Below are 57,232 nucleotides of genomic sequence, written 5' to 3' on the forward strand. Positions count from 1 at the left end.
GTGGGCGCCCGCCGCCCAGGCCGCCGCCGCCGCCCAGGCCTGGGCTGCGGCGGGAGCCTGGGCGCCACCGCCCGCCAACCCGGCCCCCGCGTGGAGCCCCTCGGCGTCCCCGGCCGAAGCCGATGAGCCGTCCGCGCCGATCTCACGGCCGCAGCAGACCGACCCCGCCTTCCCGCAGCTCTCCGAAGACGAGTTCGTCGACGGTGGGTTCGGCGACGAGTTCGACGACGGCGATTTTGACGACGAGCCGGCCGAGCCCGATCTGCCCGAGATCCACGCCGCCGCTCAATCGGGCCGCCACCGCAAACGACGACCCAAAGCTCCCGCCGCCGAGCCCGAGCGGGCCGACGACGCGCCCGAGCGGGCCGACGACGCGCCCGAGCGGGCCGACGACGCGCCCGCGCGGGCCGCCGACGCGCCCGCACGCCCGAGGGCCACCCCGCCTCGAGACGACGACGACTTCGACGACGACGACTTCGACGACGACGACTTCGACGACGACTTCGACGACGACGACGACGACGACGACTTCGACGACGACGACAGCCTGTCCGACCTGTCCGCGAGCGACCTCAGCACGAGCATGGGCTCGCTCCCGGTCAGCCCGCCCCGCAAGCTGCCGTGGGTCCCGATCGCCGCCGTCGCCGGAGGCCTGGTCCTGGTCCTGGCCTTCGCGTTCCGCGACCAGCTGCTCGGGCCCAGCGACGCCGAGCAGGCCGACGCCGCGGACACCGAGGGCGAGGTCGCCGAGCCCGAGCCCGAGCCCACGCCCGAGCCCGAGACGCAGCCCGAGCCCGAGCCCGAGCCCGAGCCCGCGCCCGAGCCCCCGGCCATCGACCCGGCCGAGCTCGAAGCGAAGATCACCGAGGCGACCAGCCTGGTGAACCGCCAAAAGTACGATGACGCGCGCGTGATCATCGACGAGGTCCTGGCCAAGATCCCCGCCGAAGGCCGCGCCCTCGCGCTCCTGGCCCAGACCCAGCTCGAGAAGGGCAAACTCGAGGACGCCTTGACCACCGCCAACACCTGCGTGGGCGCCGATCCCAACCAGTCCTTTTGTTGGATCACCGTCGCGACCGTGGAGCAGGCCAACGAGAACTTCCCGCGGGCGCTCGAGGCCTACCGCAAGTACCTCGAGGTCGAGCCCGACGGGCAGCACGCCAAGAGCGCGAAGAAGCAAGCCGCGCGCCTCGAGAGCAAGGTCGAAGGCTGAGCTCCGCCGCTGCGAGCTCAACAGCGAGGACGCTGCCTAGGTGCCACCGCTGCGCCATCGCCGGCTCGACCTGATCCTGATCGCGTGGTTCGCGGTGTTCGCGTTCACCTCGCTGGTCATGGAGATGTACATCGTGTTCGACGTGGATCTGCGCAGCGCGACGGATCCCTTCGGCCGCGCGTGGCTGCTGTACACCCGCTGGGATCCGCTCTTTCTCGACACGCCGATGTGGCTGCGGATCATGTGCGGCATCGACGGCTTCGTGTTCGGGCCCTTCTACCTGGTCCTGATCTGGGCGCTGTGGCGCGAGCGCGGGTGGATCCGGGTTCCGGCGCTGCTCTACGTGTCCGCGATCGTCTACTCGACGCTGGTCTACTTCGGCTACGAGTTCGCGGTCGAGGGCGAACGGGCCGACCTCGCGATGGTCGTGCTGATCAACGTGCCGTACACGATCGTGCCGCTGATCCTCGCCTGGCGCATGCGCGCGGCCGATCCCTTCGCGCAGGGCTGCGCGCAGCGCTGACCCGCCGTCGACCGCGTCAGCCTGCGCCGAGCTCTTCGAGCTGCTCTTCGAGCTCCATCGTCGTCAGCTCCCAGCGCTCGCTCAGCTCCTCGAGCTTCGCGGCCGCGGCCTGGTAGTCGTCGAGCAGCGCGCTGCGCCGGGCCTCGTCGCCGTAGACGGCCGGATCCGCGAGCTCGACCGAGCGCTGCTTCTGGCCGTCCTCGAGCTCACCGATCCGAGCCTCGAGCTCGGCGACCTTGCGCTGCAGGGGCTTGAGCCGCTTCGAGCGCCGGGCCCGATCCTGCGCCTCTTGCCGCTTGCGCTCGCGCTCGCGCCCCCGATCTCGCTTGCTCGACCCGCCGGCCTCGCTCGGCTTGGCCTCGGCCGCCTTCGCGGCGCGCCCGGCAGACTGCGGCTGCCGGCTCGGCCCGGCCTTGCCGTCGGCCACGGCGCCGAGCTCCTGGCCGCGCTCGCTCGCGCTCGCGAGGTACTCGTCGAGGGTCCCGGGGTAGATGTCCACAGTCCCGTCGTGGACGTTCCAGATCTTGGTCGCGAGCGTGCGCACGAAGCTGCGGTTGTGGCTGACGAACATCAAGGTGCCGTCGTAGGTCCGCAGCGACTCGGCCAGGCTCTCGCTCGACTCGAGGTCGAGGTGGTTGGTCGGCTCGTCCATCAACAGCAGGTTGCCGGGCTTGATCAACAGCTTGGCCAGGGCGACCCGAGCCCGCTCGCCGCCCGAGAGCACCGCGACCTTCTTGTCGACGTCGTCGCCGGAGTACAAGAACGCGCCGAGGATCGTGCGCACCCGGGTCTGACCGGCGTGGGGATCTTGCTGGGCGACCTCCTCGAACACCGTGAGCTCGCGGTTGAGCGACTCGGCGTGGTGCTGGGCGTAGTAGCCGGGCGTGACCTTGTGGCCGAGCTCGAGCTCGCCGCCGTCGGGGGCGATCTCGCCGGCGATCATCCGCAGCAGCGTGGTCTTGCCGGCCCCGTTGACCCCGATGATGCCGATCTTCTCGCCGCGGCCGACGCTGAGGTCGAGGCCCGGAAAGACCACGTGCTCACCGCCGCCCTCACCACCTTTTGGGTACACCTTCTTGAGCCCGCGGATCTTCACGGCCTCGGCCCCGGACCGCCCGCAGGGCGGGAACTTGAAGCGCATGACCTTGCGCTTCTCGAACAGGGCCACGTGCTCGAGCTTCGCGAGCTGCTTGACCCGGCTCTGGACCGCGCGGGCCTTGTTGGCCTGGGCGCGGAAGCGATCGATGAACTGCTCGGCCTTCTCGCGCTCGCGCTCGACGTTGCGGGCCTTGTTCTCGAGGATGATCTCCTCTTCCTCGCGCTGGCGCCGATAGGCCACGTAGTTGCCCCGGTACTGGCGGACGCCCTCGGGCTCGAAGCTGACCACGCGATCGATCTGCTCGTCGAGGAACTCGCGATCGTGGCAGATCAGCAAGAAGCTCCGGCGGTAGCGCTGCAAGAAGTCGCCGAACCACGCGACCGAGGGCATGTCGAGGTGGTTGGTCGGCTCGTCGAGCAGCATCAGATCGGGGCGCTGAAACAGCAGCGAGCCGAGGACCGCCCGCATCTTCCAGCCGCCGCTGAACTCGCCGAGGTCGCGGCGGTGATCGTCGGCCGCGAAGCCGAGCCCGGCGAGGATCTGGAGGGCCTCGTGCTCCGAGTAGTGCATCTCGAAGTGGGCCTGGCGCTCGTGGAGATCGGCGATCCGCGTGGCCAGATCCATGAGCTCGGGGTCGTCGAGCGGGCGCGCGCCGGCCTCGACCTCGGCCTGGACCCGGGCCAGATCCCGCTCGGTCTGCGTGATGTGCTCACCGAGCTGCTCGCGCCCGGGCACGCTCGCGAGCACGAAGTCGATCAGCGAGCGACCGCCGCCGAGGACGATGTCCTGGGGCAACCACCCGATCTCGAGCCCGCGCGCGGTGGTGATGCGCCCGGCGTCGGGCTTGGCCTCGCCCGACAGCAGCTTGAGCAGCGTCGACTTGCCCGAGCCGTTGGGGCCGATCAGGCCGATGCGCTCGCCCTCGCCCACGCGCAGGTCGAGCTCGTTGACGATGCTCTTGTTGCCGAAGCCGAGCGATACCTTCTCGAAGACGACGAGGCTCACGGGCGCGGTGAATAGCACACCGACCATTGCGCTGGCCGCAACGCGGCATATGCTCGGTGCGATGACCCCGCTCAGCGAAGTCCACGACGCCGGGCTCGCGCGGCTCGATCCGCGCACCCTCGACAAGCTCCGCCGTGGCTTTCCGCTCCGCATGGACCGTCAGGGCAATTTCAGCTTCGAGGGCGACCCGATCACCCACCCGAGGATCATCGCGCTGTTCCGCGCCAGCCTCGACGCGACCGAGGACGGCGAGGTCACGCTCGGGATCGACGGCAAGTGGGTCTACCTCGAGCTCGCCGATCTACCGCTGCGCGCGCTGAGGGTCGACAGGCCCGGCGAGGGCGAGCAGCTGCCGCAGCTGATCCTCGACGACGGCCGCCGCCTGCCGCTGCGGCCCGAGACCCTGTGGGAAGAGCCCAGCGCGGGGCTGCGCTGCACGGTCCCGGCCCGGACCAGCGCTCGCCCGCTCGCGGTCCGCCTGACCAACACCGCGGCGCTCGACCTCTCGGCGTGGTTCGTGGGGGACGAGGGCGACGAGCGTCCCCAGCTTCAGATCGGCGAGCAGCGCTGGCCGATCCCCGAGCACGCCCCGGGCTGAGCTCGGTCAGCCCGCGTCGAGCTCGACCCGGCGCGCGTGGCGGTGGCCGAGGACGTCCTCCCAGGCGACGACCAACGCGGCGCAGCGGGGGAGCTCGGCGACCAGCGACAGCCCCTCGCGGGCCCCCGCGCGGGCCCCGACCCCGGCGCTCACGAAGCACGGTCGCGTCGGGGTCGCGGCGTCGGCGACCGACCACCCGAGCAAGCGCTCCATGAACCCGCGCCCGCGCAGCGCCTCGGGCAGGCGCTCGGGCGCGCGCAGGCGCAGATCGACGAGCTCGACCCGCAGGCGATCGCCGTCGAGCTCGTCGACCTCGAGGATCAGCTCGGGCCGCTCCCACGCTGCGACGCCGCCGTCGATCCACGCGGTCTCGCGCACGCTGGGCTCGAACAGACCGCGCCCAACCTGGATCGGGATCAGCTCCGGGCCGTCACCGGGCGCCGCGGGCTCGAGCTGCGCGCCGTCCTCGTCCGCCCAGTCGAAGGCGAGCAGCTCGACCGCGCGCAATTTCTGGCCGCGGGCTGCGTCGAGCGAGGCCTCGATCGTCGCGCGGGTGACCGGCTGGCCCGGCATCCCCAGGGCCAGCCCGACGTCCCCGCGCCGGCCCGCGAGCGGCCCGCTGCCCGCGCCCTGCTCGGCCCCGAGCTGCGCGAGCATCCACCGCCGCAGCACCTCGAGCGCGGGCTCACCGTGCTCGCTAGCGATCGCCGCGAGCTTCAGCTCGCGCTCGCGCCCGTCAGCCTCGAGCAGCTCGAACGCGGCCCCGGCCTCGACCAGGCGGTTGCGGGCGATCTGCACCGCGGCGTCGGCGTGGTCACAGACGACGAAGGCCCGGCCGAGCTCGTTGGCCACGACCGCCGTCGTGCCCGAGCCCGCGAAGAGATCGGCGACGACGTCCCCGGGCGCGCTCGAGGCCGCGATGATCCGGCGCAGCAAGGACTCGTTCTTCTGGGTCGCCCAGCCGGTCTTCTCGCGCGAGAAGCTCTTGATCTGGATCGAGTCGAGCGAGGCCCGCCCGCTGAGCTCGAGCTCGCTCTGGCCCGCGTTCCACACGTCCTCCATCGCGACCCCCGGGGCCTTCGCGGCCCGGCCCTCACGCCGCTCGTAGCCCTTCGGGTGCGGCACCCAGCTCTTGTTGAAGGTGAAGCGCTGGGGGTCCTTTGTGTAGAAGAAGATCAGGTCGTGGTTGCGGATCCAGTTGCGCGCGCGGGTCTTGAAGCCCGAGACCCAGCCGATGCGCCAGACGATCTCGCGCTGAAAGCAGCCCGGGCCAAAGACCTCGTCGAGGACCAGCTTGACCGCGTGGCCGACGGTCGGATCGACGTGAACGTAGAGGCTCCCGGTCGGCGCGAGCAGCTGGTGGATCAGCCGCAGGCGCGGGTCGAGCATGCGCAGGAAGCCGGCGAGCCCGCCGTCCCAGGCGTCGTCGAAGGCCGGCAGCCGCAGCTCGGCCTCGCTGCCCTCGCGCTTGTCACCGACCCGCCGCAGCAGCGCGAAGCGGTTGCCGGTGGCGAAGGGCGGATCGATGTAGACGAGGTCGACGCTGCCCGGCCGGGCCCGGACCAGGGCCTCGAGCGCGAGCAGGTTGTCGGCCCGGATCAGCTGGTTGGGCGGGATCTGCTGCTGGTCCGCGTCGCCGAGGCGCTCGCGCTCGACCAGCTCGACGCCGTGATCCACGAGCGGCGCCCGCTGACCGTCGACGTACTTGCCGGGCCAGCGCAGCTCGACGCCCCCGGCGTCTTGACCGTGGTCGGCGCTCACTCCCCCGCACGCTCGCGCACGGCGTCGGGGGTCAGCTCGTCGGGGCCGAGCTCGGAATTGGACAGGCTGCGCACGTAGCCGACCAGGACCTTGAGCTCGGCGTCCGAGAACTGATTGCCGAAGGCCGGCATCGTCTTTTGTTCGGGGCCGACCATCACCGGGCGGCCCTGCATGATCGCCTCGCGGATCCCCCGGTCGCCGAGGCTCTCGATGTAGCTGCGGTTGGTCAGGTCGCGGGCGGTCGGCGCGGCCTTCGTCGGGCGCCCGTCGTCGCCGTGACAGCGGGCGCACTGGCGCTCGTAGGTCTGGCGACCGGACATCGGCTGCTCGGGACCCGCGGCGTCAGCGCAGCCGCCGAGCAAGCCCAACATGAGCACGACTCGCCTCGCTCGTACGAGGCTGCGGGGATCGTGGCTGGGTCGCGCTTCGCTCATGGGCCGGGCCATGATTACGCAGCATCGGCCCAGGTCAAGTTGGGCTGTGGACCCCGCGACCGCGCGCGGGCCCGACCAGGCTGCCCGTCACCGGGCCCGAGGGCGAAATCTCTGGCGCGGTCTCCGGCTCGACTGGCTCGGGCCCCGCCTCCGGCTCCGCGTCGGGCGCGAGGGGCATCGGCTCGATCGGCGCGGGCTCCGGTTGGACCGGAGGCGGCGGCTGCGGCCGCAGCTGCGGGACCGCGAGCTCTTTTTGGTCGAGGATGATGAAGCCTTCCTCGTCGACGAGCACCCCCGACGGCGGACGGTACTCGCCGTTGGCGTCGCTGATGCCCAGACGCAGGGCGAGGCTGTCGTTGTAGATGTCGACGGCGCCCTCGTAGCCCGCTCGGGCCTGGCCCCACACGACCCCGGAGGCGATCCCGAACGCGAGCATGCCGAGGCCGCCACCGAGCAGCGCCGCGCTGGTTCCCGTTGGTTTCTCGAGGTCGAGGCCCTCGCGGGCCGACGAGGCGATGCCGCCGAGCAGCACGACCGAGCTCGCGAGCAAGAAGCCCGTGAGCACCCGCGCCGCGCGGATTTTCTTCTCGGGCAGGGCCGCGGCCGAGTTGCGATCTGACCTCAGGATCAGATCCAGGGACTGCCAGTTGCGCGGGCGCGCCCCCAGCTGACTGCCCTTGGTGTAGCGAACGCCGCGAGCGTCCTCCTTTCGGACGATCGCGTTGTCGATGTAGGCCTGATCCCGCTCCTCGCGATCCTCGAGCTGCTCGAGGGCCTCGATGTCCGTCGGGTGCAGCTGCGGCGTGAGCCCGGTGCAACCCGGGGCGCTCATCGCCAGGGCGAGCATGACGACGAGCGGCCGCGCCGTGCGGGGTAGCTGGGTCACCGGTGCGCGACGGTACCACGGTTGTCAGCGAAGCAACCGGTAGCGACGGCGGGCGCCCGAGTCGTCCTCGACCACGCTCAGCAGCTCCGGGCGCGGGACCCCCAACGCGGCACGCGGCGCCGCTTCGGGGCGAGGCTGAGGTCGTTCGGAGCGAGGCTGAGGGGCCGCGGCCCGAACGACCTCAGGGGGTTCGCTCCGAGCCTGAGGTCGCCCCGGGCGAGCCTGAGGGGCTTCGCCGCGGGCCTGAAAGGAGGCGCTCCGAACGACCTCAGGGGGTTCGCTCCGAGCCTGAGGTCGCCCCGGGCGAGCCTGAGGGGCTTCGCCGCGGGCCTCAGGCAGGCCGCCGCGAGCCGCAGGGGCCTCCCCGCGGGCCGGAGGCAGGCCGCCGCGAGCCGCAGGGGCTTCGCCCCGAGCCTCAGTCAGGCCGCAGTGAGCCGCAGGGGCTTCGCCGCGAGCCGGAGGCAGGCCGCCGCGAGCCGCAGGGGCCTCCCCGCGAGCCTGAAGTCGTCCCGAGCAAAGCTGAGCGGGGTCGCTGCGAGCCTGCGAGGCTTCGCCGCGAAGCTGCGGGGCCTCCCCGCGAGCCTGGGAGGCTTCCTCGCGAAGCTGAGCGGGCTCGCCGCGAGCCTCGGAGGCTTCGCCCCGAAGCTGAGCGGGCTCGCCGCGAGCCTGGGAGGCTCCGCCGCGAGCCTGCGGGGCCTCCCCGCGAGCCTCGGAGGCTTCCCCGCGAAGCTGCGGGGCCTCCCCGCGAGCCTCGGAGGCTTCGCCGCGAAGCTGAACGGGCCCGCCGCGAGCCTGAGAGGCTCCGCTGCGAGCCTGCGGGGCCTCCCCGCGAGCCTCGGAGGCTTCCCCGCGAGCCTGCGGGGCCTCCCCGCGAGCCTCGGAGGCTCCGCCGCGAGCCTGCGGGGCCTCGCCGCGAGCCTCGGAGGCTTCCCCGCGAGCCTGGGGGGAGCGCGGCGGCGCCGGGTCACGGATCGGGAGTGACTCGGGTGAGGCGGCGGAGAGCGTTGCAGCCGAGGAACGCTGGCGAGACAGGCGCCGCTCGAGTCGCGCGATCCGCCGCGGGCAAGGCAGCCGCGAGGCTCGGGCCACGCGCAGCGCCTCGCCGAAGTTCCCCGCGTGATGCTCGAGGTGCTTGGCCCACGCCTCGCTGGCCGCGGGACAGCCCGGGTCCCCGCGCCAGGCGGCCTGCCACAGGGTCGCGGCGCGCTCGCGGGCGCCCGCGCGACGCTCGAGCTGCGCGAGCTCGAGCGCGGCCTCCCGCCAGCGAGGATCCCGACCGGGATCGGGCCCAGCTGTGAGCCCACCTGTGAGCCCACCTGTGAGCCCAGCTTCGAGCCCACCTGTGAGCCCGGCCTCGAGCCCGGCTTCGACCCAGCGGGCGAGCAGCATCCGCGCCTGATCTTCGGCCCCGAACTTGATCAGGTGGCGGACCGAGCGCCGCGCCCGGTCGAGGTCGCCGGGCTCGCGGATATCGTGGGCGAGCCGAGCCGCGAGCGCCGGGAGGGTGACCAGGTCGACCAGGTTGTGCTCGCACACCGCCCGCAGCCGACGCTGCGCCCGGAGATCTGCGGGCGCCCGCAGCCACGCCCAGAACACCGCGGGGATCTCGGCCGAGTCGATGTCACCGCGACGACACAGCGCGAGCAGATCACGCTCGAGGGTCGAGAGCCTGCAGTCCTGGCTGCGCCCGCGCTGCATCCTGCGCGCGGGGTGGAGCAGATCGACGTGGTCGACGTCGAGGATCCGGTCACACAGCCCGTAGCGCCGGGCCCGAAGTCGAAGGAGGGGCAGATCGAAGCTCGCCCCGTTGAAGCTGACGAGCGGATCGGCGCCGAGCGTGCGCAGCTTGGCGAGCAGGTCTGCGAGCAGCTCGGCCTCGCCTCCGAGCCGCGAGAGCGTCCACTGGCCCACGCGCAAGCTCGCGCCCTCGTGCCACGCGACGCCGACGACGAAGGGCACCGAGGCGCTGCCGAGGCCGGTGGTCTCGGTGTCGATGAACACGGCTCGCGACCCCTGGGCGGCGCCAAGACAGACGAGGTCGCGCGCCAGCTCCGAGGCGCCAGGCAGCTCGAGCCGATCGAGGCAGCCGCCGAGCGAGGGCGGACGTTGACTGCGCCGCTCGCCAAAGCCACGCGGGCGGTTGGCTGCGGGCTGGAGGGACACGCTGAGCTCGCGCCAGTCGAAGGGCGCGTCGGCCCCGGCCGAGCTCGCTGGGGTCGCCGGCCCAGCTGAGTCACTCGGGACACCCGGGACACTCGGGACAGGCCCCGGGGACGAGCGCTGCTGCCCGGGCTCGAGCCGCTCGAGCGCGCGGGCATGGGCGAGACGCTGAAGTACGTTCATGCCACGCAGCCATCGATCAGGGCCTCGATGGTGGCGATGAGGTCGGCCCGCGCGTGGCGTCGGGCGACGGCCTGGGGATCGAGCTCGGTCCCGCTGGCCTCGGCCACGACCCCCGACGGATCCAACAGCTGCGCGCCCCCAACCGAGCCCAGCGGGTCGAGCGCGAGCTCGGTGCCGATGCAGGTTGGACAGCCGTGGGCGCAGCCACAGCCGCGCACGACCGCGAGCACCTGCTCGAAGAAGGGGCGGCCCAGCGAGTGCGCGCGGGTGGCCAGGCCCGCGCCGCCGGGCAGGTCGTCGTAGAGGTAGACCGTCGGGCGGCCCCCTGCGATCAGCGAGGCCTCGGCCGACGGCTTGCCAGAGCCGACGGGCGCCCACGCGGCCACGCCCTCGGGCCCGGGCGGACCTGAGGCGACGGCGTGGCGCAGATCTCCGACTTCGCACATCAACACCATCGCCGCGACGTGGTGGATCGCGTGGGCTGCGGCGAGCGCGGCGTTGCTGCGGCGGTAGGGATCGCCGAGCCAGGCCAGGAGGCAGTCGGGGAAGCCCCAGTAGGCCGCGACCGTGTGGAGCTCGAGGTTGGGCAGCTTGATCGGGCCGAAGCCGACGTTCTCGTGGGTCCGAAAGCGGAGCTTCTTGAAGCCCGGCACGGCCCGGACGACGTGGGCGTAGCCGGTGCCCGAGGGTACAGCCCGGGGATCTCGGCTGGGCTCGAGGCCGGGCTCGGGGCTGGGCTGCGGGCTCGGCTCCGAGGTCGACACGCCCTCGCGCCCCTCGAGCATCCGGACCCGCAGCTTGCAGACGGCCTCGGTGTAGTAGCTGACCGCGGCCTCGCGCACGTAGGCCTTGCGCTCGTCCCAGTCGAGTCGCCGGACCTCGTAGGTCTTGCCCTCGAGCGGGTAGATCGCGCCTGGGTGCAGGTACAGCGGGCCGTCTTCGAAGTCGACCTCGGCGAGGATCCGACCGTGCTCGGCGCGACCGGGGAGGTCTTCGACGACGGTGAAGTTCTCTTCGATCGAGCCGCGCAGATCGACGCTGTCCGCCGGGTAGGCCGAGCCGATCGCGTAGTAGCGCGCACCTCCGGGTCCCGTGAGGCTGGCGTCGTCTTCGCGCAGCAGCGCGCCGCGCTCGGCCAGGTAGTCGAGCGCCCCGCACAGCTCGGTGTGGTCGAGCTCCCCCCAGCTCGACCACCACGCCTGCTCGTCGCGCGCGTCGGCGCCGGCGGGAGCGCTCGAGCTGCTCGCACAGGCGAAGGGCAGCTCGTAGGCGGCGCAGCGCAGGTGAGGGACGAGGATCTCGGGGTTGAGCGCGTCGACCCGCGCGTGCTCGGGGGGCTCCGAGAACAAGAACTCGGGCGCCGCCGCGACGAACTGATCCAGGGGACGCGAGGACAGGATCATGACCGTGAGCGCCGACTCGAGCCGACGCCCCGCACGCCCTGCGCGCTGCCACGTGGCCGCGCGGGTGCCGGGATAGCCAGCGAGCACGACCGCGTCGAGCCCCCCGATGTCCATGCCGAGCTCGAGCGCGTTGGTTGACGCGACGACCTTGGCCTCTCCGCGGCGCAGCGCGGCCTCGATCTCGCGCCGATGCTCGGGCAGGTAGCCGCCTCGGTAGCCCCGAATGCTGCGACGTGCGCGGTCGACCGCGCCTGGATCGACGGGCCCGGCGAGCTCTGGCGGGCGCTGGAACTGATCGCGCGAGCTGGACTGCTGCATGCGCGCCCATGGCCCAACCGCGCGCCCCCCGAGCGGTGAAGGACGCGGGACCGGACCCTTCACGGGGCTCGAGCTGGCCGCAGAGCCGGTCGCGAGCGGCGAGCGCCCGCGCTCAGCGACCCCGGCCTCGTCCTCGCGCAGGTAGCGGGTGAGCAGCTCGACCGCCTTGCGCGTGCGACAAAAGGCCAGCGTGGTCACGTCGGCGGCGCGCAGCCGAGCGAGGACCGCCCGCGTGCACTTGAGGTAGTCACGGCGTACCCCGGTGAGCGGATCGACGACCTTGGGGTTGACGACCACGAAGGTCCGCGGGCCGACCGGCGCCGAGCTGTGCTCGATGACCTCGAAGTCCCGCCGAGCCGACAGCGACTCCGCGAGCTCGCGCGGGTTGGCGATCGTCGCCGAGCAGGTGATCAACTGCGGCCGCGAACCATGAAACGCGCAGACCCGCCAAAGCCGGCGCAGCACGTTGGCGACATGGCTACCGAAGACCCCGCGGTAGCTGTGCAGCTCATCGATGACGACGTAGCGCAGACCGGCCAAAAACGCGGCCCAGCGGTCGTGGTGGGGCAGTACGGCCCGATGCAGCATGTCGGGGTTCGTCGCAATTACGTGAGCGCGCGCACGGGCTGCGCGGCGTTGATCGGGCGGCGTGTCGCCGTCGTAGGTGCCCGCGCCGACGCACTCGCGCAGCGGCGTCTCGGGACCGACGAGGGCGCGCATCGCTTCGATCTGGTCGCGCGCGAGCGCCTTGGTTGGAAACAAGAACAGCGCGCGCGCGCCGGGATCCTCGAGCGCGGCCTGAACAACCGGGGCCTGGTAGCACAGCGACTTGCCCGACGCGGTCGCGGTTGCGAGGACCAGATCGCGGCCAGCGTGGAGCGCGTCGAGCCCCCGCTGTTGGTGCGCGTAGGGGCGATCGACACCGATCGTCGCGAAGCAGTCACGCACCCGCGCGTCGACCCACGCGGGCCACTCGCCCATGACCCCGGCTCGCGCCGCCGTCCGACGAACGGTGACCAGCTCGACCTCGTCGAGCTCCGTGATCGACGCCAACAAGCGCGCGGCCGAACCTTCGAGGTTCGGCCGCGCAGATAGATCAGGCTTCCCCGCGCACGCAGAAACACCTGAAATTGAAGGAGGATCCGGCGTTTCTGGAAGGAGGGTCCGTGCGCGGGGAAAGCCTGATTGGTGCTCTAGCATCGAACGGAAAATCTCGCCTGCACTGAACGGGTGAGTTGACCTAACACTCGTTCAGCTGAGCCGTCAAGCGGCCGCGAACGCTATTGGATCAAGTTTCGCTGTCCGCGCGATCGGCTCGAGGATCGGCGCACTACACGCACACGCGGGTCCGTGCGGTGCGCGCATGGCCTCTCGGGCCTTCGGCCCACGGGCCGGGTCCCTCCTAAGGTGTTGTGATCGCCTCGCTTTTCGATGGGTCGGGATCTCGGCAGGCCAGGGGCAGGCCAGGCTTGGGGCCGCCTCGACGAGCTCCTCGAGGCCGCGATCGCGGTGCGATCACGGCCCGATCGTCGACGATCGATCGTGTCCGAAAGCAAGCACGACGCGCGAGATCCCGCGGTCGCGCGGACGAAATTTCCCAAAACTGTGGGCACTCGCAGGCGACGCGTAGACTGATCGGGTGGCTGATCAACGGACGCGGCTGAGAGTCGCCGTGCACTATCGGCTGATCGTGCGACACGCGGGGGTCGAGGGTCGCGGACAGACAGAGAACCTCAGCGAACGCGGCGCCATGGCCTCGATCGACGTCGATCCTGCGCTCTGCGCCGGAGACCACATCGAGCTCGACATCGAGCTGCCGGGTCACGGGACCGTGAGCGTGGCGGCCTCGGTCCGGTGGACGTCGACGGTGCTCCCGGGCATGACCGGCCTCGAGTTCACCCAGCCGATCTCGGCCGAGCTCCTCGGCCACATCGCCGAGCTCGTGACCACGGGCGTCGACGAAGCCGAGGGCTTCTAGACGGGCTGCTAGCAGCCCCAAACCAGCTCGGCGCGCCAATCCTCGGGCCACGGCTCGCCGCGGTTGCCGGGGATCTCGATGCCCTCGGCGTCACGCACGAAGTTCTCCACGTCCGCGAACGCGCGCTCACGGTTGTGTTTACCGGCGCGTGCGCGCATCGGCTGGAGGCGACCGCCGGACGCGACGCTGACGACCTCGTGGGGGGCGGGACGCAGATCGACGAGCGCGCCCTTGCGCGCGGCGTTGAGCAGCTGCTCCTCGTTGCCGATCGGGTCGGCGATCGTCTTGGCCTTGAGGGTCCAGACCAGCAGCGAGGTCGGATCGCGCCGGGCGAAGCCCGCGTTGTCGGCCAGCAAGTCCGGCATCCCGAAGTGGGTCTTGCCGATGTCGTCTTGGTTGACCGGCCCCGCCATCATGCAGATGCCCGCGAGGAGGTCACAGTCCTCGGGCATCTCGACCACGCCCATGAGCTCGGCGTAGAGCGCCCCACGGCACGCCGCGGCGCCGACCGCCCGGACCGCGAGATCCCAGTCGAGCCCCGCGGCCTCGACCTCCGGGGCCGAGAGCCCGGCGATGTAGATGCGCTGTCCGGCCAGCGCGAAGGCCTTGCGCCCGCGCTCGGCGTTGCGTGACAGGGCCTTGGCCAGGGGCACGTCGGCCCACTTCGGGATCTCCGCGACGACGCGGTCGGTGATCGTCCCGAGCTTGTCCCGGATCTTGCGCAGGCGCTCCTTGCCCCCGGCCGTGAGCACGTCGACGCGATCGAGCAGGAGCAGGTCCTTGGCCCGCTCGCGGTCGAAGCCGGTCCAGCGCGCGAACGCGTTGTAGGCGGCGCGCCCGGCCTGGATGGTGAAGGCCTCGGGCACGTCCATGTCTTGGCGGGTGTGGTACTGCGGCGGCGCCTTGGCCTCGTTGTTGACCCCGGGCTGGATGCGCTCGCTGCGGAACGCCAACAAGGTCGCGCCGAGCTTGCGCCACAGGCCCGGAGACTCGAACACGACGCGCTCCTCGTCGAGCGCGGCGCCGACCTGAACGACCATCGCGACCTGCCAGCCGACGCTGCGATCTTCGACACCGAGCTTGCACATCCGCTCGAGCCGGGCGATCGCCCCCGCGTTGCGACCGCGAGCGCGGCCACAAAAGGGCGCCTGGAAGATCTGCGCGCGCCGCCGACCCTGCGAGGCGATGATCACCGCCCGCTCCATCGTGTCGGCCAAGATCCCGAGGTGGAGCTGCTGGAGGTAGCCGATCGTGGGGATGTCGTTCTCGTGCAGGAGGCGCTTGCGGACCGCACGGACCGGCACGCTCATCAAGCTGCGGATCGGCTTGTGGCCGACGAAGGTCAGCAGCAGCGTGAAGGGCGTCCGATAGGGCCGCGACAAGATCACGTGGGTGTAGCTGGCGTGATCGAGGACCGGGCCCTCGCCCGGACCGTCGACCCCGGTCATGCTGCGCAGGATGCCGGCGATCGTCGCGCTGTCGTCGGGCCCGAAGCTGACCTGGCGCTGGCCCCGGTAGTTGGTCGACTGGCGCGAGCTGAGCAGGCCGAGCGCGGTCTCCTCGAACAGCTCGGCCTCGGGCAGCGGCTCGACGGGGCCGAAGCCCGACGGCGCCTGCAAGGACAGCAGCTGGAGCGCCTCGCGACCTTCGGCGGCGGTCAGGCCGACGCGCGCCCGGTAGCCGACGGGCGAGCCCGAATCGAGCGCGGTCGGCAGGGAGTAGCGCGTGCGCTTCTCACCCGGGAGAGCAAAGTGAGCGTCTCGCCGCACGCGCTGCTCGACGGGCGGCGGCGCGACGGTCACGAGCTCGAGCGGCTTGGGTTGCTCGGACATTGGGCGGACGGTACCCGAAGCTCGCGGGGCGTCGAGCCTGTCGGTGTGCGGCCGCTCTCAGGTCACTCGAATTCGGCTCGACGAGCGGTGTAGGTCTCGTTGATCACGCGCTCGAGCTCCGCGCAGGCCTCGGCAGAGCCGAGCTCCTTCGGGTCGATCGCCGGCAGGATGATCATGTGGAGCCGGCGGCCCGTGCGGATGCAGCGCGCCTCCTTGCTCAGGGCCTCGTAGGTGCCCAGCAGCACGATCGGCAGGAGCTTGAGCCCGGCGTCGGCGAGGATCCGAATGCCCGCCCGGCGAAAGGGCTGGAGGTGGCCGTCGGGGCTGCGCGTGCCCTCGGGGAAGATCAGCAGGGGCCAGGGGCTGACCCCGGCCGCGTCACGGATGACCGAGCGCGCGGTCTGGCCCTTGCGCCGATCGATCAACACCCCGCGGTTGCGCAGGTACGAGCCGAACACCGGCATCAAGGTGACCGCGCGCTTGGCGATGAAGCTGACCGAATTGGGGAATTCGGCCAGGATCAGGACCCAGTCGAGGTAGCTCAGGTGGTTGCTGGCGACCGCGTAGTGCTCGATCGCCTTGGCGTGCTCGTGGCCCTCGACGGTGACCTTCATGTCGAGGACGGCGAGGATCCGCCTGCACATCAGCCGCGCGATGTGCTGCTCGATGACGCCCTCGCGCCGATCGATGATGTTGCCGACGATCTTGAACCAGTGAAACCAGCTGATCAGGGCGAACAGGCGCACGCCCTGCCACAGGCGGCGGAATTCGTCGGCGATGGGCATCGTCGGGAGGTCGGTGGTGGTTTCGCGCACGACTCGGCGGTTTGCAAGATCGGACCGCAGCATACCTGACAGCTCCGGCCCCAGCCCCTACCCTGGCGGCGTGCGCCGCCTGCTCATCCCCCTCGTCGCCACGATCTCGGCGCTGTCGCTGGCGGGGACCGGGTGCCGCTCATGACCAGGCTGAGTCCGGGTTTGATCCGCGACGAGGGCGAGGTCCGCTGCTCGTGGTGTGGGCAGCACCCCGACTACCGCCGCTACCACGACGAGGAGTGGGGCCTGCCGGTCGCCGACGACCACCGCCTGTTCGAGAAGCTGTGCCTCGAGGGCTTCCAGTCCGGGCTCAGCTGGCTGACGATCCTGCGCAAGCGCGACAACTTCCGCCGCGCGTTCGCGGACTTCGAATTCGAGAAGATCGCCCGCTGGCGGGCGAGCAGCCGGGTCGAGAAGCTGCTCGCCGACCCCGGCATCGTCCGCCACCGCGGCAAGATCGAGGCCACGCTCCACAACGCCAAGCAGGCGGTCGCGCTCCAGCAGGAGTTCGGCTCGCTCGCGGCCTACTTCTGGCGCTGGGAGCCACCCGCGAGCGCGCGGCCCAAGCGCGTGACCAAGGCTGCGCTGACGAAGCTCAGCCACACGCCCGAGTCCACGGCGATGGCCAAGGATCTCAAGCGCCGGGGCTTCCGCTTCTTCGGGCCGACCACGGCCTACGCGTTCATGCAGGCCATGGGGCTGGTCAACGATCACCTCGAGGGTTGCGCCGCGCGAGCGCGGGTCGAGGACGCGCGCGCGCGCTTCACTCGACCCGCTTGATCGGCAGCTGCAGGCGGCTCAGGGCATGCCGTTGTCGCCGCAGTCCATCATGCAGCTGTTGGCCACGCACATGCGCAGCTCGACGAAGCCCGCGACCATCATCGGGTTGTTGACGCCGCACATCATCGCGCAGGTCGGGCCCTCGTTGCCCTCGTCGAGGCACTCCGTGAAGCAAGCGCAGTCCTCCTCGGCCTGGCAGGCCATGACCTCGTCGCAGCAGCTGTCGGCCGTGCACTGGGCGCAGGCCGTGTCGTCGGCGGGGACGCAGACCATGCCGTCGCCGTCCCCGTCTCCGTCGCCGTCGCCCGTGTCGCCGTCGCCGTCTCCGGTGTCACCGTCTCCGTCGCCCGTATCGCCGTCACCGTCGCCCGTGTCACCGTCGCCCGTGTCGCCGTCGCCGTCGCCGTCGCCCGGATCCCCGTCCCCGTCGCCGCCTTCGCCCTCCATCCCCTCGTTGCCGGTGCCGGACTCGTCGCCCGTTCCGCTCTCGCTCCCGCTCTCGCTCTCGCCCTCGCCCGCTTCGGCGGCATCATCACCGCAGCCAGTCAGAGTTGGGAGACACACCAGGGTCGAAGCCAGGATCAGGTTCATGTATCGCATGGGCGCAGTGTTACATCGCGGGGCCAAAACACGAAAGTAGTAGACTCTCGGCGATGGCGGGCAGCTCCGAATCGGGATGGACGCGCTGGCTACCAGCGATGCTCGGCGGTCTGTTGACCGTCGGCGTGGTCATGGCCTACGAGCTCGACTTCATCGAGCGCGAACCCGCCCCCTGCGAGTGCGCGAGCGCTGCCGATGACGACCCGCGCTCGCCGAAACCCCAGCGCCCCTCGACCGCGGGCGCCCGCCCCCACCCTTCGACCCGCGGCGCCGAGACCCAGGCCCTCGCCCTCGAGGATCGGGTCGCGCTGCTCGAGGCCCAAAACGAGCTCCTCGCCGAGCGCAACGTGACCGGCGAGATGTCCTACTACGGCCTCAGCCAGGCCGAGCTCGAGGCCATGGCCCGCCACTGCGACATCCGCATGGACTACCCCAAGCGCCTCGCCGAGCAGGAGGCCGAAGATCTCGGCCTCGAGCCCGCGGAGCGCGAGGCCTGGGACCGCGCCCTCCAGGCCTTCGCCGACCAGGAGCAAGCCTACTACGGCGAGCTCCTGCGCGAGATCGATCCGAGCAGCGCCGACATCGACGAGCTCTCGCTCGCCCAGATCCGTCGCCAGCTGACCCGGGTCGTCGGCCGCGGGCGTGGCCGCGGCGACGACTCACTCCAGCGCGACGTCGCCGAGGAGCGCGCGGGCCTGCGCGAGCCCCCGGCCGAGCCCGAGGCCCTGTCGCCATGGAACCGCTACAACCGCCTCCGCTTCAGCGCGGGCGATCGCTTCGCCGAGCTCCTCGACGACGAGCTCGGACACGATCGCGTCCACGAGCTGCGCAGCGTGTTCGAGGGCTGGCCCGGCGCGCGGACGCGCCAGTGGGGCTGCCCCGGCGAAGCCCACGAGTGAGCTCGTCAGGGCACGACCGCGACCGCGACCGTTGACATCGCCGCCGTCTCCGACGCGACCGAGGGCACGATCACGCGGTGGAGCAGGCCATGGTGGCCCGAGCCCGTGACCACCAGGCAGGCCTTCGAGGTCTGCGCGAAGTCGGCCAGCATCGGCAGCACCGATCCACGCACGACGGTGCTCTCGACGTCGACGAGGCCCTGGTCTTTGATGAACTCGGCCATGCGCTCGCGCCCGCGATCGACGATCTCGTTGGCCAGCTGCTCCCAGCGCTCGCTCTGCAGCAAGCCCGCGTAGCCGAGCTGATCGGGCATGTCGGCGACGTGGACCAGCCTCAGCTTGCGCCCGATCGTGTCTGCGATCGTCCGGGCCCAGGCGAGCGCGCGCTCGGAGCTCTCGCTGAAGTCGACCGCGACGACCACGGGCCCCTCGCCGACGGTCGAGGGCAAGAGATCCGGAGGCACGATGAGGATCGGCAGCTTCAGCCGCCGCAGCAGCCGACGCGCGACCGAGCCCAGCCGCGGAAAGGCCACGCCCGCCTTGGTGCTCGCGCGGCGGCTGACGATCAGCGCCGTGGCCCCGTGGTCGCGGGCGCGATCCTCGAGGATCTCGACCACGTCGCCGCCGAACACCTCGGGCGCGTGGAGGTGGGCACCACGGGCGACCTCGTCGCAGATCTCCTTGCCGCGCCGCTTGAACGCGCCGAGGATCGTCGGCTCGTCGGCGTGGCGGATCAGCTCGACGATCGCGGCGGGCTCGACGACGTGGACGGCCTGGACGTGCCCCGAGGGCTGCAAATTGGCGGCCTTGCACAGCCACAGCGCGTACTGGATCGCGCCGGTGGTCTGAGGTCGGAGATCGAGCCCGAGGGTCAGCTGGAGGGGGCCGGACATGGGGGGACTATGACCAGCCGACGCCGCACCCGCGAGCGCAGGACTTGCGCCAACGGTATCAGCTAACGCAATGATTTCACTGGTCATGAGCGGCCATCTACCTGATCGGCTCTGAACCGCGTCGGGTGCAGTGCGGCCGGGGCCCTTGCGTCTACTGGCCCAGCACGGTCATCGATCTCGACCATCCGGTGTTCGACCTTCGCTGCGACGAGCTCGAGCTCTACACGATGGATCAGACCTGCGTGCTCGGGCTGGGGCGTGGTTGTCGACGCCGCTGGTGCTCGGTGGCTGGAGCCTGATCCCCGCGCGCCCGGCGTGGTCGACGGCTGGCTCGGCTGCACCTTGATGTGGGCCCGGGTCGGGCTGCCGATCTACCCGAGCCTCGGGGTTCAGATCCGGTATTGAAGTGATCGCGACTCCGGGCGAGCGTTCGACCTCCTCGTCGACGTCGGTATGATGGGCCCGTGCCCGTGCCCTACCTGGTCCTCGGCCTGCTGCTCGGCGCGCTGGTCTCGCTGTGGGTCAGACGTGCCTGGCGGCGGGCCCGGATGCGTCGGCGCTTTCGCCGGGCGCGCGCGGGCGAGATCGCGGCAGAGGAGCTGCTGAAGAAGCGGGGCTTTCGGATCCTCGACGAGCAAGTTCGTCGACGACAGCACATCTTCGTCGACGGCGAGCGGCTCGACTACGAGGTCCGGGCCGATCTTTTGGTCTCGCGCTGGTGGCGGACCTACGTGGTCGAGGTCAAGACCGGAAAATCCGCGCCCAACCCCAAGACCACCGCGACCCGTCGGCAGCTGCGTGAGTACGCCGCGGTCTATGACGCCGATGGCTTGCTCCTCGCCGACATGAGCGCCCGGGAGCTGTACGAGATCGAATTTCCCCCGAGCCGGAGCCAACGCCAGCGGGCTCGCACGACCACCGCCTTCATCCTTGGCGCCATCGTCGGCGTGGCCCTGGCCGTGCTCGTGGGCGGCTTCTAATCAGCCTGCGCTTCTTGCTCCTCGTGAACCAGTAGCGGCGCGGCGCCCGAGGGGAACGACGCAAGTCCTACCGGCGGCGCGCTCGCCCGGCGGATGCGTGCAGGTGATGCTATGCCAGTACAATCGCTATCCCGCGCTATTGATAGTGGCGCAATTTGTACCACTAATTCAAGAGAGGATTTATCATGAAACAAGGGACAATCATTGTCACCACTCGTGCGAGCTTACTCGCGGTGTTCATGGTCTCTGGCTGCGTCGACTCGACCCGAACCACGGACCACGAGACCAGCAAGGTCCTCAATCTATCCGACTACAGCGTGGTCCCCGGCGCGAGGGCGACGATCGAGCGCAAATCAGATCGGCTCGAGTTCGAGGTCCTGACCCACGGCATGCCAGGGGCGGTCTACACGGTGTGGATGTGCGGCTGGGACGACCCCTCGGCGTGCGCGGCGACCCATTGCACGCGCGAGGAGCTCGAGGCCGAGATCGGCGGAGCTTTTTGCCAGTACGGCGGCGGCGCGATCGCGGACGAGGCCTCGGGTCGCGTGATGATCAGCGGGCGCTCGGACGTGAGCTCGGAGCGCGTCATCGGCGACGGGCTCGACAACATCCCCGGCGCCGAGATCCACCTCGTGGTCCGCAGCCACGGCGTCGGGCTGACCGGAGCCGAGCTCTGGGCCGCGCTGACGAGCTTCAACGGTGGCTGCCCGCCCAACACCTGCATCGACGAACAGGCCGCGATCTTCATCGCGCCCGCCCAATAGCGCCCTCCGATCAGGCCCGGCGCCGCCGCAGACCGAGCAGAGCGAGCAGCGCGAACATCCCGATCGCGCCCGCGCGCCCGCCCGCGTCCGAGCCGGCCGAGCAGCTGCACCCGACCGTCGCCTCGCCCGCGAACCCGAAGCCGCCCTCACCGAGGCCGTCATCGAGGCCGTCATCGCCGGTGCCACCGTCGTCCTCACCTCCGTCGCCGCCCTCATCTTCGTCGCCGCCCTCCCCTCCGTCGTCGCCCGTGTCACCCGGGAGCTCGGGCGCCTCCTGATCGACCCCAATCGCGATCACGTCGGCCGCCGACTCGTTGCCGACGAAGTCGGTCGCGACGGCCTCGATGACGTAGCCGCCGGGTCCGAACACCAGGCCCCACTCGTAGGGCTCGCTCGCGTCGACGTTGCCGGGGAAGTCCTGGCCGTTGATCCTCAGGCTCACGTCGGCGACGCCGAAGCCGTCGCCATCGTCAGCGCTGACCGAGATCGAGACGTCGACCTGGGTCTCGCCGCCCGGGACCATGAACACGGTCCCGGTCGCGGGCGAGACGATGTCGACGCTCGGCGGATCGGGGTCTTCGCCCGATCCAAACGGGTCCCCGCACAGCGCCGAGAACCCGCTGACCGGCCCGTCGGAGCAGCCCGTCGACCAGTTGCCCGCGCCGTTGGCGGGATCGAGCGGGATGCCGCCGCAGTCCGGCGTCGGGGCCCAGTCGCCGTTGCTGTCGTGGCAGGGCGTGATGTCGAGGCCCGAGTCGCTCTCGATCCACGGGATGGCCTCGTGCATGAGCGAGAAGATCCCGCCCTGCCCGCAGGTGCCGCCGCCCGAGGTGATGCCGAAGGATCGCCAGGTGTCGTCGCCACCGAACTCACTCTTGAGCTTGATGTAGACCGGCCCGCCCGAGTCGCCCTGGCACGCGTCCTTGCCCCCGCCGCCGATCACGGCCTGGTCGTTGATCGCCTGGATCGTGGTCGTGACCTCGCGCTTGCTGCCGCTGCCGCCGTTGTCACTCTGACCGAAGCCGACGATCACGACCTCGCGGCCCGCGGTGATCGCCGAGACGTCACAGCCCCACGCGGGCGGGATGATCGGCACGTCGGTGACCGGCGAGTTGAGAAGGCAGTAGCCGAAGTCGGTCGCGCCGACCTGGCCGTTGTAGTCGGGGTTCGAATAGCAGGTCGCGCCGACGTCGCGTGCACCACCGCCTAGGCCCTCGCCAAAGCTGACCGTGCCCGCGCGACCGTTGGGCGTGTCCGGGCAGTGCGCGGCGGTGATCACGACGCTCGGGTGGACCAGGGTGCCCGAGCAGCTCCAGCCGCCGAAGGACAGGTACACGGCCGACGGCCAACCGCAGGTCTGGGCCGCTGTCCCCCCGTAGATGCTCGGATCCTGCTCGACGCCGATCTCGATCTCGCCCTGCGCCTCGGTCCCACTTGGCGGACCCTCGGCGCTCGCGAGGCCAGGGATCAAGAGCGCGGCACCCACGAAGGGGGCGGCGATGCCAAGTGATCGACGCGGCAGCGAAACTCGCATTTCAAATGCTTCGCACGAAGCTCATGAAACGACAAGTGCGCGGTTGGGACCGGACTGGATCACCGAGCTGTGCTGACCGGACTCGGGCAGCGCCCAGCCCCCGGGTCCGCCAATGTGGGAAAGGGCTCACATCAACAGGATCCAGCCGACCATCAGGACCAGGATCGAGCCGCCCCAGCGCAGGGCCGGGCGCGGGTCGAGGCGGCCCTTGGCGTCGATGCCCTGGACGAAGAAGCCGACGCAGCCGATCAACCACCCCCCGAAGCAGGCCGCCGCCAACAAGCTCTGCCAGCGTGACCCGAGATCTTCGTCGAGCTCGGCCGCCCACCGCTCGCGCTCGCTCGGGACCGAAGCGGCGGCGGCCTGACGGGCCATGAGCTCGACGATCGCCAGGTTGGCCGCGCGCAGCTGCTCGGGATCGACCACGCCGATCGCCCGGGTCCCGAGCAGCGCCCCACGCAGCTCGCGCCAGGCCGCGAGGGCCTCGTCGAGCTCGCCAGTCTCGGCCGCGAGCTCAGCGATCTCCTCCAGCCGCGCCCGCGCCCGATCATCGTGGGAGGCGATCGGAAGCCGCCACCGCGCCGCGCGACCGAGGTGGCGGATCTGCGCGTCGACGTCACCGAGCTCGGCCGCCGCGTCTGCCTGGCGCAGCTCGCCGCGCCCGTCGATCCAGGCCCGCACGACCAGCGGCCCGAGGACCAGGACCAGCGCGAGCGCGACCCACCCGATCCGCCGCGCGACCGCCGATCCCCTTGGCCCCTCGCTCATACGAAATCGCGGCGGCGGAACAAGAGCACGGCCGCGACCAGACACATCCCGCCGTAGGTCATCGCGTAGACCGCCGCGCTGCCGACGTAGGCCCAGCTGACGAAGCTCTCGTGGACGCTGACCACGGTCTCGTCGAAGTTGGCGCCGGACACGAAGAACATCCGAAAGTCGGGCAGCAGATCGAGCAAGACCTCGAGCAGCGATCCGCCCGCGGTGTCCTCGAGCTTGCCCTGCGCGAAGGCCTCGAGCTCCGCGGTGTTGCGCCCGATCACCCACAGCGCGCCCGCGAACATCGCCGACAGCCACGGCGAGCTGAAGCTCGAGAACAACATTGCGACCGCCATCAACAACAGCAGCTCGAGCAGGATCAAGATCTCGGCCCGAACCATGATCACGCCGTGGTGCCCACCTTGCGCGACCAAAAAGCCCCACAGCACGACGCTCATGAGCACGACCAGCGCGGTCATGGTCACGACCAGGCCGAGGTACTTGCCGAGCAGGAACTCGTGGCGGTGCAGCGGCTTGGGGATGATCGCGTAGACGGTCTTGCGCTCGAGCTCCTTGCTCAGCAGGTTGACCCCCAAAAACAGCGCGATGACCACGCCGAAGATGCTGATGCCCGCGAGCCCGAGATCCTTGATGATGCGGATCTCCTCGTGGAGCGAGAGCTGGCCGAGGACCAGCGAGAAGGCCATCAGCGCGACGGCGAACATCACGAGGATCGCCAGGACCTTGTTGCGCACGGCCTCGCGGAAGGTGTTGAGGGCGATCGCCCACATCCGGTTGAAGCTGGCCCCGATCGCCCCCATCAGCTGCGCTGCTCCTCCGGGCTCAGGCCCGCGTCACGCACGAAGAGCTGCTCGAGGGTCTCGCGCTGCGGCGTGACCGAGCTGACCTCGCCGCCGCCCGCGAGGATCGCGGCCAGGAAGCGGTCGAGCTGCTCTTGGGCCTCGGCGACGAACACCTGGCCCTCGGAGCTGCTCGAGTGCGAGGCGGGGAACTGCTCGCGGAGCTGGGCCTGAAGCGCCTCGTCGCCCTGCCACAGGACCTCGATCCGGTGGACCTTGGGGCTGAGCAGCTCGCCGAGCGGGCCGACGTCGCGGAGCTTGCCCTTGACGATGATCGCGACGCGATCGCACAGGAGGTTGGCGTCGGCGAGGATGTGGGTCGAGAAGAACACGGTCTTGCCCTGGGCACGCAGGTCGAGGATCAGCTCGCGGACCTCGCGGCGCCCGATCGGATCGAGGCCGCTCATCGGCTCGTCGAGGACCACGAGCTCGGGGTCGCCGATCAGCGCCTGCGCGAGCCCGACGCGCTGGAGCATGCCCTTGGAGTAGCTGCGCATCGCGCGACCCTGCGCCATCGCCAGGCCCACGCGCCCGAGCAGCTCGGCCGCGCGCTTGTCTCGCGTCGCCCGGTCGAGGCCGTAGATGCGTCCGACCATGTGGAGGTACTCGGTCGCCGACAGGTAGTCGTAAAAATAGGGGTTCTCGGGCAGGTAGCCGATCCGCCGCTTGGCGTCGAGGTCGCCGACCTCGGCCCCGAGGATCGTGGCCTTGCCCGCGCTCGGGTGGATCAGACCCATGAGCATCTTCATGGTCGTGGTCTTGCCCGCGCCGTTGGGCCCGAGGAAGCCGAACACCTCGCCGGGCTCGACCGCGAAGCTGATCCCGTCGACGGCGACGGTCCGCTTGCGCAAGAAGCCGCGCACGAACTCCTTGCGTAGGCCCTCGACCTCGAGCACGGGCGCGGTCATGCGGTGGACAGGATACAGAACATGGCGGGTATTTACAGGCTACAGTCCCTCCGCACATGCCGAGTTCGCTCAAGCCGTGGCCGCGCAGGCGGTTCCTCCGCGCCGCCAGCGTGGGCCTGGGGGCGTTCGCGCTCGCGCCCGAGCTCGAGGGCGCGCCTCCGCCCGAGATCGACGAGGACGAGATCGACGAGCTGGGCCTGCGCCTGTTCGGGCCGCGGACCGGGCCCGAGCTCGAGCTCGATCTGCCCCAGCTCGAGTATGGCGGCGACTGGAACCCGCGGCCCGGGGCCATGCGTCAGCTCGGCCAGGAGCTGCGCCTGCGCACCCGCCTGGCCCCGATGCGCGAGCCCTCGGTCGTGAGCCTCGATCCGGACGAGCTGTTCCAGACCCCCTTCCTCTACATCGCCGGCCGCGGCGGGCTCCCGGGCCTGGTCGACAGCGCCGAGGCCGAGAACCAGCTGCGCCGCTTCGTCGATCTCGGCGGGATGATCGTGTTCGACGACGCCGACGGCGGGGCCGACTTCGGGTTCGGGCGCGACGTCGAGGCGCTGATCGGCCGGATGCTCCCGGGCGCCAAGCTGACCCGCGTGGCCGCCGACCACGTGCTCTACCGCAGCTTCTACATCATCGACTCGCCGGCCGGGCGGACCCGGGCCCAGGACCACGTGCTCGGCGTCCAGGACGAGGGCCGGATCAAGATCCTCGTCATGCCCAACGACCTCGGCGGCGCCCTCGCCCGGGGCGACGACGGCTACTACCGATGGGATTGCACGCCGGGCGGCAGCGTCCAGCGCGAGTGGGCGACCCGCTTCGCGGTCAACATCCTGCTCTACGCGACCTGCACCGACTACAAGTCCGACCGCGCCCACGTCGAGACCCTGATGCGCAGCCGAAGGTGGCGCTGAACGTCTGATGGAGCGCGCGTGGAGCCTGATCGTTGGACACCCACCCGGGCCGCTCGGGTGGCTGTTGCTGATCGTGTGTGTCGGCCTGGCGCTGGTCGAGCTCGCTGCCGTCGCGCGGCGCGGGCTCGCCAAACGCGCCGCGCGCACGGGCGGCGCGAGGCGAGCGCGACTCGGCGTCGCGGGGATCGTCATCCTCCGCGTGATCGCCGTGCTCGCGCTGCTCGCCGTGGTCCTCGAGATCGGCGTGCGCGTCGAGACCTTCGCGGGCAGCAGCCGCCGCGTGGTCGTGCTCATCGATCATTCGGCGAGCATGGCGCTGGCCGACAGCCCCGCCGACGCCGCCCCCGGCGAGGACGCCCGCGCGCGCTTTGATCGCGTCCGCGCGCTGTGGTCGGCCGGGGCCGAGGCCCGCGCGCGCTGGCGCGAGGACGCCGTCGACGTCGAGGTCCGGGGCTTCGCCGGGGAGGTCACGCCGCTGACCCGCGCGAGCGCCGACGCGCTCGAGCTCGAGCCGAGCGGCGGCGGCTCGGAGCTGGCCCGCGCGCTGGTCGAGCTGGCCGAGGCCGACGCGGGCGAGGGCGCGCCGCTGGCTGGCGTCGTCGTGATCTCCGACGGCCTCGTCAGCCACGAGCGCGCGAGCGCCGAGCACCTCCAGGACATCGTCGACTCGCTCGCGGTCCCGGTCACGACCGTGGCCGCCGGGGGTCCGACGATCCGCGACGTCTCGATCGCCGCGCTCCACGTCGGGGAGTTCGCCTTCGTCGAGAACGTGACCGAGTTCTCGGCCGAGCTCGTCGCCCACGGCTGCGAGGGTGAGCGGGCCGAGGTCACGCTCCTGCGCGACGGCGAGGCCGTCGCAACCCAAAAGATCCGCCTCGGCGGCGACGGCGAGCGCCGCGAGGTCAGCTTCGAGGTCGCGCCCGATCGGACCGGGCAGTTTGTCTACGAGCTTCGGGTCGCCCCGCTCGCGCGCGAGGCCAGCGCCGACAACAACCGCCGCGCGTTCGTGATCAAGGTCCTGCGCGACAAGGTCCGGGTCCTCCACGTCGCCGGGCGACCCGACTGGGACGTCCGCGCGCTGCGGACCCTGCTCAAGCGCGATCCCAACGTCGAGCTGCTGAGCTACTACATCCTCCGCGACTTCGAGGACACCGCCCGCGACGACGGGACCGCGCCCCTGAGCCTGATCGCGTTCCCGACCGAGCAGCTCTTTCGTGAGGAGCTCGGCAGCTTCGATCTGCTGGTGATGCACAATTTCGACGCCGCGGCCCACGGCGACTACCTCGGCAACGTGGCGACCTACGTGCGCGAGGGCGGGTCGCTGGTCGTGATCGGCGGCGACCTCGGGCTCGGATCCGGCGACTTCGCCGTGCCCGCGTTCACGCGCCTGATGCCGATCGACATGCGCGCGCCCCTCGACCTCGACCGCGAGCCCTTCGCGCCCAGGCTGACCGAGTCCGGCCGCCGCCACCCGATCACCGCGTGGCTGGCCGAGAGCGAGCGCGGCGACTGGCGCGGGCTCCCGGCCCTCGACAGCTTCAACCCGGCCCACTACGCCCGCCACGGCGCCGAGGTCGACGCGACCGCCCTGCTCGTCCACCCCGGGCGCCACACCACCGACTCCAAGCAAATGCCGCTGCTCGCCGTCGCCGAGCCCGGCAAGGGCCGGGTCGTGACCCTGACCACCGGCTCGACCTGGCGCCTCGGCTTCGCCCCCGATCTCCCGCTGATCGACGGCGCGCGCCCCTATGACCTGCTCTGGCTCGGGGCGATCCGCTGGCTGCTGCGCGACGCCTCGGCCGAGCGCCTCGTGCTCGAGATCGACCAGGCCGAGCACGCCCTCGGCGAGCCCATCGAGCTCTCGGTTCGGACCCTCTCGGCCAGCTACGCGCCCGAGCCCGGCGTCGAGGTCGAGTTTGACATCCGCGCGCTGGATCCCGAGCGCGCCGCCGAGCCGGCCGTCGCCGCGGCGCGCCTGACGACCGACGGCCTCGGCCGGGCCTCGACCAGCATCGAGGCCCTGCCCGCCGGGGCCTATCAAGCCGAGGCCTGGCGGGCCGACGCGCCGCCGCGCAGCGACGACGCCGAGGGTGAACGCGACGCTGACGGCGCCCCGAAGCTCGGCCAGGCGGCGCGCCGGGTGTTCCTGGTCGGCGGCGGCGGTCGCGAGCTCGCCCTCGTTGACGCCGACCCCGGGACCGCGCTGCTGCGGGACCTCGCCGCGCGCAGCGGCGGCGAGTTCGTCGACGCCGTCGACGGCGACGAGCTGCCCAACAAGCTGCCGATCGCCGCGCTCGACCAGCTCGATCGCCGCGCGAGCGGACGCGAAGACGTCCCGCTGTGGGATGGCTGGCTGACCTTGCTGATTGCGATCGGCGCCTTCGGTGGCGAGTGGATCCTGCGCCGGCGCGTCGGTGGGCTGGGGTGAGCTACGCAACCCTCTGCGTGGGCCCCTGAAGGGGGCTTTGACGCGAGCTCTCGGTGACAACGGTAGGAGGGGCTCCAAACAGGTCGTTGTTCTAGCAGCCCGGGCTGCTAGCACCCCGGGCTGCTAGTCAATCGTGCGTCGGAATGCGTCAATTCCCCCAATGACAAGATCGGGGTCGACGACCACGTCTTCATCGTAGGAGCGCTCGATCGCCCAGTAGAGCGCTTTTTCGATATCGCTGGTGACCATACTCGGTATTGCGAGGCGGTCGAAGTACATCGTGAACAGCTCGGCGCGCTCCTCGAGCCCGGGCGGCACCGTGAGGGCGATACCAATCGTGGTCTTGGCCGTCATCCCGATGTTCTTCTCGACCCACGCCCCGCATAGCTTGCGCTGCTCCGCGGTCAGGCCCGCAAAACGACGCATGTCGACGACCTCGACCCATAGCGCCCCCGAGCTGAGCTGCTCCAGTTTGAAGTCGCGTTCCGCGGCGAGAAACTCGCCGAGTTCGTCGTCGGTGATGCAATCGACTTGGCGCAGCACTCTGATCGGCGCGAGCTTGTCGTTGATGGTCACGAACTTCATGTCGACTCCGTCCACGCTCTCTGGCGTGATTTTGATTACGCTATCATCTTCAAGTGGTATGTCCATTCAAAAATTACTAAGCGGGGCGGTGCGAGGGCTGCGCCTCCTCGAGCTTGGGATCGCGTTCTAGCCGGCCCGTTCGGCATCTGAACGATGATCACGGCAAGCTAGTATCCATATTTAGAATAGTGGCACTGCCCGACATCGCGAAACTTGCGCGGTCGAACTGCAAATGGGGTATCCAGGAACACGCCCAACTCGGATGATGGCGGGGACCGGCGCGTTTGGCTCCTAGCAGCCCGTGGTGCAATGCATCGTGTCACCTCGCGCCGGAATCTTCGCCGAGGGCGCGAAGCCAAAACGCCAAGCGAGGCGGCGCAAGGCATTGCACCACGGGCTGCTAGCAGCCCGTGGTGCAATGCATCGTGTCGCCTCGCGCCGGAATTTGCGTCGAGGGCGCGAAGCCAAAACGCCGCTGTACCGGGCGTACTGCAAGTTTTGGCGACAAAGCCCTCGGCGAAAAGGCCAAGCGAGGCGGCGCGAGGCATTGCACCACGGGCTGCTAGACACGCGAGGTCACAAAACGCCCGACCGCAGCGAGCGAAAGTGGGTCACCGCGAGCGGCCGCCATTCGCGGTCGGTCACGCAGGCGGCGGCAGCTGGCCCCGCGCGAAGGACATCGTCGCAGACTCGGACAACCCGAGCTTGGTCCGGACCTGCTCGAGCATGGCCCGCTCCTCGTCGGCGACGTGACCGTCGGACGCGGCGATCTCGGCGAGGTAGCCGAAGACCAGGGACTTCTCCTTGTCCTCGAGGATCTGCGCGAGCAGGTGGGCCAATTCCGCCACCCCCGGGAGGTCCTTGTGGTTGGCCATGACCCTGAAGAAGTCGTCGGCGGCGAACTCGGCGAAGAGCTGGCGACCGACCTCGATCGCGATAGCGACCTCCTCGTCTTCGACCTTGCCGTCGGCCGCGATCATTGCGGCCGCGAGGCCGTAGGCGACGCGGAGTGGATCGACCGCCATCCCCTCGCCAGGGATCCCAGCCTGCTCGAGCGCGCGCTCGACCCCGGACTCATCGGACCGGACCAACAAGCCTCGGACCGCGCCGTAGGTGATCATGACTGGGTTGAGGACCACCGCGGTCACGCTGAACCACCCGACCAGCGACGAGACCCCGACCTCCTTGTAGATCGATCGCCGCACGCAGCGGCGGCAGCCCATGAACTTCTTCACACCCAGCGTGTAGGCCACGACCCTACCGCGGACGTAGGGGATCGTTGCGACGGTCTCGATGTCGCGCTCGTTGCAGTAGGGGCAGATGCGGCTCATCGCGGGCTCTGGTCGACGGTGGTGGGCCGAATTCGCCCAGCCAACGGCCGTGGCGAACGATAAAAACAAACGAGCCTCCTTCCAAGGGGGCTCGTGCAGCGGCCCTGCGCGGCAGAGTTGCTGACGCCTGAGGGGGTCTGAGACAGTCATGTCCATGGCCCGTCCGCGTCCCCTGCTCCTCGCCCTGCCCCTCCTTTCGCTCGCCACCCTGGCCTGCGCGGACGACGGCGGAGGGGATGAGCTCAACGAGGGCGAGACCGGCGACATCGACGCAGACGCCGGGGACGGCGATGGCGATGGCGACTCCGGCGATGGCGACTCCGGCGATGGCGACTCCGGCGATGGCGACTCCGGCGATGGCGATGGCGATGGCGATGGCGACGGCGATGGTGACCCTGGCGACGGCGATGGCGACTCCGGCGATGGCGACGGCGACGCCGGTCTCACCGTCGAGCTCCTGCTCAACAGCGACGTGATCCTCGAGGCCAACAACGATGGCGCGCTCACGGCCGCGTGCGTGCTGTTCGAGAACGGGCTCCCGGCCGCCGTCCAGCCCAGCTTCGAGTACACGCTGACCCCGGCCGAGGGCACGATCGACAACGGCGACAGCTGGGCCTTCGAGTCCTTCGGCACCCCGACGATCGGGTGCAGCACGCAGGTCGACAACGAGGAGCTGTCGAGCGAGCGCGAGATCGCCGTCCTCAACGACGCCATCGACGCGCGCCTCGCAGACCTCGGCGCGGCCCTCGGCACCAGCGCCTCGGGCCTCGCCGCGGTCCTCGCGGCAGACGGCGGCGAGGACCAGCTGCTGGTCGACGCGATCGCCGAGCTCGCGACCGTCGAGCCCGCGCTCGCCGACGCCGAGCTCGATCTCGCCGGGCTCGACGATGTCCTCGTCCCGCTGCCCGGCGGGTACCCGAGCGCCGCCGCCCTCGACAACGCCGGGATCCTCGCCAACGCCGACGACGACGCCCTCGGCGCCGCGCTCGCCGAGGTCGACGCGGCCCTCGACGCGCTCGCGGCGACCTACGCGGGCTTCACCCCCCAGGTCGAGCCGAGCGAGGACGACCTCGCCGCGCTCGAGGCCGCGGGCGCGACCCTCGACGCGGCCCTCAGCAACGCGAGGGCGCTCGAGCCCACCGCCCACGGCTGGCTCGCCAATCGCCAGACCCTCGCGCTCTCGACCCGCGACCACCTCGCCCCGGCGCTGGTGGCGGTCAACAACTACGTGATCGGCCGGGCCGAGGCCGAGGGCGAGGGCCTGTTTGGCATCGCGCCGCCAGACCCGGTCCTGACCCCGAAGTTCGGCCTGCTCGGGCTGACCCTGGGCATGTTCAACCAGAGCTACATCCGCGTGAAGCTGGTCAACGAGTGGTACGGCGACACGATCAAGGAGCTCGACAAGAGCATCAACAACCTGATCTTGTCCGAGCTCATCGACTACCTGCTCCCGCCCAACCCCGACGGACCGGTGATCGAGCTGTTCAGCGCCAGCGCGGCCGTCGGGTTCGCGGTCCCGGGCTACGACACCTGGGCCTACGGCTCAAACTTCAACTCCGACCCGGACTATAACCTGTTCATCATCCTCGGCGACCAGTGGCAGGGTGTCGTCGATCAAATCCTCGGGGCCTGCGGCGTGTCCGAGGACAACTCGGTGCCCGAGAACATCGAGGCCATGAACGACTGCATCGAGCAGGTCGAGATGGCCGTCGACTCGGCGATCAACTACTCGATCGACGTGGTCGATCCGGGCCTGCTCGGCGACCAGGACGTCCACATCGGGCCCTTCCCCGAGGTCTGCGAGGGCTTCTTGCCCGTCGCAACCCTGGTCATCCCGGTCAACCTCGCGGTCGGCCGCGGCCCGACCTGGCAGACCAACTGCCTGCCCTGATCCGCGCGACAAATTTAAAGACACCGGACCGCCATCGGCAGCCCGGTGTCTCGCGCGAGAGTCGCTGACCTTTGTCGGCCGCCTACTCGCCCGTGACGATGACGCAGACCTCGTTGATGGTCCCGGTGTCGCCGCCGGCGTCGTCGCGGATGAAGAAGCTCCAGGTGCCCTGGGCGTCCATCCCGTCGAAGTCGGACAAGCTGCCCTCGGGGCTGAAGGTGCCGTCGACCGCCGGGTTCTGGGCGTTGACGCAGGCGTCGTCCTCGATGGTGCTGCCGGCCTCGTCGTCGAGGACCGCGAGCATGTCGTCTCCGCTGCAGCTAAAGCCGTCCGCCAGGATGTCCGAGAACATCGGCACGGTCGTCCCGCCGAGGTCGATCGTGGCGTCGAGATCCGCGAGCCAGGTGTGGGTGATGTCGACGCTGACGTCGACGTCGGTGATGATCATCGAGTCGGGCACGTCGATGTCGATGGTCACGCCGTTGGCGTCGCTGTCGGGGATCGGCACGACGTTGTTGTTGCAAAACGACGTGCTGTTGGAGCAAGCCGCGAGCTCGAAGCCGCTGCAGTCGTCGAGGCAGGCCAGCTCGCCGCCGGAGAAGCCCTCGTCGGCGCAGGTCATGCCGTCGAGATCCGCGCCGTCGCAGACCTCGAAGGCGTCCTTGACGTCGTCGCCGCAGACGTCGTGATCGACCCGCGCGGTCGTGCCATCGGGGAGGTGCGCGAGCAGGAACACGGGCGCGCCGCCGTTCTCGTTGACCGCGTAGACGTCGATGAGGGCGTCGGTCCCGAGCTCGGGGATCTGGAAGATCAGATCCGGGATCATGTCGTCGTCGACGTCAACCCCGGTCGCGCCAGCGCCAGCCGGGATGTCGAGGGTCTGGGTCGCGCCGTAGTCGAGATCCGTGAACAGCGGCGTGAGCGGATCGGTCATCGCGTAGACGTCGATCTGGCCGACGTCGGCGGCGACGTGGGTCAGCTGCATGCGGACCATGCCCATCATGATGTCGGCGTCGTCGTCGAGGACGCTGATCATGTTGACGACGTAGTCGTAGGTTGCGAGCGAGTACTTGCTGTCGGCGAGCGCCTCGAAGGGGAACTCCAAGGCGGGCATGTCCGGCGGCTCGCCGGCCGCGACGATCTTGGCCGTGTGCGGACCCGCGGGGATCACGATGTAGTCGGTGCCATCCTCGAGGTTGAGTCCGGCCGCGGCCGGCATCTCGTCGTCGTCGAGGTAGATGTCGAGCGGCACGGGCACTTCGAGGTTGGCCGCGACGAAGCGAACCATCGCCTCACCGGGATCGCCGTCGCCGTCGCCGTCGCCATCGCCGTCGCCGTCGCCGTCGCCGTCGCCGTCGCCGTCGCCGTCGCCGTCGCCGTCTCCGTCGCCGTCGCCGTCGCCGTCGCCGTCACCCGGGTCGCCGTCGCCGTCACCCGGGTCGCCGTCACCGTCACCGTCGCCGTCGCCGTCGCCGTCGCCGTCGCCGTCACCGTCGCCGGTCTCTGTCGCGGTCTCCGAGCCGGTGTCGGCCGGCACGCTCAGGTCATCACCGCACGCAGACGCTGGGAGCAGGAGCGTCAGCGGCAACAAGTACAAGGAGAGAGTCTTGGGGCGCATCCGGCGAGTATCGGAGAACCCAGGCCCCAGGACAAGGTACGGCGACTGAGTGGCCGCTCAAATTGCGACAGTGATCTTCACACCTGGCTCGGCGAAGACTGCTTTTGGTCCCCCAGGACCATCGACGACCGCCAGCCCAGGCACCCCCAGCTCGATCTCGTGCTGTGACCCGCCCGCGACCTTGACCACGTGCTCTCGCTTGGGCCCGGTGACCTTGACCTCGAGCTCACCGCTCTCGTCCCGCTTCAAGACCAAGATCGCCTTGTCAGCCTTGTCGGAGGGCGCCAGTTCGGCGTCGTAGGGGTAGAATTCCGAGATCCTCTGCTCGAGCGCGTCGAGGCGGGTCCCAAAGGCTGGCATCCGCAGGTAGTCGCGGGCCTGAGCGTCATCGTACTGCGACCGGATGAGGTGCAGCTGGGCGAGGGCGCGGCCGTAGTAGTTGATGCGGCCCTTGGGATAGCTGTAGGTCCCGAGCTCCCGGTAGCGCTCGTACCAGGCCTTCTTGAGCCCCTCGAACCGGGTCTCGGCCTCCAACTCGGCCCGCGCGAGCCGGGTGTCGAGGAGCTCCGGCGCGTAGCGTTCGGCGCGGCCCAAACCGGCCCGCGCGGCGGTGAACTGACCGACCGCCATCATGTTGCGGACGTAGACGAGCTCGAGCAGGGCGCGAAGGCGATCGTAGGCGGGGTCACCCTCCCACGCGACGAGCAGCTTGCGCGCGCTGCTGGTGCTGCGCGCGGCCGTAGCGATGATGTTCTGGAAGCTCAAGATCCGGTTCTCGGGCTCGAGCTCCAGGGCCTGCGCGAGGATTTTTCGTGCCGCCCCGTCCTCGTCAGCGGCGAGGTGGATCGCGGCGCGCTGCATGAACAGGCCCATGAGGGTCTCACGCAGGGCCGCGAGATCGTCCGCGGGGATCGCCCCCTCGGCGTCGGCATAGGTCGCGAGGCCCCGCGCGGTGCCGAGCTCGTAGTCCTTGGCGTAGATCTGAAGCGAGGCCGCGTACATGCGCAAGTTGAGCTTGTCGAGGACGCGCTGGGCCGGGTCGACGCTGCGGCGGACGTCCTCGAGGTCCAAGGCCGCGTTGATCGCCGAGTCTTCGTGGTTGAGGGCGGCGTTGTAGATGACCCCGATCCGCTTGTCCCACCAGACCTGCTGGGCGCCGACCTGATCGGGCGGCATCAGGCGCATGGCGTGGTCGAGGTAGCCGACGGCCTCGATCCCGGTCCCGTAGTGACCCTCGGTGTAGACGTCGACCTTGTTGAGGACCGTGATCGGATCGCGGTTCATGGCCAGGGCGAGGTCGAAGTCCTCGAGCGCGTCGGCGTACTCCTTGTCGCGGAGCCCGGCCTGGCCGCGCTCGAGGTAGATGACGGCGATCATGGTCTTGCACCCGCGGCAGCCCTTGCCCTCCATCAGCGTGTCGATCGCCTCGGTGAAGCGCTCGACCTTCATCAACGCCCGGGCGTAGGCGATCCGGCTCTCGTCGCGGGTCTGGTCGAGCGAGAGCGCCTCGCGGTAGTGGCCCATCGCGTCATCGGAGCGATCGGCCTCCATCAGCCGCCCGCCTCGGTTGATCAGCATGTTGATCAGCAAGGCGCGGGCCTCGCTCGAGTCCTTGCCCTTCGAGCGCATCGCGTCGCGGTACAACTCCTCGGCCCGGGCCTCGTCGCCCTCGTCGAGGGCGATCTCAGCTTCGTCGAGTTTGCTCTTGGAATTTTGAAAGTACGCGCAGCCGCTGCCGACGAGAACGAGCGTCAAGCTCAAGGTCAGCAACCCCCGCCCATTCTTCTGGGAGACCGTGTTTGCGCGCCACATGGCGCCCCTTATATCGTCGAATTTTTGGTGTTTCAAATCACACCTTTGGTACGGGTTTCGTGGCGGGGCCAGTTTCGCGTTTCTGGCGCAAGTCAACCCCGAGCCGGCCCGACACACGGCGGCTGCAAGTGCGCGAACGGGCGCGGCTCCCCTGCCCGCTCGCGCCCGTCCCCCCCGCTGATCGCCGCTCTAGGTCGCCGAGCTGGCCAGGGCTTGCCGAAGCAGCTCCATCCCCGCTTCGATGTCGTCCATCGAGCAGGCGAAGCTCAGGCGCAGGTGCCCCGGCGCCCCGAAGGCCGTGCCCGGGACCGTGGCCAGGCCCTTGTCCTCGAGCAGGAAGCCCGCGAGGGCGAGATCGTCGGCGAAGCGGGCCCCCTCTCCGCACAGGGCCGAAAAATCCGGGAACACATAGAACGCGCCGTCGGGCTCGACGAGCTCGGCTCCGGCCGCGCGCAGCCCCTTGATCATCGCGGCCCGGCGCTCGGTGAAACGCTCGCGCATGACCTCGACCTCGGCCTTGGCCGAGGCCTCGGTCACCGCCGCGAGCGCGGCCCACTGCGCGGGCGTGCTCGCGCCCGAGGTCGTCTGGCCCTGGATCGCGGTCACGGCCTTGGCGACGGGCACGGGCGCAGCGAGGAAGCCGATCCGCCAGCCGGTCATCGCGTGGCTCTTGGACACGCCGTCGACGATCACGATCTGATCTTCGATGCCCGGGATGCCCGCGAGCGCCCGAACCACCGACACCGAGGGCTGGCCGTAGGTCAGCTTGCGGTAGATGTCGTCGGTCAGGATCCAGGTCTGCGGGGCGCGCTCGGCCAGGACCTCCGCGAGCGCGCGCAGCTCGGCGGTCGTGTAGGCGACGCCGGTTGGGTTCGAGGGGCTGTTGAGCAGCAGGTACTTGGTCTTGGGCCCGACGGCCTCGCGCAGCTGCGCGGGCGTGAGCTTGAAGCCCTGCGCCCGCGGGCACGAGACGATCTTCGACGTGCCGCCGCCGAGCCGGACCATCTCGGGGTACGAGACCCAGTAGGGCGCCGCGATCACGACCTCGTCGCCGGGGTCGAGGGTGACCATGAACAGGTTGGCGAGGCTGTGCTTGGCCCCACACGAGACGATCAGCTGATCGCGGGTGATCTCGACGCCGTGGTAGGCCGAGAGCTCGGCCGCGGCCGCGTCGCGCAGCTGCGGGAGGCCCGGGACCGGCGCGTAGCCGACCGGCGCGTCGGCGAGGCGCCGGGTCACGCTGGCGGCGACAGCCGCGGGCGGGGCGAAGTCGGGCTCGCCCGCGCTGAAGTTGAACACCTTGCGACCGGCGGCCCGGAGCTCGCCGGCCCGGGCCGAGATAGCGAGGGTGGCCGAGGGCTTGATCGATCGGGCGACCGCGTTGATGTCGAGGGGGTGGGTGTGCGTGGTCATGGGCGGCTCGCTTTGCCGAGGTGACGGAGAAATTCGAGGGCCGTCTGGCCGTGATCGCGGATGGCCTCGCTGGCCAGGCCCGCCGGGATCGGGATCGCCGGTCGCCGTCCGCGGTGCTTTTGGTACTCGATCACGACGACCGCGTCGTCGGCGAGGTGTCCGTGGGTCACGAGCGCGTCGAGGACCGGGCCGTAGAGCTCGAGCTTCGCGTAGGGCGGATCGACGAGTACCAGATCGAAGGGCCCCTGGCTCGGGCCGCCGACGAAACGCCGCGCATCGGCGCGCACGAGCGTCGCTTGTTCGCGCACAGCCAGCGCGTCGAGCTGCCGGGCGAGGAAGCGGTGAAGCTGCGAGTGCTGCTCGACGAGGGTCGCGTGCGCTGCCCCACGACTGATCGCCTCGATCGCCAGGCCCCCGGTTCCTGCGAAGAGATCGAGCACCCGCGCGCCGACGACCTCGCGCTGGAGACGATCGAAGATCGCCCCGCGGACCCGGCTCGAGCTCGGGCGCACGCCGGTGATCGAGCGCGGCAGCGCCAGCAGCCGCCGCCCACCAAGTGTCCCTGCGACGACCCGCTGCACGGCTCAGATCTAGCGCCCTCGCCCGGGCCTGAAAAGTCGATACCATCTCGACCGTGCACGAGCGCGCGGACATGTCCCTGGGTCCCTGCATCTGTCAGCGCCCGATCCTGGCGCTCGGGGCCTGCGCGGACGAGGGCGGGGGGCCGGGCGAAGGCGCGGACACGGGCGAGCGCGGGGGGTGCGACGGCGACCCCGGCGACGGTGACGGCGACGGCGGCGCCTGCGAACGAGGCCCATGACCGCCCGCGACTCGGTCACGCGCAGCTTGTCGTGGAGCCTCTTCGGTGAGCTGAGCTTCGCGGCGGCGCAGTTCTTGTCGCTGCTCGTCGTGGCCAAGCTCGGCTCGCCCGAGGCCCTCGGCCGCTACTCGCTCGGCCTCGCCGTCGCGACCCCGATCATCATTCTGGCCAACTTGCACCTGCGCCCGATCTACGTGGTCGACACCCGCGCGCGCTGGGGCTTCGCCCACTACCTCGGCCTGCGCACGCTGATGCTCCCGCTCGCGCTGGCCGTGACCGCGGGCGTGTGCCTGATCCGGGGCTGGCCGTGGCAGACCGCGGCGGTCGTGTGCCTGCTCGGCGTGATCCGGGTGACCGGCAGCGCCTCGGACATCCTCTATGGCCGGGCCCAGCGGGCCGAGAAGATGGACACGATCGGGATCTCGCGGGCGGTCCGCGGGGGTCTGTGGATCGGCCTGCTCGCCCTCGGGCTGAAGCTCGGCGACGAGGTCTTCGCCCTCGCGCTGGTCTGCGCTGGCATGGTCCTCCACACCCTGGGCTACGATCTGCGCAAGGCCAGGGCCGTCGAGGTCGCCGAGGATCCGCCCGGCCCCGCGCTGCGGCCCCGCTTCGAGCCCGCGGCGCTGCGGGCCCTCGCCTGGGAGGCGCTGCCGATGGGCCTCGCGGGCGGCCTCCTCGGCCTGACCGGCAACGTCCCCGCCTACGTGCTCGAGGACACCCACGGGCTCGAGGCCGTCGGCTTCTTCGCCGCCGTGTTCTCGGTCATCCAGGCCAGCGGCGTGGTCAACGTCGCCCTCGGCAACGCCGCGATCCCGCGCCTCGCAACCCTCTCGGTCGACGACCCCCGCGGGTTTTGGGTGCTGCTGGCCAAGCTGCTCGGGCTCGTGGTCGCGCTCAACGGGATCGGGGTCGCGCTCGTCGCCGCGATCGGTGACGCGTACCTGCAGTACGCCTACACGCCCGAGTACGCCGTCTACCTGCCCCAGCTGGTGCTCGCCTCGATCGCCGCGGTCGTGCTCGGGCTGGCCAACATGCTGTCGCAGACCTTGACCGCGCTGTCGCGCTTTCGCCTCCAGCTGTGGCTCAACCTCGGGGCCCTCGGCTGCTCGATCGGCGTCGCGCTGTGGCGGATCCCGAGCCGGGGGATCGGCGGCGCGATCGAGACCCTGCTCGTGCTCGCGAGCGTTCGCCTCGTGCTCTACATCGTCGCCAACCTCGCCGTCGGGCCGCGTCGGAGCTCGAGTCAGCCCCAGGGCTGAGCGGGTTCGTGGACCAGCACAACCGGCCGCGTCCCTCGGGCAGCGCCTGTGACATCGGTGCCTACGCGCTGTAGTCCGGTCGGCCGAGGGGCTCGCGGTCCGTCACCGCGAGCCTCCACGCAGGTCGTCGCGGGTCCGGCTCTCGGACGGCGCGTCCGAGTCGAAGCGGCCAAACAGCTCGACGACAGGCGGCTGACGCCAGCGCTCGTTGAGGTTGTCCGTGGTCACCTCCCTCCGCTCGAGCACCTCCTCGCCGCCGCGGGTTCGGAGCCGCTCACACTGCGCATGGATCCGCGCGACGCCCCGGGGCACCCGCGGGGCGAGGGCGGGGTCGATGTCGCACAGCGAGCCCCGGTAGTAGAGGTGGCAGCCCTGCTCGTCGCTGGGCTCGCGATCGTTGGGCATCGATCGAAAGCGCAGCTGCGGGGCGACCAGCCCGAGGGGCGAGCGGTCGGGAGCCAGGCAGCAGTCGAGGTCGGGCTCGCTGGTCGGCTGGCGCGGGCGCACGAACCACAGCGTGCAGCCGTCGAGCTCGCGCTCGTCGAGGGCCTCGGCCAGGAACAGGTACTCGGCCTGGAAGGTGTACTCGTGGCGCCAACCCGGGCGCGCGGCGAGGGTCCCGAGCACGGCCAGCGCGACCGCGCCCGCGCCCAGCAGCGGCCGTCGCAGCCGCGCCCGCGGGCCCCGGAGCCAGCCCTCGGCCGCGTCGCCGAGCTGCGCCGCGACCACGACCAGGACCGGCAGCGCGAGCACGAAGTAGCGCGCCCCGGTCAGGCCGTCGTGGGTCAGGTTGCGACCCAGGGGCACGAAGATCAGCGCCCAGCTCAGCAGCGCCGCGCCGACCAGGCCCCAGCGTTTCGCGAGCAGCGCGGCCACGAGCCCCAGGACCACGCACGCCAGACAGACCGGCGAGATCCAGTGCGGCGGCTCGCTCGTCGCGACCCACAGCTGCGAGAACAGGACCCTGGCCGTGTAGCGGATGCCCTCGGCCTCGGGCCCGGGGTGGTTGCTGGGCAGCACGACCTGAAACCACCCGTAGACGCCGATCAGCGCCCAGCTCAGCCAGAAGAATGCGGCGTCGCCGAGCCGGCGCGGCAGCGGCTGCCAGCGCACGTCAGGCGCGGCCGGGCTCGGCTTGGCGAAGATCGTCCACAGCGGGATCAGGCAAAGCTGCGGCCAGCAGTCCACGCGGGTCAAGATCGCGAGCAGGACCAAGCTCGCGCTCAGGAGCCGCGGGATCACGCTGACCTCGGTCGCGCTGCGCAGCCACACCGCCCACGCCGCCAGCGCCAGCGTGCCCGCGAGCACGTGCTCCGAGCTCGACGCCGACAGCCGCACGGCGATCGGCGCGAGCGCGAGCAGCACCCCGGCGACGACCCCCGCGCTCAGCGAGCCGCCCAGGCGCCGGACCACGAGCACGATCAGCGGCACCGCCAGCGCGCCCGTGACCCGGACCAGCCCGAAGGCGACCCCCACCGTCCACGGGCTCAGCGCGCGCACGAGCGCCTGCAACACCGCCGAGCTGGCCCCAAAGCGCAGCTCGCCGAGGCCCTCGGCCGGCAAGAAGGGGCCGTACCAATTGCCGAGGCTCGCTACCGCGACGAAGCGCGGGACCAGGGCGACCACGAACAGGCCCGCCATCGCCAGGCCCCAGCGCCGGGCGTCCTCGCGCGCGGACGCGGGCGCGGCCCGAAGCTCGCGCCAGGCCCCGAGCCCCGCGAGCGCGGCGAGGATCAGCGCCGCCAGCCACGCCGCGCTAGCGAGGACCAGCGGATCTGCGAGGCCGATCCCATCCGCCTCGCTGCTGAGCTCCGGCGCCTGCCCGCGCACGACCGGGACCAGCTCCTCACGCGGCTCGCCGACGAAGGCCCGGACCCCCGCGAGCGCCTCCGGGCACAGCTCAGCGAATTCCGGCGCCGCGTAGTAGGCGAGGTCCTCGCCCTCGTGCGAGGGCTCGACCACGCACCCGCGCGGGCCGAGCAGCACCGTGAGCACGTCGCCGTCGCGGCGCCACTCGATCTGGGTGCGGAACATCGAGGTGTCCACGCGCCCGAGCGCGCACGGGCCCTCGGCCCCGATCGCCCGCATGCGGTCGACCAGGTCGTCGATCTGCTCCTTGGGCAGGGCCTGCTCGCAGGTCTCGGTGAAGCCCGGAGCCGCCGACGCACGCGCGGGCGCCAGCACCGTGAGCAGCGCCAGGACCGTGAGCACCACGCGGACCAGCGCCGACACGGCGCGCAGTATATCCGAGCCAGCCCGAGCCGCGGCCCAACACCGCTCGCCCCTGGATCCGCGACGCGTCGCGCCGTTGTCGCTACACTGCGGCGAGGGCCGAGTGACGACGCGCATCCGCGAGGCGAGGACGAGCGACCTGCCCGAGTTGGCGGCGCTGCTCGGTGCACGCGCGGGCCTCGACGGGCCCGAGCCCAACCCGCGCCGGGTCCTGCACGATCTCGATCCCGCCCGCGTCCGGGCCTGGGTCGGCGTCGAGGGCCAACACATCGTGGCCATGACCTGCGCCGAGCTGCGCCGGCTCCAGATCGGTGATCGCACCGTCGACGCCGGCTACTGGTCGGTCCTCCACGTCGACGACGATCATCTCGACGCGCTCCCCCCTGCCCGCCTCGCGCAGACCATGCTCGCGGGCCTCGCCGAGCTCGGCGTCGAGCAGGTCTACCGTGCAGGCCCACTCGATCTCGCCCGGGCCCACCCCCTCGGCGAGCTGCGCGAGGTCAGCCGCGTTGCCCTGCGCCTCAAGCCCCTGCGCCCGCTCTCGCTGCTGGCCAAGGGCCTCGGCTGGCCGGGCTGGGCCCGGCGCGTGGCCGAGCCCCTCGATCGCGTCGTCAGCCTCCCCTCGCGCGCCGACGACCTGCGACCACGCCGACGCCCGCGCGCGACCTCGATCGTCAGACTCTCGCTGCCCGAGGATGCCGAGGGCGTCGCCGAGCTGCTCGCGCGGGCGCGCGCGGGCCGAGTCACCCGTCGCTGGGCCGCCGAGGAGCTGTGCGCACGCTACCAGGCGGCGGCCGACGGCGGCCCCTACACGCTCTTGGGTCTGTGCCGCGCGGGCGCGCTCATCGGGGTCCTCGCCTACCGAATGACCACGCGCGAGACCGGCGCGCGCCTCGGCGTGATCATGGAGCTCGCGGCCCGGGACGACGACCCCGAGCTCCTCGAGTTGCTGCTGCACGGCGTCGAGCGCCGCGTCCGAGCGCAGCGGGCCGACGGCGTGCTGCTGCTCGACGCCCTCGGCCCGACCCTGTCTGCGCTCGCGCGTCGGTCCGGCTACGGCGACAGCGGTGAGCGCTTCGTGCTCGAGGTCGGGGACACGCCAGCCGTCGATGCTGACGACGCCGACGGTCCGCTGCTCGACGCGGACGCCTGGCGCGTGCCGCTGAGCGATCACGACGGGCTCTGAGCTTGGCAGCCCGGGCAGTAGTAGGTCGAGCGGGCCAGCCGGCCCTGGCGGCGCATCTGGATCAGCTCGCCGCACACACGGCAGGGTCGACCGCTGCGCTCGTAGACCCACAGCCGCCCGCGGCCCTCGAAGCGCGTCCGCCGAGGACCGCCGCGATCGAGGTTGAGGCGCATCAGCTCGCGCGCGCGCTCGAGCAGCGCCCGCAGCTCGGCGGCCTCGAGCGCGGCGACGGGCGCGAAGGGATCGCGGCGCTCGAGGAACAGCAGCTCCGACTTGTAGACGTTGCCGATCCCGGCGACCGCGGACTGACGCATGATCGCGGCTCCGAGCGCGACCTCCCCGAGCGCGCGCAGACGGGCGACGGCCTCGTCGAGGTCCGCGCCGGGATCGAGGAGATCGGGGCCGAGCTGGGCCAGCGCGCGGCTACGCAGCAGGCCGCGGGGACCGAGGAATTTCAGGATCTCCGGTCGGGTGCAGACCGCCGCGTGGGTCTGGGTGCGCAGGACCAGCGACGGGCGCGGTCCCGAGCTTCGCGCGACATCGCCCGCCCCGCGGACCGACCAACGCCCGTGCATGCCCAGGTGGGTCCAGATCGCAACGGGCAGCTGGTCTGCGCGACGGGGATCGGCCTCGCCTGCGACGGCGTGAAGCGGCGCGCAATGGACCAATAAATTCTTGCCCCGGGCTTCGACGCGATCGACGCGACGGCCGACGATCTGCCAGTCGTCGACGGCCGCGAGCTCGCAGGTGCAGGCGAGGAGCGTCTGGCCATCGAGCACCGGCCGCAGGGCCGCCGCGACGCGGTGGATCGTATCGCCCTCGGGCACGGCGAGCGTGCATTAGCACGCGCGTTCGGAGTTTCCACAGCGCAACGATCGGGTGACGAACGCGCGGGTCGACCACTTTGGCTGCTGGCTTCCCCCCTGCCCCGTGCGACACTGCAGGCCATGCGACGCTCCTTTGCCCTGCTCACGGTCCTCGCCCTCGTCTTCGCTTGCAGCGACGATGGCGGCAATGGTGGTGACTCCTCCGCCACCGGCTCCGAAACCGGCTCCGGCGACGGCGACGGCGACGGCAACTCGGGCAGCGAGGACAACACGGAGACCGCAGAGGGCACCGGCGACGGTGACGGCGACCCGGGCGACGGCGACGGCGACGGCGACACCGGTGACGGCGACGGCGACACCGGAGACGGCGATGGCGACACCGGTGACGGTGACGGCGACGGCGATGGCGACACCGGTGACGGTGACGGTGACGGCGACGGTGACGGCGACGGCGACGGCGACGGCGACACTGGAGACGGCGACGGTGACCCCGACGCCGACCCGCTGTGGGTCAACCCCAACCTCTGGTACTCCGTCGAGGATCGCCTGATCTACATCGAGATCGATCCCGACGACGGCTCCGTCGTCCAGCTGGTCGCGAGCACGATCCTCACCCCCCTCATCGACGGCCAAAACGGCTTGACCATGCTCGAAGACGGCTCGCTCGTCGGTTCCCGCGAGAGCGCCGGGGCCACCCAGATCTTCCACGTCCCCGAGCCCCCGACGATGGGCGAGGACATCGAGGTCGACATCCTCGGCACGGTCCCCGACGGGCTCCGGATCGAGGCGCTCTACACCGACTGCCAGGGCCTGGTCTACCTCATGGACACCGGCGTCGACGTCGGCAGCTCCGAGGGCAACCGACTCCTGCGCTTCACCGGCGACTACCTCGCGGGCGACCTCAGCTACGAGGTCATCACCGACCTCGAGATGGCCTCGGTCGCCGACATCGACGACATGGGTCCGGGCATCGACGACATGGGCGAGGTCACCGACGGGCTCGGCTTTGCGATCGACTCGGGCACCGTCTACGAGATGGACTACAACACCGGGACCGCCGTCGAGATCGGCAACGGCGGGACCTGGGGCATCCACGTGCTCGGGGGTCCGCTGTTCAACGACGACACCGCGCGCCTCTACATCCTCAACTCCGACGCCGATCTGTTCGAGGCCGACCCCAACGACCTCAGCCTCTCGGATGTCCTGGTCACGGGCCCGACGCCCAACGGCAACGCCTACCCCGGCTGGAGCGGGCTCGCGGGGCCGCTGACCGAGTGCGAGTCGACGCTGCCCGATCCCCAGTAGCTCGCCCAGCAGCTCGCCCAGCAGCTCGCCCAGCAGCTCATTGGGGCTCGTCTGCGAGCACCGCCACAGCCGTCAGCGACTCTGCGACCTACGGCCGCAAAAGCGGCCGCTCGCTCGCTGCGCTCCCTCGTCCATGGGACGCACGACGCGTGGACCCATCTCAGAGATCCGGGTCGAAGCTCAGTAGCCGTACTCACCAAGATCGACGCCGATCCGCTCACCGAGGGCGCGGTTGTCCTCGCGGTGAAGATCGAGCAGCGCCTTGGCCAGCTCCGGCGACATCGACCTGCTGCCCTTGCGCTTCGGCAGCAGCGGCTCGACCGTCCGAGCAAACACGGCGGACGGATGCCAGTCCTTGCCGAGGCGCTCGCGGACAGCGAGCTTGACCGGCATCGGGACCCGGTTGACGAGCTTGGCGAGGCCGAGCGTGACCGGTGACCAGCTCTCGTTGACGCGCTCGCCCGCCTCGGGGAACACCCCCTCGAGCTCCGCGAACGCGTAGAAGCGCCGGAGGAAATCGTCGGCGTCGGCCCGAAACAGCTCGAAGGGCAAGGTCAAGACGGCGTCCTCGCCCCAGCGCGCCCGGAACAAGGAGTCGAAGGCGAACCAGTCGAGATCGCGGGCGTCGACGTTGGGGCCGTTGTAGAGCCCGATGTTGTAGCGGTCGAACTGCCCCTCGCCGCGGTAGTTGAGGTAGCGCTCGATCGTCGTCGACCACCCGGCCTTGAGCAGCTGTGAATAGGCCGAGGCGACCCACGAGTCCTGCCGCCGCACGACCAGCCAGATCTTGGCCGCGGGGAACATCCGGGCGAGGAGCTCCGTGTTGACCGCGAGGTTGCTGTGGTTCTCGGCCGGCCAGCCGACGATCGCCTCGGAGCTGATCAACACCGTCGGCTCCTCGACCTGTGCGAGCCACGCAACGATCCGCTCGCGGTGGGCTTCGACATCGACGCAGGCCGCGTTGCGAAACAAGAGCTCGAGCAAGAAGCGCTCGATCGGGCCGTCGTCGGGCCGCGCGCGGTGATAGGGATGAACGAAGCGGACCCGCGGCAGGGCCGGAAACACCCGCTCTTGCAAGAAGGTTGTCCCGGTCTTGTGGAGCCCGACGTGGAGGATGATCTGCTTGTCGTGCATGCCCGCGGCCGCACTATCGCACACCCCTACCCTGCTGCTGCCTTCGCCGCCTCCCGACGCTCGCGCTCGGCCTCGATCTCGTGGCGCCGCTGCCAGCGATCGAGGCGGGGCTTGGTCGCGCGATGAATCTCGCTGTCCGGGACCGAAGCCAGGCCGTGGCGACGCCGGATCTCGTTGGTCGGCTGGGCGTCGGGCTCGGTCGCGCAGCGGGCCCGGTAGACCCGCTTTTGCTTGCCGTGGGCCTCGAGGTAGGCGGCCGGATCGTAGGGCCCGCGCTCGCGCATGAGCTTCGGAGGCGGGACCGCGTACCACTGCTTGATGATCTCCACGGTCCGCGGGAGCTGGCCATCGTGCTCGAGCGCCCACTTGCGGCAGTGATAGCGGGCGATCCACTTTTGATAGTGCTTGGCGTCGCCCGTGACCCGGCGGGTGATCTTGCCCATCCGATCGTAGATCAGCCAGGGTGAGACCTTGTTCCGGGGCGAGTTGACGTCGGTATAGAGATCCCAGAGCTGCCCGTCCTGATCGGTCACGAACACCTTCATGAACACGTTGCTGCGCGTGGGGTTGGGCGCGAACATGTTCCAGCTCTGATAGGTCTGGGTGATCTGAACCCAGGGCAGCACGACCGCGCGCGCGGGCTTGCGGAAGCTCGCGGTGCAGTCCTTGTCGGGGATCGAGTGGGCGGCGAGGGCCGCGAGGTGCACGGCGATCAGGGTCCCGACGAAGGCCCGGCCAAACCACCCGTAGGCCCAGGTCCACGCGTCCGGCTCGGGCTTGGCCTCGCTCGCCTCGCCCCTGCCCAGACCCTCGCCCACGCGGGCCACGATCGCGTACACGAGCGGGGTGAAGATCCCGACCAGGAGCGACCACCACCAAAATCCGTGGCCCTGAACCTTGGCGAGCACGGCCGCGGCCACGAACGCAAAGCCGGCGAAAATGACCCCGGTCGGGACCGCCCGACGATCGTGATGCAGCTGCGGCAGCGAGCGATCCTCGGTTGGCGTGATCCGCTCGCCCCGGGCGACCCAGGCCGGGATCCCCGGAACCCCGAGCCGCGCGAGCCCCCTGCCCACGCGCCGGGCCAAGATCGCAACCTCGGTCCCGTTGAGGACCGCGACGTAGACCGCGATCATCACGGGCGCGAACATCCCGATGTTCATCAGCACCAGGATGTGCAGGTGAAACAAGAGCCCGAGCGTCAGCCAGAATTTGCGACCGGCGAAGATCGAGAAGAAGCGGTCGAGATCCAGGGTCAGCGTGCGCCCGCGAAGGGTCCACTCAAAGGGCCGCTCACGGAGGCGATGCCAGCCCCAGGCGATCCCGACCATGAGCCCCAGCCCGGCCCCGAGCGCCAGCCACTGCACGGTCCGGACCGCAGGGATCCCAGCTTTGTCGACCGGGTAGTGGACCGGCAGCCCGACCCAGATGATCGCGAGCGCCCCGAGCCCGAGCACCGTCCAGGCCGCGCGCAGCCCCCATCGCCGCCACCCCGTCGGCGGCTCGAGGCGCTCGCGCCGGGCCCAGCGCACGATCAACCCGAGCACGACCAGCGGAAAACCGATCTGCCAGAAGTGAACGGTCCAGGTCATGATCCGGAACACGTTGGTCCCGAACACGTAGCCGATGAACTGCGTCGGCACGCGGTTGAAGTGGTCGAGGTTGAGCGCGTAGTAGAGCGAGTCCCCCCGCCACCACACGCGCCCGGTCTTGGCGCAGCCGGTCCAGAAGTAGATCGTGGCCAGCTGCAAGATGATCAGCGTCCGCGGCCACGCCGGGATCCGCCGATAGATCGCCGCGAGCCCGCCGGGCTGCGCCTCGCTCGGGGCCACGCCCGCGCCCCCGCCGGGACCCTCGCGGGTGTCGAGCTCGCCCGCGCGCGCGAGCCGACGACAGCGCAGCCAATTGTCGATGCTGTAGGCGTGGCCGCTCTTGGCCAGGACCAGGTAGATGAACATCACCCGGAACACCGAGTCGGCGCCCGACATGTAGATCGGGTTGCGGCCCATGAACCCGAGCGTGAGCACCAAGCTGATCACCCCGCTGAGCCGGGTGCGAAAGCCGACCAAGAACGCGACCGTCGCCAGCTCCCAGATCGCCAGCTGGGTATAGAAGGCCGGCGGCGAGTCCCAAAAGTAGAGCAGCGAATAGCGCGGGCCCCGGAGCCAGCGCAACATCGCGAAGCCATCAAAGAAGCCGACCGGCTCACCGTCGACGCCCTCGCCGTAGCCCGCGAATTGCCGCCGGGCCAGGTTCTGCCGGGCCGAGTCGGTCATGAACAGGCCCTCGTCGGTGAACAGCAGCTCGAAGTGCTGCCACATGTTGTTGATGTTGATCAACAACACCACGCAAAAGGCCACGCGAAAGGCCGCGATCGCCCGGGGGTCTTCGGTCCGCAGCCAGAACCGCCGCCAACGCTCGCGGTCGAGCAGGATCAGCGCCCCGACAGCCAGCGCGCATAGAAAGGTCAGCCATCCGATCGTCGGGCCCAGCGCGAGGGCCTCGAGGTTTGGCGGGGACTTGGCAGCGAGTAGGAAGACCGGCATGGGAAGACAAAATTCCGACGGTCGCGACCCCACCCGGGCCGCGACCGCCGAGGACCTCAAAGGCCCCGGTGACCTTCGTCCTCGGATTGGTCACGCAGCCAGCGAACCATTCCCCAGACGAAGCTCAAGATCACGATCCACAGCCCCGCCAGGACCCAAAACGCCCAGAGGTCGGGGCCAGAAGGCCGGAACATGGTCAACATCGCGCTCAGTGAGGGTTCAATCGACATGGTGATCCGTGCTCCTGCCGATCAACCTGCACTACCGGCGCCGGCTTCTAAAGCGCACTCTTTTCGTGCGCTGACCCTCCATAGTTGGCACACGCCCACAATGGCGGTCAGTGCCTGCAATCTTTGCTGCGAAAGCGGCTTGCGCGCACGACTTGCCGCGACTCGACGGGCCCATCGATCTTATTGATCGAGGGGCAGATGCTCGCATCGAACATCGACCGGACCCGCGCGCTCGCGCGCAACGACCTGCGCCCGGGGCCGCGCGACACCAGCTCTCCGACCGCGGCCGAGCTCGGTGCGCTGACGGCACAAGACGCTCGCCCCCGAGCTCGTGCGCGAGCCGCGAGGCGAGCGGTCGATCGAGCTCGACGCCCGCGTGACCGACGCGGATCAGCTCGACCTGCTCGACGCCGGGCTCAACGCGATCGGGCGTGTCTGCGACGGTGTAGCAGCCCGGGTCAGGGGAACCCGAGATGGCCGTCACAGCGTGACGACTGATAATGACGAACCGATCAAGGCACTTTGAACCACAGTAGGGGCGAGCCACTCGCTATCGAGGATAATGCAAATGTTCGATCTTCTGTCCGCAACCGTCACTCTGCGACTCTTTGGTCCATTGCTCGTCGGCGTATTCTTGGCCATTTCGCTCTTTGTGCTTGGCCGCCTGGTCGCGACGCGGAAAATCGCCCACGCGCTCGACACTGACGATTTCGACGATCCCGGCATCCCGCGTCTCGTTACACCCGACGCCGACGTGCCCGGGTCGATCGAGCACGTGCCGACCCGCGAGTTCGTCCGCGCGCGTGACTCCAAGCGCCAAGTGGCATAGAAGCGCCTGAGACCGGGTGGTCGCCCAGCGCTGTCACACCGTGTACCCTCCCCCGCGTGCGCCCCTACCTCGATCTCCTCGAGCAGATCCTCGACCGCGGCGTCGACAAGAGTGACCGCACCGGCGTCGGGACCAAGAGCATCTTCGGTCACCAGCTCCGCTTCGACCTCGCCGCGGGCTTCCCGCTCGTCACAACCAAAAAGCTCCACCTGCGCTCGATCATCCACGAGCTGCTGTGGTTCTTGCGTGGCGACACCAACGTCGCCTACCTCCACGAGCACAAGGTCTCGATCTGGGACGAGTGGGCCGACGAGCGCGGCGAGCTCGGGCCGATCTACGGCCGCCAGTGGCGCAGCTGGCCGGGGCCCGACGGTCAGACGATCGACCAGATCTCACAGCTCGTCGAGCAGCTCCGCCACAACCCCGACTCGCGCCGCCTCGTCGTCAGCGCGTGGAACGTCGCCGAGCTGCCTCAGATGGCGCTCTCACCTTGCCACTGCCTGTTTCAGTTCTACGTCGCCGAGGGCAAGCTCAGCTGTCAGCTCTATCAGCGCAGCGCCGACGTGTTCCTCGGCGTCCCGTTCAACATCGCCTCCTACGCGCTGCTGACCATGATGATCGCCAAGGTCGTCGGGCTCGAGTACGGCGACTTCGTCCACAGCTTCGGCGACGCGCACCTGTATCAGAACCACCTCGACCAGGCCCGGCTGCAGCTCTCGCGTGAGCCGCGGCGGCGACCGCAGATGCTGATCGAGCGCGCGCCGGCCTCGCTGTTCGACTTTCGCTACGAAGACTTCGAGCTCGTCGGCTACGATCCCCACCCGCGGATCTCGGCCCCGGTCGCGGTCTAGCAGCCCGGGGTGCAATGCCTCGCGCCGCCTCGCTTGGCCTTTTCGCCGAGGGCTTTGTCGCCAAAACTTGCAGTACGCCCGGTACAGCGGCGTTTTGGCTTCGCGCCCTCGGCGCAAATTCCGGCGCGAGGCGACACGATGCATTACACCCCGGGCTGCTAGCGCGGCGATCTGTTCGAAGGTCAAGAGCGTCAGAACGAGGCGCCGCGCGCGGAGGAGAGCTCTGTCTGCGGCCGCGCGAGTTGCGTTGCGCCCGCCAGTTGTCGCTCACGATCGTTGGGCTAGGTTCGAAGCCAATCATGACCGGGGCCCACGTCACCGCACCCAGTTCAGCCCGTCTCACGAAGCTGCTTCGATCGGTCACGCACGACCATCATCGCGCATTGCAAACACTGCCTGCGTTCGAGCTGCTCCTGCGTCCCACCCTCGATGTGGACACCTTTGGGCTGATTCAGACCCGCTTCTTCGGCGTGTTCGAGCCGCTCGAGGCGGCGGTGCTCCGGACACAGCTGTGGCCGCGATTGGGCCTCGTCCCCGCGCCGAGAGCACCTCAACTAGCGAGTGATCTCGTCGCGCTCGGCTATCACCCACACAGCCTGCCACGCCAGCCGATCGCCGGTCCGCCCGATCTCGCCGCCAGCGCCGGCATCGCGTACGTGCTCGAGGGTTCGCGCTTGGGCGCCCGGGTGGTCGAAGCCTCACTCTCAACGCATCGCTGGTACCAAGGCCTGCGACAGCGCTTCTACGATTGCGATGCATCGGTCGCGAAGAATCGCTGGCAGCGGTTCACGACGGCGCTGGAACACAACATCGAGCCCGTCCACCACCAGAATTGCGCCGACGCCGCAAAACACACCTTCACGACCTTCCATCAGTGGATGAGCCAGGTCGACGCCGACGAGGCGATATGCGACCAGTAAGCGAGACTGACCTCCACGAATGCGATGAAGAGCCGATTCATCGGATCGGATCGATACGTCCGAGCGGATGCCTGCTGGGCGTGAGCCCCGAAGAGCTGGTCGTCGAGATCGCCAGCACGAACGTCAACTCCCTCTTCGAGCGTCCCGTCGGCGACGTGCTCGGTCGTGCGCTCCCCGACATCGCGCCGCCCGACACCGTCGCTGCGCTGCGCCGGAGCCTCAATGGAGTACGGCGCGGCTCACGAGTGCTGCACCAATACACCTGGAACGAAGACCGCCCGCCGCTGGCGACCATGTTGTCGCAGGAACACGACCGCGCGCCCTTCCTGGTCGAAGCGCTCCTCCAGGAGGACCCACTGACCGAAGTCGCAGCGCGCTTTTGTCAGGTGTTCGACGTCTACGCCCTCGCCAGGCTCCGCGACGTCGGCCAAATCATCGAGTGCCTGGTCGGGGCAATCCGAGAATTGACCGGGTACGACCGGGTCATGGCCTACCGGTTTGCCGACGACGGCTCGGGACATATCATCGCGGAGGCGGCTCGTGCCGACCTCGAGAGCTACCTCGGCCTCCACTACCCCGCCTCTGACATTCCGGCGCAGGCCCGCGCGCTGTTCGTCCGCAATCGGGTCCGCGTGATCGAGGACATCGCCTACACCCCCGTGCCGCTGGCCGGCCACAGCATCTCACCTTCCAACCTCGATCTGTCGGGCTCGTACTTGCGCGGAGTGTCCCCGATCCACCTGCGCTACCTCCACAACATGGGGGCAGCGGCGAGCCTGTCGATCAGCCTGGTTCGAAACGACCGGCTCTGGGGAATGATCGCGTGTCACCACACAACCCCGCGGGTAGTGGCGCCTTCGCTGCTGATCCTGACCGAGATGCTGTCGCAGGTGCTGTCGGTCGTCTGTCACGGAGCCGAGCGGGAGGAGCAGGCGGCCCTCGCCGCGTCTTGCGCGATCCGGGTCAACCAGTTGTTTGGGAGCTTCTCCGCAGGTCCGACCTGGCAGCTCGCGGGGATGGAATTGCTCGGGTCGCTGTCCGCCGCGCTCGGTGCCAGCAGCGCGGCGCTGGTCAACGGAGCCGCCATCAAGCGAACCGACAACGCGCCCCCCAGGTCGAGCCTCGACACCCTCGCAACCTGGCTCGACACCACCGAGCAGACCTCCGTTGCGACCAACGAGCTCGCCGTGAGCATGCCGAGCCTGGATCTCGAGCTGCCGCCGGGTCTGCTCGCCGCGCGCTGGGACCAACGGCCACGCTCTTGGATCCTGCTGTTTCGCGACGAAGTCGCCCACACCGTCACCTGGGCGGGCGACCCGACCAAGCCGGTCAAGCGGAGCCCCGACGGCCTGCTCGCGCCCCGCGACTCCTTCCGTGCCTGGAAAGCCGAGCTGAAGGGCAAGGCCCTCCCGTGGAACACGTGGGAGGTCGAGGCGCTCACACGCATCGCCAGCCCCCCGATCGCCCCGGGCACCCCGCTGACGCCGTGGTCGGAGTTCGGCGCATCGCCCGACTCGGTCCTCCTCGTCGACGCCAACGGCGTCGTGCTCGACTTCAACATCGTCGCCGGGCGGCAACTCGCGCTCGAGGCCGGCGTACACCGGGCGCTCGGATCGCTGGTCAACTTTGATCCAACGGTGAATGTCGAGGAGATCGTGGCGAGCGTCCTCGACGGGGAACTCTGGGTCGGTCAGTGCGAGAGCTTCGACGAGCCCCCGCGCAGCTACGAGGTCACCGCCACTCCGGTCGAGGGAGCGAACGAGGAGGTCACCCACATCGCCATGTCACTGCGCGACGTGAGCGAGCGGATTCGCCTCCAGGCCCAGCTCAACCAGGCTCAGAAGATGGAGTCGATTGGCCAGCTCACGGGCGGGCTCGCCCACAACTTCAATAATTTGTTGGTCGTGATCCTCAACTGCGCCGACATCGCTGCCATGCGGCTAGAGCCCGACCACCCGGCTCAGCAAGAGCTCGCGCTGATCCGCTCGACCAGTGAGGACGCCGCACGAATCGTGAAGGATCTGATGTCCTTCGCTCGCCAGGAGCGCTCGGTCGCCGACCACACGGACCTGCGCGTCCGGCTCGAGCACATCACGCAGCTGCTCGAGCGGACGATCCCTGCCCGCATCAAGCTCGAAACCGACATCTCCGAAGCCCCGCTTTGGGTCACGATTGATCCGAGTCAATTCGAGCAAGTCATCGTGAATCTGGTCATCAACGCCCGCGACGCCATCGAGAAAAAAGGCACCATCTTCGTGCGGGCCGGCGTCACCTACCTCAGCGATCAACGGGCCCACGGTCGCAAGCTGCCGCCAGGCTCCTACGTGCGCGTCGACGTCGAGGACACGGGCAAGGGCATGCCCGCGCGGGTGCTGAGCCGCGTGTTCGAGCCCTTTTTCACGACCAAGACCGACACCCGAGGCACAGGGCTCGGGCTGTCGAGTTGCCACGGAATCGTCTCCCGCGCGGGCGGCCACCTCGAGGCACGCAGCACCGTGGGCAAGGGCAGCCTCTTCACCACATACTTCCCGGTCACCAGCGCGGACGAGACGACCGAGGACACCTCGGTCGAGGCCACCATCCCCACGACCTCAGCCACGCTGCTGCTCGTCGACGACGACTCCACGGTCCGCACGGTGACCGGACGCATGCTGCGGATGCTTGGCTACGAGGTCCTGGAGGCCGAGTGCGGCACCCAGGGCATGGAGTTGCTCGTGGAGTCGCCCCACATCGATCTGATCCTGACCGATCAGATCATGCCAGGGATGAGGGGCGACGAGTTCGCAGATGCAGCCCAGGCCGAGCGCCCGGACCTTCCGGTCGTCATCATGTCTGGCTTCGCCTTCGACAATTGGCCCGACGACGCCCTCCACCGCCGATTCCTCCACAAGCCCTTCGAGATCAAAGTCATTCGCGCCACGATCGAACAGCTGCTGCAGGAGTGTCGTGCCAACGACGCTGCGAGCGCGTCCGCGTGCCCGGGCTGAGCGCTCAGGCCCCGAGCGCCGCGGTGATCTTGGGCACGATCGCCTCGGCGACGATCCGGGCCCCGTGGAGGCTGTAGTGGACGCCGTCCTCGGTCCGAACCCGAACATTCTTGCCCGCGATCTTGGCGAACTCGGCGTAGCCCTCGACCCCGGGCATGAGCCCGCGCGTGGTCAGGTAGTGGCCGTTCGGGCGCGCGGCCATCTCGGCCTCGTAGATCCCGTTCATCCGCTCCATCCGACCGTCGAGCTTGTTGGACTTCATCTCGGGCATGCCCATCCAGAAGATCTGCTCGCCGCCGGGCGCGACGGCGTCGGCGAAGGCCTGCACGCGCCTGCGGTATTCGGCGACCCAGCCCGCGTCCTCCCAGCGAGTCCACTTGGGCTTGGCGTCCTCGCCCATGAACAGGGCCTGGCCGTCGTTGCCGCCGAACATGACCACGACCGCGCTCGGCGAGGAGCGCTGGCAGTAGCGCTTCGCGGCCGCTGGCCAGTCGTAGAAATCGGGGCGCGCGAGCCCGGACGAGCTCTTGGCGTGGCGCTCGGTCGTGAACCCGGCGTCGGCGAGCGCGGCCTCGATGTTCTTGCCGAGCGCGCCGTGGATCGTGCTGCCGCCGAGGACCAGGACCTTCGAGCCGCCCGCGCGGGCGCCCCGGGGGAGCAGCGCGGCCGCCAACGCGCCGCCCAAACCGAGGGTGAAGCTTCGCCGATTCAGGCACACGAACTTCGACATGGGCCGGAGTTAAAGACGAAACTGGCGAAAGCGCAAACTCCCGACGAACTCGGCCGTAGTGCAAAGCGAACGCGCGCACAATACGCTCACCGCCCTCCCGCACCCGAGTACCCAGCCCCACCGAGCGAGCGAACGCAGCGAGGGCGCGAGCGGCCCTGCGTGGCAAGGTGCAGGGCGCCCGTGGGGGGCCGGGCTAACCCGGATATTCCCAGGCGGCGGTGTCGAGCTCGACGAGGGTCAGCTTGCACGAGCCCGAGGGGATGCCCTCGAGCCGGGCGATCCCAAACCGGTTGGTGTGGCCGCGCCTGAGCGATCCGTCGGGGAGCTCGATCTCATACGCGACCCCGCTCACGGGCTGCTCGTCTTCGTCCTCGACGAGGATCTCGACCCAGTCGTTGGCCTCGACGATGCCCTCGGGCTCGGCGGGGGTGTAGACCGGCGGGGGGGTCGCTACGGGCAGGCCCGGGCTGACGGTCGGCAGCGGCCGCCGAACGACGACGAGCTCGCCGCGCTCGAATTGCCTGCGCAGCGCAGCCCCGAGCCCGGCGTCGCTCGGCGCCGCGCCCCGATAGCCGGAGCACTGCAGCAGCGCCCGCAGCCGATGGACCGACCGATCGGCCAGGGCCGAGCGCAAGAGCCGGTCGAGGGCGCGGGCGTCGAGGGTCACGAGGTCCCCGTCGATGGCCTCGCCGGGCGAGGGCCGACGCCTGAGCTCATACCCGCGCAGCCAGACACGCATCGTCGCAAGCTAGCACGGCGCGGCCGCCCGGTCCCGTCGCCAAGCGATTGACCACTCGCCCGGGACGGTGCGACCATTGAAAGCTCGCTCACGCGAATGACGGGGTTCGCACCCCCCGCGTCGGAGGACCCAAATTGGGCAAAGGAAGTCGACATACGGCCAGCCAGGGAGACTCGGTCGAGAGCATCGCCTACGCGGCCGGACACACCTGGGAGACCGTCTGGGACGCGCCCGAGAACAGTGAGCTTCGCGAACTCCGCAGCAGCGCCCACGTGATCCAGCCCGGCGACGAGGTCTACATCCCGCCGCTCGAGCTCCGGACCGAGTCAATCGCGACCGGCCAGCAGCACAAGATCCGGCGCAAGAGCGTGCCCTCGAAGCTGACCGTGCGCTTCTTGGTCGACGGCGAGCCCCGGGCCGACGCGGCCTACACCTTCTCCTGCGACGGCGTCGAGCGCAGCGGGACCACCGACGGCGACGGCTGGCTCGAGGAGTCCACCCACCCCCTCGCGACCCTCGCCGAGGTCCGGTTCACGCTCGAGGCCCCCGAAGATCCCGACCACCTCGAGGAGCCGGCCGACGACGACGCCGAGCCGGCCGACGACGAGCCCGAAGACGAGGAAGAAGACGACGACGCCCCGCTCGAGGAGGTCTTCCGCTTCGACCTGCGCGAGATGGACCCGAGCTCCGAGCTGTCCGGCGCCCAGGCCCGGCTCCACCTGCTCGGCTACGGCGTCAACGGGATCGACGGCGTCCTCGACGAGCCCACGCGCGTGGCCCTGCGCGCGTTCCAAGAAGACAACGAGCTCGACATCACGGGCGAGCTCGACGACGCGACCGTGGCCAAGCTCGCCGAATTCACCGATGGCTAAGCCAACCCCACTGCCGCCGCCAACCGCCGAAGAGCTCGGCTGGCTACGCCGCGCGCCGCCGACCGACGCCGAGGGTCGTCGGGTCCCCTGGACCCTGGAGATGCGTCGCGTCAACGAGGTCAAGTGGATCGACGAGGTCGCGCACGACCAGGTCACGCTCTCGCGCGTGCTGTTCACGGCCACGCACTGGACCGGCCCGGTGTTCCGCAATTGTGTGCTGCGCGACGTCTCCTTCGCCCGCACGACCCTGGCTGGCGCGCGCTTCGAGGGCGTGGTGTTCGAGCGCTGCAACTTCGAGAGCTCGACGCTCGAGGGCTGCGCGTTCGAAGGCTGCCGCTTCGTCGAGTGCAGCATGCGCTACGTGACCGCGGTCCGGACCAAGCTGCTCCGCTGTGTGTTCGAGGTCCTGCGCGTCACGGTGCTCGAGCTGCGCGAGTGCGACCTCTCGGGGACCCGGTTCGAAAATTGCCAGCTCGAGGGCCCCCGCGTGACCCGGGCCCGGGCCGAGACCCTCGACCTGCGCGGCGGCGAGCTGCGCGGGGCCGACTTCACCGCCTGCACGATCGACAAGCTCAGCCTCGCGGGCGTCGCGGTCGCGGG

50 protein-coding genes (1 of these 50 cut by a window edge) are annotated in these 57,232 nt (G+C 70.2%); 23 read left to right on the forward strand and 27 right to left on the reverse strand.

What is annotated here, in order from left to right:
* Together ENSA5_RS35875 and ENSA5_RS12490 are read left to right on the forward strand one after the other, a co-directional pair.
* Window positions 1–1,213, forward strand: a 1,213-nt coding sequence (locus ENSA5_RS35875; protein WP_146155617.1) for a tetratricopeptide repeat protein, incomplete at its 5' end; no start/stop codon positions are given.
* Window positions 1,214–1,253: 40 nt separating this feature from the next.
* Window positions 1,254–1,736, forward strand: a complete 483-nt coding sequence (locus ENSA5_RS12490) for an EXPERA domain-containing protein (RefSeq protein WP_106391872.1) — start codon at window positions 1,254–1,256, stop codon at window positions 1,734–1,736.
* A gap of 16 nt (window positions 1,737–1,752) precedes the next feature.
* On the opposite strand, the gene ENSA5_RS12495 is transcribed toward ENSA5_RS12490, so the two are convergent.
* Window positions 1,753–3,840 carry an ABC-F family ATP-binding cassette domain-containing protein gene (locus ENSA5_RS12495; RefSeq protein WP_106391920.1) on the reverse strand — a complete coding sequence of 696 codons (2,088 nt, stop codon included), beginning with the start codon at window positions 3,838–3,840 and terminating at the stop codon, window positions 1,753–1,755.
* A gap of 61 nt (window positions 3,841–3,901) precedes the next feature.
* On the opposite strand from ENSA5_RS12495, the gene ENSA5_RS12500 reads away from it, so the two are divergent.
* A complete protein-coding gene (locus ENSA5_RS12500; RefSeq protein ID WP_146155618.1) occupies window positions 3,902–4,438 on the forward strand; it encodes a hypothetical protein in 537 nt (178 codons plus the stop codon).
* A gap of 6 nt (window positions 4,439–4,444) precedes the next feature.
* Here ENSA5_RS12500 and ENSA5_RS37565 read toward each other — a convergent pair whose 3' ends face one another.
* The 5 genes from ENSA5_RS37565 to ENSA5_RS12525 are packed head-to-tail and all read right to left on the reverse strand — an operon-like array spanning window position 4,445 to window position 12,639.
* Complete coding sequence (locus ENSA5_RS37565) at window positions 4,445–6,199, reverse strand: DNA methyltransferase (protein WP_181197693.1); 1,755 nt, start codon at window positions 6,197–6,199, stop codon at window positions 4,445–4,447.
* On the reverse strand, window positions 6,196–6,633 hold the full coding sequence (locus tag ENSA5_RS12510) for a c-type cytochrome (RefSeq protein WP_181197694.1): 438 nt from the start codon (window positions 6,631–6,633) through the stop codon (window positions 6,196–6,198). The genes ENSA5_RS37565 and ENSA5_RS12510 overlap by 4 nt, the downstream gene beginning before the upstream one ends.
* A 34-nt stretch (window positions 6,634–6,667) precedes the next feature.
* Window positions 6,668–7,519: a hypothetical protein gene (locus tag ENSA5_RS12515; RefSeq protein WP_106391875.1), complete on the reverse strand. Its 852-nt coding sequence runs from the start codon at window positions 7,517–7,519 to the stop codon at window positions 6,668–6,670.
* Between the two features lie 24 nt (window positions 7,520–7,543).
* The gene (locus tag ENSA5_RS12520) at window positions 7,544–9,862 is read right to left on the reverse strand and encodes a ribonuclease H-like domain-containing protein (protein WP_106391876.1); all 2,319 of its coding nucleotides are present in this window, start codon (window positions 9,860–9,862) and stop codon (window positions 7,544–7,546) included.
* Window positions 9,859–12,639 carry a DEAD/DEAH box helicase gene (locus tag ENSA5_RS12525; protein WP_181197695.1) on the reverse strand — a complete coding sequence of 927 codons (2,781 nt, stop codon included), beginning with the start codon at window positions 12,637–12,639 and terminating at the stop codon, window positions 9,859–9,861. Before ENSA5_RS12525 ends, ENSA5_RS12520 begins: the two co-directional genes overlap by 4 nt.
* A 583-nt stretch (window positions 12,640–13,222) precedes the next feature.
* Between ENSA5_RS12525 and ENSA5_RS12530 the strand changes: the two genes are divergently transcribed.
* Window positions 13,223–13,561: a PilZ domain-containing protein gene (locus ENSA5_RS12530; RefSeq protein ID WP_106391878.1), complete on the forward strand. Its 339-nt coding sequence runs from the start codon at window positions 13,223–13,225 to the stop codon at window positions 13,559–13,561.
* An 8-nt stretch (window positions 13,562–13,569) separates the two neighbouring features.
* Here ENSA5_RS12530 and ENSA5_RS12535 read toward each other — a convergent pair whose 3' ends face one another.
* Window positions 13,570–15,393 (reverse strand): hypothetical protein, encoded by a 1,824-nt coding sequence (locus ENSA5_RS12535; protein WP_106391879.1) that lies wholly within the window; start codon window positions 15,391–15,393, stop codon window positions 13,570–13,572.
* A gap of 62 nt (window positions 15,394–15,455) precedes the next feature.
* Window positions 15,456–16,208, reverse strand: a complete 753-nt coding sequence (locus tag ENSA5_RS12540; protein ID WP_181197696.1) for a lysophospholipid acyltransferase family protein — start codon at window positions 16,206–16,208, stop codon at window positions 15,456–15,458.
* 141 nt (window positions 16,209–16,349) lie between these two features.
* Between ENSA5_RS12540 and ENSA5_RS12545 the strand changes: the two genes are divergently transcribed.
* The gene (locus tag ENSA5_RS12545) at window positions 16,350–16,988 is read left to right on the forward strand and encodes a DNA-3-methyladenine glycosylase I (protein WP_106391921.1); all 639 of its coding nucleotides are present in this window, start codon (window positions 16,350–16,352) and stop codon (window positions 16,986–16,988) included.
* Window positions 16,989–17,006: 18 nt separating this feature from the next.
* On the opposite strand, the gene ENSA5_RS37570 is transcribed toward ENSA5_RS12545, so the two are convergent.
* On the reverse strand, window positions 17,007–17,588 hold the full coding sequence (locus ENSA5_RS37570; RefSeq protein WP_181197697.1) for a hypothetical protein: 582 nt from the start codon (window positions 17,586–17,588) through the stop codon (window positions 17,007–17,009).
* Between the two features lie 98 nt (window positions 17,589–17,686).
* On the opposite strand from ENSA5_RS37570, the gene ENSA5_RS12560 reads away from it, so the two are divergent.
* Entirely contained in the window at window positions 17,687–18,487 is an 801-nt protein-coding gene (locus ENSA5_RS12560; protein ID WP_106391882.1) for a hypothetical protein, read from the forward strand.
* 5 nt (window positions 18,488–18,492) lie between these two features.
* Here the strand turns inward: ENSA5_RS12560 and ENSA5_RS12565 are convergent, their stop codons facing one another.
* The gene (locus ENSA5_RS12565) at window positions 18,493–19,380 is read right to left on the reverse strand and encodes a universal stress protein (protein ID WP_181197698.1); all 888 of its coding nucleotides are present in this window, start codon (window positions 19,378–19,380) and stop codon (window positions 18,493–18,495) included.
* A gap of 258 nt (window positions 19,381–19,638) precedes the next feature.
* On the opposite strand from ENSA5_RS12565, the gene ENSA5_RS37575 reads away from it, so the two are divergent.
* The 3 genes from ENSA5_RS37575 (at window position 19,639) to ENSA5_RS12575 (ending at window position 21,124) form a co-directional block, all read left to right on the forward strand.
* Complete coding sequence (locus tag ENSA5_RS37575) at window positions 19,639–19,785, forward strand: hypothetical protein (RefSeq protein WP_181197699.1); 147 nt, start codon at window positions 19,639–19,641, stop codon at window positions 19,783–19,785.
* 59 nt (window positions 19,786–19,844) lie between these two features.
* Window positions 19,845–20,360, forward strand: a complete 516-nt coding sequence (locus ENSA5_RS12570; protein WP_106391884.1) for a PD-(D/E)XK nuclease family protein — start codon at window positions 19,845–19,847, stop codon at window positions 20,358–20,360.
* A gap of 185 nt (window positions 20,361–20,545) precedes the next feature.
* Window positions 20,546–21,124 (forward strand): hypothetical protein, encoded by a 579-nt coding sequence (locus ENSA5_RS12575; RefSeq protein WP_146155619.1) that lies wholly within the window; start codon window positions 20,546–20,548, stop codon window positions 21,122–21,124.
* 10 nt (window positions 21,125–21,134) lie between these two features.
* On the opposite strand, the gene ENSA5_RS12580 is transcribed toward ENSA5_RS12575, so the two are convergent.
* The 4 genes from ENSA5_RS12580 to ENSA5_RS12595 form a co-directional block, all read right to left on the reverse strand.
* A complete protein-coding gene (locus ENSA5_RS12580) occupies window positions 21,135–22,610 on the reverse strand; it encodes a trypsin-like serine protease (RefSeq protein WP_258182830.1) in 1,476 nt (491 codons plus the stop codon).
* 174 nt (window positions 22,611–22,784) lie between these two features.
* The gene (locus tag ENSA5_RS12585; RefSeq protein ID WP_106391887.1) at window positions 22,785–23,426 is read right to left on the reverse strand and encodes a hypothetical protein; all 642 of its coding nucleotides are present in this window, start codon (window positions 23,424–23,426) and stop codon (window positions 22,785–22,787) included.
* Window positions 23,423–24,235, reverse strand: a complete 813-nt coding sequence (locus ENSA5_RS12590; RefSeq protein WP_106391888.1) for an ABC transporter permease — start codon at window positions 24,233–24,235, stop codon at window positions 23,423–23,425. The genes ENSA5_RS12585 and ENSA5_RS12590 overlap by 4 nt, the downstream gene beginning before the upstream one ends.
* Window positions 24,235–25,182 carry an ABC transporter ATP-binding protein gene (locus ENSA5_RS12595; RefSeq protein ID WP_106391889.1) on the reverse strand — a complete coding sequence of 316 codons (948 nt, stop codon included), beginning with the start codon at window positions 25,180–25,182 and terminating at the stop codon, window positions 24,235–24,237. Before ENSA5_RS12595 ends, ENSA5_RS12590 begins: the two co-directional genes overlap by 1 nt.
* A 56-nt stretch (window positions 25,183–25,238) precedes the next feature.
* Here ENSA5_RS12595 and ENSA5_RS12600 point away from each other — a divergent pair, with 56 nt between their 5' ends.
* Both ENSA5_RS12600 and ENSA5_RS12605 read left to right on the forward strand, forming a co-directional pair.
* Window positions 25,239–26,087, forward strand: a complete 849-nt coding sequence (locus tag ENSA5_RS12600) for a DUF4159 domain-containing protein (RefSeq protein WP_106391890.1) — start codon at window positions 25,239–25,241, stop codon at window positions 26,085–26,087.
* Window positions 26,088–26,094: 7 nt separating this feature from the next.
* Window positions 26,095–28,515: a vWA domain-containing protein gene (locus tag ENSA5_RS12605; protein WP_106391891.1), complete on the forward strand. Its 2,421-nt coding sequence runs from the start codon at window positions 26,095–26,097 to the stop codon at window positions 28,513–28,515.
* A gap of 123 nt (window positions 28,516–28,638) precedes the next feature.
* On the opposite strand, the gene ENSA5_RS12610 is transcribed toward ENSA5_RS12605, so the two are convergent.
* The gene (locus tag ENSA5_RS12610; RefSeq protein ID WP_146155620.1) at window positions 28,639–29,100 is read right to left on the reverse strand and encodes a hypothetical protein; all 462 of its coding nucleotides are present in this window, start codon (window positions 29,098–29,100) and stop codon (window positions 28,639–28,641) included.
* A gap of 641 nt (window positions 29,101–29,741) precedes the next feature.
* On the reverse strand, window positions 29,742–30,431 hold the full coding sequence (locus ENSA5_RS37580) for a tellurite resistance TerB family protein (protein WP_181197700.1): 690 nt from the start codon (window positions 30,429–30,431) through the stop codon (window positions 29,742–29,744).
* 154 nt (window positions 30,432–30,585) lie between these two features.
* Here ENSA5_RS37580 and ENSA5_RS12620 point away from each other — a divergent pair, with 154 nt between their 5' ends.
* Window positions 30,586–32,322: a hypothetical protein gene (locus tag ENSA5_RS12620; RefSeq protein WP_181197701.1), complete on the forward strand. Its 1,737-nt coding sequence runs from the start codon at window positions 30,586–30,588 to the stop codon at window positions 32,320–32,322.
* 82 nt (window positions 32,323–32,404) lie between these two features.
* Here ENSA5_RS12620 and ENSA5_RS12625 read toward each other — a convergent pair whose 3' ends face one another.
* From ENSA5_RS12625 to rsmD, 4 genes are all read right to left on the reverse strand, one after another.
* A complete protein-coding gene (locus tag ENSA5_RS12625) occupies window positions 32,405–33,940 on the reverse strand; it encodes a DUF4397 domain-containing protein (RefSeq protein ID WP_181197702.1) in 1,536 nt (511 codons plus the stop codon).
* Window positions 33,941–33,997: 57 nt separating this feature from the next.
* On the reverse strand, window positions 33,998–35,701 hold the full coding sequence (locus ENSA5_RS12635) for a tetratricopeptide repeat protein (RefSeq protein ID WP_181197703.1): 1,704 nt from the start codon (window positions 35,699–35,701) through the stop codon (window positions 33,998–34,000).
* 240 nt (window positions 35,702–35,941) lie between these two features.
* Window positions 35,942–37,165, reverse strand: a complete 1,224-nt coding sequence (locus ENSA5_RS12640) for a pyridoxal phosphate-dependent aminotransferase (protein WP_106391897.1) — start codon at window positions 37,163–37,165, stop codon at window positions 35,942–35,944.
* On the reverse strand, window positions 37,162–37,746 hold the full coding sequence (rsmD, locus tag ENSA5_RS12645; RefSeq protein ID WP_106391898.1) for a 16S rRNA (guanine(966)-N(2))-methyltransferase RsmD: 585 nt from the start codon (window positions 37,744–37,746) through the stop codon (window positions 37,162–37,164). Before rsmD ends, ENSA5_RS12640 begins: the two co-directional genes overlap by 4 nt.
* Before the next feature lie 53 nt (window positions 37,747–37,799).
* On the opposite strand from rsmD, the gene ENSA5_RS35880 reads away from it, so the two are divergent.
* The gene (locus ENSA5_RS35880; protein ID WP_146155621.1) at window positions 37,800–37,985 is read left to right on the forward strand and encodes a hypothetical protein; all 186 of its coding nucleotides are present in this window, start codon (window positions 37,800–37,802) and stop codon (window positions 37,983–37,985) included.
* A complete protein-coding gene (locus ENSA5_RS12655) occupies window positions 37,982–39,244 on the forward strand; it encodes a lipopolysaccharide biosynthesis protein (protein ID WP_106391900.1) in 1,263 nt (420 codons plus the stop codon). The genes ENSA5_RS35880 and ENSA5_RS12655 overlap by 4 nt, the downstream gene beginning before the upstream one ends.
* A gap of 102 nt (window positions 39,245–39,346) precedes the next feature.
* Here the strand turns inward: ENSA5_RS12655 and ENSA5_RS12660 are convergent, their stop codons facing one another.
* Window positions 39,347–41,476, reverse strand: coding sequence for a hypothetical protein (locus ENSA5_RS12660; protein ID WP_106391901.1), 2,130 nt, complete (start codon window positions 41,474–41,476; stop codon window positions 39,347–39,349).
* Between the two features lie 103 nt (window positions 41,477–41,579).
* On the opposite strand from ENSA5_RS12660, the gene ENSA5_RS12665 reads away from it, so the two are divergent.
* Window positions 41,580–42,662 (forward strand): hypothetical protein, encoded by a 1,083-nt coding sequence (locus ENSA5_RS12665; RefSeq protein WP_106391902.1) that lies wholly within the window; start codon window positions 41,580–41,582, stop codon window positions 42,660–42,662.
* Here ENSA5_RS12665 and ENSA5_RS12670 read toward each other — a convergent pair.
* Window positions 42,647–43,489: a DNA-formamidopyrimidine glycosylase family protein gene (locus ENSA5_RS12670; RefSeq protein WP_106391903.1), complete on the reverse strand. Its 843-nt coding sequence runs from the start codon at window positions 43,487–43,489 to the stop codon at window positions 42,647–42,649. The genes ENSA5_RS12665 and ENSA5_RS12670 overlap by 16 nt on opposite strands.
* A 120-nt stretch (window positions 43,490–43,609) precedes the next feature.
* On the opposite strand from ENSA5_RS12670, the gene ENSA5_RS12675 reads away from it, so the two are divergent.
* Complete coding sequence (locus ENSA5_RS12675; protein WP_106391904.1) at window positions 43,610–44,794, forward strand: hypothetical protein; 1,185 nt, start codon at window positions 43,610–43,612, stop codon at window positions 44,792–44,794.
* A 180-nt stretch (window positions 44,795–44,974) separates the two neighbouring features.
* On the opposite strand, the gene ENSA5_RS12680 is transcribed toward ENSA5_RS12675, so the two are convergent.
* The 3 genes from ENSA5_RS12680 to ENSA5_RS37585 are packed head-to-tail and all read right to left on the reverse strand — an operon-like array spanning window position 44,975 to window position 48,668.
* Complete coding sequence (locus ENSA5_RS12680) at window positions 44,975–45,928, reverse strand: sulfotransferase (protein ID WP_106391905.1); 954 nt, start codon at window positions 45,926–45,928, stop codon at window positions 44,975–44,977.
* A 26-nt stretch (window positions 45,929–45,954) separates the two neighbouring features.
* On the reverse strand, window positions 45,955–48,474 hold the full coding sequence (locus tag ENSA5_RS12685; RefSeq protein WP_106391906.1) for an HTTM domain-containing protein: 2,520 nt from the start codon (window positions 48,472–48,474) through the stop codon (window positions 45,955–45,957).
* Window positions 48,475–48,530: 56 nt separating this feature from the next.
* A complete protein-coding gene (locus tag ENSA5_RS37585; protein ID WP_181197704.1) occupies window positions 48,531–48,668 on the reverse strand; it encodes a hypothetical protein in 138 nt (45 codons plus the stop codon).
* Window positions 48,669–49,035: 367 nt separating this feature from the next.
* On the opposite strand from ENSA5_RS37585, the gene ENSA5_RS12690 reads away from it, so the two are divergent.
* The 5 genes from ENSA5_RS12690 (at window position 49,036) to ENSA5_RS12710 (ending at window position 54,291) form a co-directional block, all read left to right on the forward strand.
* Window positions 49,036–49,230: a hypothetical protein gene (locus ENSA5_RS12690; protein WP_106391907.1), complete on the forward strand. Its 195-nt coding sequence runs from the start codon at window positions 49,036–49,038 to the stop codon at window positions 49,228–49,230.
* 42 nt (window positions 49,231–49,272) lie between these two features.
* Window positions 49,273–49,533 carry a hypothetical protein gene (locus tag ENSA5_RS12695; RefSeq protein WP_146155622.1) on the forward strand — a complete coding sequence of 87 codons (261 nt, stop codon included), beginning with the start codon at window positions 49,273–49,275 and terminating at the stop codon, window positions 49,531–49,533.
* A gap of 56 nt (window positions 49,534–49,589) precedes the next feature.
* Entirely contained in the window at window positions 49,590–50,384 is a 795-nt protein-coding gene (locus tag ENSA5_RS12700; RefSeq protein WP_106391909.1) for a thymidylate synthase, read from the forward strand.
* Between the two features lie 299 nt (window positions 50,385–50,683).
* Complete coding sequence (locus ENSA5_RS12705; RefSeq protein WP_146155623.1) at window positions 50,684–51,304, forward strand: biliverdin-producing heme oxygenase; 621 nt, start codon at window positions 50,684–50,686, stop codon at window positions 51,302–51,304.
* A complete protein-coding gene (locus ENSA5_RS12710; RefSeq protein ID WP_146155624.1) occupies window positions 51,259–54,291 on the forward strand; it encodes an ATP-binding protein in 3,033 nt (1,010 codons plus the stop codon). The genes ENSA5_RS12705 and ENSA5_RS12710 overlap by 46 nt, the downstream gene beginning before the upstream one ends.
* Before the next feature lie 4 nt (window positions 54,292–54,295).
* On the opposite strand, the gene ENSA5_RS12715 is transcribed toward ENSA5_RS12710, so the two are convergent.
* The gene (locus ENSA5_RS12715) at window positions 54,296–55,021 is read right to left on the reverse strand and encodes an SGNH/GDSL hydrolase family protein (protein WP_106391912.1); all 726 of its coding nucleotides are present in this window, start codon (window positions 55,019–55,021) and stop codon (window positions 54,296–54,298) included.
* 193 nt (window positions 55,022–55,214) lie between these two features.
* Window positions 55,215–55,760, reverse strand: coding sequence for a hypothetical protein (locus ENSA5_RS12720; protein WP_106391913.1), 546 nt, complete (start codon window positions 55,758–55,760; stop codon window positions 55,215–55,217).
* A gap of 134 nt (window positions 55,761–55,894) precedes the next feature.
* Between ENSA5_RS12720 and ENSA5_RS12725 the strand changes: the two genes are divergently transcribed.
* Both ENSA5_RS12725 and ENSA5_RS12730 read left to right on the forward strand, forming a co-directional pair.
* On the forward strand, window positions 55,895–56,632 hold the full coding sequence (locus tag ENSA5_RS12725) for a peptidoglycan-binding domain-containing protein (RefSeq protein ID WP_106391914.1): 738 nt from the start codon (window positions 55,895–55,897) through the stop codon (window positions 56,630–56,632).
* On the forward strand, window positions 56,625–57,232 hold the 5' portion of the coding sequence (locus ENSA5_RS12730; protein WP_106391915.1) for a pentapeptide repeat-containing protein. The gene runs 508 nt beyond the window's last position; only the first 608 of its 1,116 coding nucleotides appear in the window; it begins with the start codon at window positions 56,625–56,627; its stop codon lies beyond the right edge, outside the window. Before ENSA5_RS12725 ends, ENSA5_RS12730 begins: the two co-directional genes overlap by 8 nt.

It is taken from the genome of Enhygromyxa salina (assembly GCF_002994615.1).
GTDB lineage: Bacteria > Myxococcota_A > Polyangia > Nannocystales > Nannocystaceae > Plesiocystis > Plesiocystis salina_A.

Excerpts from the sequence above, each read along its gene's own strand:
- ENSA5_RS12500 (WP_146155618.1), top strand. The coding sequence starts at position 3,902 with ATGACCCCGCTCAGCGAAGTCCACGACGCCGGGCTCGCGCGGCTCGAT.
- ENSA5_RS12510 (WP_181197694.1), bottom strand. The coding sequence starts at position 6,633 with ATGAGCGAAGCGCGACCCAGCCACGATCCCCGCAGCCTCGTACGAGCG.
- ENSA5_RS12520 (WP_106391876.1), bottom strand. The coding sequence starts at position 9,862 with ATGAACGTACTTCAGCGTCTCGCCCATGCCCGCGCGCTCGAGCGGCTC.
- ENSA5_RS12535 (WP_106391879.1), bottom strand. The coding sequence starts at position 15,393 with ATGTCCGAGCAACCCAAGCCGCTCGAGCTCGTGACCGTCGCGCCGCCG.
- ENSA5_RS12545 (WP_106391921.1), top strand. The coding sequence starts at position 16,350 with ATGACCAGGCTGAGTCCGGGTTTGATCCGCGACGAGGGCGAGGTCCGC.
- ENSA5_RS37570 (WP_181197697.1), bottom strand. The coding sequence starts at position 17,588 with ATGCGATACATGAACCTGATCCTGGCTTCGACCCTGGTGTGTCTCCCA.
- ENSA5_RS12560 (WP_106391882.1), top strand. The coding sequence starts at position 17,687 with ATGCTCGGCGGTCTGTTGACCGTCGGCGTGGTCATGGCCTACGAGCTC.
- ENSA5_RS12565 (WP_181197698.1), bottom strand. The coding sequence starts at position 19,380 with ATGTCCGGCCCCCTCCAGCTGACCCTCGGGCTCGATCTCCGACCTCAG.
- ENSA5_RS12575 (WP_146155619.1), top strand. The coding sequence starts at position 20,546 with ATGAAACAAGGGACAATCATTGTCACCACTCGTGCGAGCTTACTCGCG.
- ENSA5_RS12585 (WP_106391887.1), bottom strand. The coding sequence starts at position 23,426 with ATGAGCGAGGGGCCAAGGGGATCGGCGGTCGCGCGGCGGATCGGGTGG.
- ENSA5_RS12590 (WP_106391888.1), bottom strand. The coding sequence starts at position 24,235 with ATGGGGGCGATCGGGGCCAGCTTCAACCGGATGTGGGCGATCGCCCTC.
- ENSA5_RS12595 (WP_106391889.1), bottom strand. The coding sequence starts at position 25,182 with ATGACCGCGCCCGTGCTCGAGGTCGAGGGCCTACGCAAGGAGTTCGTG.
- ENSA5_RS12600 (WP_106391890.1), top strand. The coding sequence starts at position 25,239 with ATGCCGAGTTCGCTCAAGCCGTGGCCGCGCAGGCGGTTCCTCCGCGCC.
- ENSA5_RS12605 (WP_106391891.1), top strand. The coding sequence starts at position 26,095 with ATGGAGCGCGCGTGGAGCCTGATCGTTGGACACCCACCCGGGCCGCTC.
- ENSA5_RS12610 (WP_146155620.1), bottom strand. The coding sequence starts at position 29,100 with ATGAAGTTCGTGACCATCAACGACAAGCTCGCGCCGATCAGAGTGCTG.
- ENSA5_RS37580 (WP_181197700.1), bottom strand. The coding sequence starts at position 30,431 with ATGAGCCGCATCTGCCCCTACTGCAACGAGCGCGACATCGAGACCGTC.
- ENSA5_RS12620 (WP_181197701.1), top strand. The coding sequence starts at position 30,586 with ATGGCCCGTCCGCGTCCCCTGCTCCTCGCCCTGCCCCTCCTTTCGCTC.
- ENSA5_RS12625 (WP_181197702.1), bottom strand. The coding sequence starts at position 33,940 with ATGCGCCCCAAGACTCTCTCCTTGTACTTGTTGCCGCTGACGCTCCTG.
- ENSA5_RS12640 (WP_106391897.1), bottom strand. The coding sequence starts at position 37,165 with ATGACCACGCACACCCACCCCCTCGACATCAACGCGGTCGCCCGATCG.
- ENSA5_RS12655 (WP_106391900.1), top strand. The coding sequence starts at position 37,982 with ATGACCGCCCGCGACTCGGTCACGCGCAGCTTGTCGTGGAGCCTCTTC.
- ENSA5_RS12675 (WP_106391904.1), top strand. The coding sequence starts at position 43,610 with ATGCGACGCTCCTTTGCCCTGCTCACGGTCCTCGCCCTCGTCTTCGCT.
- ENSA5_RS12680 (WP_106391905.1), bottom strand. The coding sequence starts at position 45,928 with ATGCACGACAAGCAGATCATCCTCCACGTCGGGCTCCACAAGACCGGG.
- ENSA5_RS12685 (WP_106391906.1), bottom strand. The coding sequence starts at position 48,474 with ATGCCGGTCTTCCTACTCGCTGCCAAGTCCCCGCCAAACCTCGAGGCC.
- ENSA5_RS37585 (WP_181197704.1), bottom strand. The coding sequence starts at position 48,668 with ATGTTCCGGCCTTCTGGCCCCGACCTCTGGGCGTTTTGGGTCCTGGCG.
- ENSA5_RS12695 (WP_146155622.1), top strand. The coding sequence starts at position 49,273 with ATGTTCGATCTTCTGTCCGCAACCGTCACTCTGCGACTCTTTGGTCCA.
- ENSA5_RS12705 (WP_146155623.1), top strand. The coding sequence starts at position 50,684 with ATGACCGGGGCCCACGTCACCGCACCCAGTTCAGCCCGTCTCACGAAG.
- ENSA5_RS12715 (WP_106391912.1), bottom strand. The coding sequence starts at position 55,021 with ATGTCGAAGTTCGTGTGCCTGAATCGGCGAAGCTTCACCCTCGGTTTG.
- ENSA5_RS12720 (WP_106391913.1), bottom strand. The coding sequence starts at position 55,760 with ATGCGTGTCTGGCTGCGCGGGTATGAGCTCAGGCGTCGGCCCTCGCCC.